Genomic DNA, 57,671 nt, shown 5'->3' on the forward strand with positions numbered 1-57,671 from the left:
TCAAATCATCAGGATAAGCGTAAACTGTAAATGAACAAGGTGTTTCAATCTTGTTACAGTGGTCTTCTGCTATTGCAGTTACATTCACTACCTGGTCGCCGGTAACACATTCTAATGGCATTACCAAACTTGCAAGTGGTGGATCAAATACAACTACGCCGTCTGAACAGGTACCACCTTCGGTCATGGCCATCAAACCTGCCATCCAGTCGTTCCATGCAGAAGTAATTTCTGACTGTGGACTACAACCATCAAGCATCGGATCGCCCGGACAATCATCAAGGGTCAAATCATCAGGATAAGCTTGTACGGTAAACGTACAGGTTTTCTCTATTGTAGGGAAACAATAACTTTCAGCAATTGCCGTAACGGTAATAACCTGCTCGGCAGGATCGCATTCTACAGGAGAAACAAGCTGGTCCAGCGGTGGATCAAACACAACCACTCCGTCAGAGCATCCGCCGGTCTCAGTCATACTTTCAAGTCCTGCAATCCATAAATCCCAGGCAGTTCCAATTTCTCCTTCGGTACTGCAACCTTCAAGGTTCGGATCACCCGGACAATCGGAAAGCACCAGCGGAGCTGCGTCTGCTAAAGTAAAGCTTGAAGTCTTATCTATCGGATCATCGCAGTAATCATCAACAGTTAAAGTATATTCTACTGTTCCACCACATTTAATGGTTTCCCAAATCGCATCAAACTCAGCAGCGTGAGCCTGAATTTCAGCAATATTCGACTCAATCTCGGTCTCTCCGGGAGCAGGAACTCCTCCGGTAAAATAAAATCCATCTAACCAAGCTTCAAACTGAGTTCTTACAGCTTCTTTATCCAAACAATCACCCAATGAAACCGGAGTTGGAGCAAATACCTCCAAATCGGCAAAGTCGATACCCAGCTGAATTGGCGGACCGGGAATATCTTTTAACTGAGAAGTAGAAGAACTACCCGAAGAACGTGTACGTACGAATACAGTACTTAGTGTAAAACAAGGATTTTCGTCCAGGTTAAATAATGCACTCAGGTTTACTGCACCTTCTACCCATTGGTTAACATCGTAATAATACAAGGTTAATCCTGTAAGCACCTGAATAGAATCCGGTGCTATTTGATCGTAAGCCGGGAATGGCACATAAGTTATCTCGTTATTATTTGTCGCATAGATGGTATTTGCAGGAAAACTATCAATGGGAACGGTGTGATATTCGAACCCGTTTTTGCCTCCTACCGACCATTTATTAAGAATTACATTGGCCACAGCACCTCCGTTGGTCAATTCAACTGTAACCAAAAGGTCGCCTACATTACGCCCGAAATCCGGGCCTTCGCTAGTAAAAATACCATCGCCATCTGCATTGGTGGTCATAAGCAGCGAATCCTGCAGAAACTCAAAATCGATGTAACTGCTACCATTGGTTACCATACGGTCGGCCGCAAATAAACACCAAAGATCATCCGGATCTCCTCCTAAGGCCGGATCACCATAAGTAAAGTGAACAGCCACATTCTGAATTTCGTTTTTAGGTGGTACATTCCCTTCACCCCATGTATAGGTGTTTGGGTTTTCATCAATTTTAGTTTTTTCAAGAAAAGTTGTATAATCCGGATCTCCTGAAATCGAATCCACATAAACAGTGGTCATATCAGGATAAATAGGTCCGTCAAAGCGCAGAATCCCACGACCCGGTCCTTCCCAAAGAACCGTGTCAAATGGAGGGAACTCCGGCCAGTGTGGGACATAAAACCAGTCGCCTGCAACTCCAAAATCCGGTTCTCCAATTGTATCGCCCGGAACATAATTGGCGTATGCATTTGCATCAACAGCAAAACCGTTTACCGGAGTTTGCACCGGTGCGGTGCCCAAATAAACTTGTTGTGCCGTTGTTGTTGTTGATATAAGTGCCATTATTATTAGTAATGGCAACACATAGCATAAACGCCAACATCGATTTAGCGTTTTGAGCCAATGCGGTAAACCCTGTATGCTTTCCGCATCTTTCTCGTAATTTTCTCTCATAATCTGATAATTTTAAGATTAAAAAGTGTTCAAACATTATCTTAAAATCATCTCCGAAAAGTAACGTCTTATGACTTCTGTTTTCCATAACTTGGTTTCTTCGGACTCAACGCCAGGGCACAGAATTGAGTCCTACATCGTTTCAATTTCATGAATGAAAAGTTACGTCGGATTCAACGGGAAGTCAATCGGGTTTAAACCGTAAATTTTGATAGGATTTTTTAATTTAAGAGCTCATTTTTTATAAAAGAAATTACGTAAGAATTTGATTACGATATGCGTATCGAACCATATCGGCTGTAGTGTTAATCTTTAATTTTGAAAGTATATTCCGTTTGTGTGTTTCAACTGTACGTGGACTAATATTTAAACTGGCCCCAATTTCTTTGTAAGATAATCCACGCGAGAACAAGCGAAGCACTGCAACCTCTCGATCGGTAAGAATATGCTGATCTTTTTTCTGGTACTTGCGCTTCTGAATGGCGCTTCTGAATATTTCCCAAACTTTCTTTTTAAAATACTCTCCCCCATTACTTAAAACATGTATTGCTTCCACCAGGTCTTTTCCCTCTGCATCGTTTAATACGAATCCTTTTACTCCCAACCGGATGTACTCTTCAAAACAGTCGGAATAGTTCTGACTTACCAGCAACAGAACCGGAACCTTCGGAAAGTGCCTTCTTATTTTACGCAAAGGTTTTAATCCTGCATTATCACCGTGTACAATATCAACAATGAAAACGTCAGGAGATTTTCCTTTTAACTGTTTTAAAAGGCTATCAATGGTTTCGGTCTGTACTATTACTTCATACTCGTTGTATTGCTGTAAAATAGACTTTATCCCCGCCCCCAACAAAGTAAATCGTTCTAATATGGCTACTTTACACATAACATAATACTTAAAAAAGTGGGTGAAATACCCTTATTCGAACATTTTCAGTCCAAATAAATCAATATTTCATGTTGTTCTAAACATCTTAAATAAGGCTGTAACTAATAGTCCCTTATTTACATTCAATCATTCCAAAAAGCTCTATTTGAGAGTTGCCATTTGAATAGGGATTCGCTTGTGATCCTTGGCAATATGCAAGATACGACAAATTAAGAATACTTGTCAACCCGTAAAATCCCGTAATTTCGGATGGAATTTTACGTAGATAATCGGTAAAATAAAGACTTTATTATCCTAATACAAAACACCATTTCGAAGGTGACGCACAACAAAAGAAGAATTCTCTGACCACTTCGTACACACCAATTCTATTTATAAAATACAGCTCCATTTCAATTATGTTAGAAATAATATGAATGGATCGGAATATGTCAGCTACTGTAATTTTTTTTTAAAATCAGAACCGAGTTTAATTATGTTGCCGGTGTTAAGTCAAATCTGAAATAATACTACATAAGTTGTTTGATCAGTACAAATAACAAACATAATATCATTTGCCACAAAAGCTTCATAAAAAATCTACGTGAGTTAAGAAAAGATTGATGAATAATTTGATTCCAACCAAAACCAATTCAGTAACCTTTTAATGTCCGCGGTCGTTATTAGTGCTAGATGTGATGAAAGGTTTGCAATTCGAATGGACTTTGAATCCCAGCAATCAATATTTTAAATTGAGAAGTGGTGTTTATGCATATGATTTAAGAATAAATATTCCTTTAACGGATAAGTATGACGGTGTTAGCGACCATTTAATGATACGATTGAATGATGAAATAATTGGTGGAGCCCGGCTAACAATCAGCCCCAGTGATGGACTCCCTTTAGAACTGGAAACCTGCCTTCTTGAAAAAATATACTCGAAACATCATCTGATCGATTTTGGTTATGGAGAAGTTACCCGTTTGTTTTTAAGAAAAGAAAACAGAACCCGTGAAACGGTAACTTCTATTTATTCCATGATGAATAGCCGGAGGAAAGAATATGGAGTACATTACCTGTTTTCGTTCCAACCAAAAACTCAAGCCCGGTTAACCGCAATAATATGTAAAAACCTGGGATATGAAACAAAGATTTACATGGTGGACGATATCTGTAAAGAAAGTATGTATAGCCATCTCGGTAAAATATACATTATTGCCATTACAAACAAAAACGATTTGAGATGGCGCTTTCATCCTGAGTAGAATCTTCACTATATTCAGTTTCCGGTATTTTAATAATTACCTCATTTCTACACACGAATATGTATGATGGTGATTTTTCCTTTACTCGTTATGCTGTTCTTTGCATTCCCAATAACTCAAGCCAATCCGCAACTCGCCATAACTAACATCGTTACCAAAATGCGATTTTGCTACGCCAAAGGATTTGTCCTCTGCTTTTTCAAAATAGTCCCCTATTTTTTTCAGTTTCGCTTCGTCAACCAAACGTGTTGCTTCAAGTTCTCCAAGTTTTATGTAATGCGCTAAATGGCTCTCAATGGTATTTGCCGAAAGGGCACGTTCTTTTGCAATCTCTTCAATGGATTTCCCTGAATTAAACAATTCGAAACTAAGCAGCTTTGTATCCACCTTTTCCTTCTTTTCCTTTTTGGGTTCCTGAAGCGGGATCTCCCCTTTTTCAATTTTATTTTCGTTACAATAATGCTGAATTATTGCTGCTATCTCGGTACCAAACTGTGTTATTTTTCGAGGCCCCAAACCATTAATCAGTTTTAAAGCAGCGGCGTCGGTTGGCAGATAGGTGACCAATGCATAAAGTACCTTTTGCGAAAAGATCATAAATGGCGGAATCTCAAGTTCGCCGGCTTTTTCCGTTCGGAAATTACGCAATTGCTCAAACAATTCGGGATTTGGGATATTTTCGAAATCAGTTATTTCTTTAGCCTTTTGTTTTCCTGAAGACTTACTTTGTTTCACCAGTGTTTTGGCACGCGAGTCCATCAGTCGCTTTACATCAAATCCTTCGAGGCACGATTCAAATGCGGTGAGTTTCAATTGGGTGTCATCTTTCAGGTCGTTCACGTAACGTTTCAGCTGGCGTTTTATCTCCTTGTTATCAATATCCAGGTCGATCTTTTTAATTCCGTCGGCCAAAATATGCTGCACCTTTTCGCCAAAATAGGCGGCCGCTTTTTTTGTGCGTTCCTGCAACACATCATTCTTATTCACATCGGGCTGTTGCCGCAACAGATCAGTAATCTGCTTATGGAACTTGGCCGCCACAGCAACAATTTCGTTATCGTGGCCGTTGCGCATTTTTTCAACTTGAGTAATGGTAACTTCAGGGAAACTCCCCTTGTTTTCGTTCACCAGCTTTGTAAGGTTTCGCAATAAGTTTTCCGATCGGTAAAAGCGAAAAATCTCTGTCAACTGTTCTTTTTGAAATTCCAGTTTTGCTGTATTTAATTCCGGCTCGCCAGGTTGGTTCTCTTCCACTTCGCGAATAAAACCACTTACTTTCTGATCGTTGATAATACTCTTGCCTGCAATTGGCGATGAAAGCACCATGCCTTCCAAGGTTTTACAACGACTTAGCGCCACATAAACCTGCCCGTGTGCAAACGAAGCTTCGGCATCAATAATGGCTTTCTCGAACGTTAGTCCCTGGCTTTTATGAATGGTAATTGCCCACGCAAGTTTTAACGGAATCTGGGTGAACATACCTTCCATTTCTTCGCGAATATCGCCCGATTCTTTATCGATTGAGTATTTGTAATTTTCCCAGTTTTGCGGTTCCACTTCAATTTCCTCATCTTCGCCCGGGCACAGTACATAAACACGATCTTTTTCAATCGACTGCACCTGCCCTATTTTTCCATTGTAAAACCGTTTCTCAGGATTGGAGTCGTTCTTCACAAACATCACCTGGGCACCAACTTTCAGTTCCAGTTTAAAATCGGTTGGGTATGAATATTCAGGGAACTTACCCTCAACCGAAGCATTAAACACTTCCTTATTACCGGCTAAAGCACTCAGTTTCGAATCGTTAATGCGCTGTGCACTTACATTGTGAGTGCAAAGAGTTATGTATCCATCGTCGTCGTCCGGAACAAAACCGGGAATATGCCTCGTATTTAAAAGCAGCCTTGCTTCTTCATCCAGTTTATTCTCGCGCACTTTATTCAGCAGCGAAATAAACTTTTCATCCTGCTGACGGAACACCTCGGTAAGTTCAATACTCACATGCGGAAATTCGCCCAATGCCTTACTACTGAAAAAATAGGGTGTGTCGTATTCACGGCGTAACAATCCCCACTCTTCGTTTTTTACTACCGGAGCCAGCTGTTGCAAATCGCCAATCATTAAAACCTGCGCGCCTCCAAAAGGCTTTCGTTTGTTTTTAAAACGCCGCAGTGTGCGGTCAATCGCATCCAAAACATCGGCGCGAACCATACTTACCTCATCGATCACCAACAGATCGAGGCTGCGCATAATATTTATCTTTTCTTTGGAAAACCGCTGTTCACTGCTGAGTTTACTTTCGTTACCCACCTGCGGGGCAAAAGACAATTGGAAAAAAGAATGAATGGTTACCCCCGCTGCATTTATAGCCGCCACGCCCGTTGGTGCCACCACAACCATGCGTTTGGGCGAGCGTTCTTTCAGGCTTCTCAGAAACGTGGTTTTTCCGGTTCCGGCCTTTCCCGTCAGGAAAATATTCTGCCCGGTGTATTGTACAAAATCAAAAGCTAACTGGAGTTGTTTGTTGGTCTTCATTTTTATTCAAGTAAAATTCGAAAATCCGGTTTGTCTATGTTTGAAGATTAAATATAAGCAGAATTTATTTATTGGGCTGCAACACCAATTCATCATATTCATCACTGCTTACAACAGCCTCAATTACAAGGGGCCCATCTGAAGCAAAAGCGTTTTCCAACGCGATTTTGTATTCATCGTTGTTTGTTACACGAACTACCGGAACTCCAAAATAATGATTGGTTGGTTCATCGCTCAAGACATTTAAATCCGTTCCGTAACCGTTATCGAAATTCTTTTTTCTTTGCTTTATACTTATTAGCGACAAACTATTGTCGTAAATCACCACAAAAACGATGTTGAGATTAAGACGTTTTGCCGTTGCCAGTTCTCCGGCCATCATCAGGAAACCGCCGTCGCCCATTAATGCCACAACAGGTAGATCAGGATTACAAAGTTTAGCCGCCAAAGCAGCAGGAATAGCAAAGCCCATACTCGACCAACCATTTGTCATCAACAGTTTGTCGGGTTTGGGAGTACGCCACTGTTGCCCAACCAGGTGCAAATGAGCGCCTACATCAACCGCTAGTATTCCCTCTTCCGGCAGAGCTTTTCGCAATTCTTCAAGCAAAGTCAGCGGCCCAAAACTACCCTGCTTGGGTGTTAACTTTTTGAAGATTTGTTGTTTATTCTCCTGCAGAAACTGAAGGTTCCAAACTTTTCGGTTGACATCCAGCTTAAGCATTTCATTTAAGGCAACTTCAAGTGCTCCAAGCACATTAATTACTTCAGGAATTTGCCCCGCCGCCACATCGGCTTCTTGCTGATCGATATGAATTAACGGAACTTCAGGCATCCAGTCTTCGTAATTAAACTCCACCGGATCGTAACCAATTCCGATAACCAGATCGGCTTGCGAATATACTTTTGCAACCAGGTTTGATAAGGCATGGAAAAGCACTCCGGCATACAATGGATGATTTTCGGAGAACAAACCTTTTGCCATTGGAGTAAGTACCACCGGCACCTGAAACTTTTCGGCCAGTGCAATAAGTTGCTCGCTTACCTGCGCATGCACTGCCGATAATCCAATGGCAAAAACAGGCTTTTTACATTTTTGGATGAGCTTTTCAACTTTGGCAATCTGATCGGCAACCAGAGGCGACCATCGTTTCTTTTCCAACCGCAGGTAATCCACATCTGCCTTCACTTTCTGCACCGGATTTCTGCCAATTCCGGCTGGTATTCCGATATGAACTGCTCCAGGCTGATTGTCAGTTGCAATTCCTGCTCCCTTTAAAATAATTTCTTCAACATTATTCTCATTCAGACGGGTTGTCCACTTAGTAATAGGGAAGAAAAGTTGCTGCTGATTGATGTTCATTTGCACCGTGCGCTTTAACAAATCATCAGGCATTTCGTCGGTAAATGCCAACAGCGGAAAGCGGTCGAGCTGTGCGCCGCCAACGCCTGTGCTTAAATTAGTTGCTCCCGGCCCAAAGGTTGCAAAACAAACGCCCGGCACACCGGTAAGCCGGCCACAAACGCCTGCCATAAAAGACGCCGTAGCTTCGTGTCCTACCAGAATAAAATCAATGCCGTCTTCTTTTCGCAAAGCTTCCACATAATCGATCATGTTTCCACTGGGTACTCCAAAAACATAGCGTACACCAATTTCCTTTAATGTATGAGCAAAAACTTCTGCAACTGTTGACATGCTTCTTGTATTTTATCAAGGCAAAAGTAAAAAGGCAAAAGAACCAGCAAACAAATTAAACTTCCGGACTATAATTTCCTTTGCATTGATATTTGACCAAATATCAGACTAATTTAAAGCGTATTTCGCTAGAATGCAAAAGCAAAAAATTATGGAAAATGAAAGACCTTAATTACGAAATCATTTCCTGAATACGCTCCAGGCTTAAATCGGGTTCGGTAATTTCAAGCTGTGCCTGCGAATAAAATTGCTTCCGCTTCTTAAGTGTTTCATCAATAAAGGCAACCAGTTCTTCGCGCGATTTTCCTTTTATAAGCGGTCGTTCTGTTTTCGAGTTCATAAGTCGGTCGGCAAGAATAGCCGGATCGATGTTCAGAAATACAGTCTTCCCTGTTTTATTCATCAGGTCGATATTATCAAAAAAACAGGGGGCCCCTCCACCGGTAGCAATTATAACGTCGGTGAATTCGGCCAGTTCTTCCAAAGCTTTGCGTTCCCTTTCACGAAAGCCTACTTCGCCGTGGTCGGCAAAAATCTGCGGTACAGTTTTGCAATTTCTTTCTTCAATGTAATCATCCATGTCGATAAACGGTACACCCATGTGTTCCGACAAAAGGCGCCCCAGTCGCGACTTCCCGCATCCCATGTATCCTATCAAATATACTCGCATCTTTTTCTTCTGTTACTGGCTAAAACAAAGAGCCTTGTCCGTCATCTTCCTTTTTGGGTCGGGTTACCTCAAACGGAATATCATCAACATCCTCTTTTTTCTCTGCCTTGCTATCCTGTTCTTGTTCCGGTTCGTCCTCTTCCTCCTCATGATGATCGTAATCATCTTTTATTACCGGCTCAATTTCTTTAATATTATTCACCTCGTAATTACTGAGTCGTTTACCTTTCGCCTTCCACGATTTCACGCCGATAAACTCGGCCACCTCGATAATCTCATTTTCACGCTCGGCATTCTTTCCTCCAAACGTAAGTTCCAAACGCGGATAATGCACCCAGGTTAAACTAATCAGTTTATTATCGTTATTGTCGCCGATAAAACGTATCAATTTTCCTTCCGGCTCATCAATTTCAAAACGTTTTACGTAGTAATATTTCTGGTCGGCATCGTAATAAACTGCCGACAAGATCTTACGTTGATCAAATTTCTCGATCACCAGAATATCTTGCTGGAAGTGGTTACTCAAATCGTAATTATACAACTGGAACTCGCCGTTTTTGTAAATAACCAGGATTTTATCTTCTCCCGAAAATTCTCCTAAGAAAGTTCCCCGGTTATCGGCATTCAGGCGCAATACATCCGAATCGAACCAGATTTTGCGACCACCAAGCGTAGAAACTCCTCTTTCTTTAAGGGTAATTTTATGAATATCGTTTTTACTTAAAATATTTCCCATCGACTGACGGCCTTTGATGGCCAACTCGCCCATATCTTCTTCAAAAACAAGCTTTTTTATCCGTGGCTTTGGCTTCAAAACAATGCGTAAAACTTCGGCTTCGCCATTCGGGTTGGCTGAGAAATAAACAATACGCGAGCCTTTGGTTTCCTTTGTCAGATTGTACTCTTTGTCTCGGGTTACGCCCGTAACAAAAAAGCGTTTCATATAGAAATTGCCCGATTCGCCGTCTTTGTACACCACATTGTAAATGGTGCGTTTATCGTTTTTCTTGAAAACAGCCAGGTGCAAAATATTTTTACCGATAAAAGCTTTATCCGAAACTTTGGTAATAAAATACGAACCATCGCGGCGGAAAACGATTATGTCGTCGATATCCGAACAGTCGCAAACAAATTCTTCTTTCCGAAGCGATGTACCCATAAATCCTTCCTTCCGGTCGACATACAGTTTTTCGTTTTTCACCACCACTTTCGAGGCCACAATATTTTCAAAACTGCGAATTTCTGTTTTGCGCTCTTTGCCTTTACCGTACTTTCTTTTCAGGTGTTTAAACCACTCAATGGTATAGTCAATAATATTTTCGATGTTCTTTTCAACCTCCGCGATTTCGTCTTCTATCGATTTTAGCAAATCGTTGGCCTTATCCTTGTTGAATTTCAGGATTCGTGCCATACGAATTTCCATAAGTTTCAGAATATCCTCGCGGGTAATTTCGCGCTTCAGTTTGGGTTTCCACGGGTCCAAACGGTGATCGATATGCGCTACCGCCTGATCCATGTTTTCCGAATCCTCAAACTTTTTATCCTTGTAAATGCGCTCTTCGATAAATATTTTCTCCAGCGAAGAAAAATGCCACTGCTCTTCCAGTTCTGATTTACGAATCTCCAGCTCGAGTTTCAGTAAGGCTTTTGTTGAATCGGCCGAACGTTTCAGAATTTCGGAAACGCCAATAAAGTGTGGCTTATCGTTTTCGATGATACAGGCATTTGGCGACAACGAAACTTCGCAATCGGTAAATGCATAAAGCGCATCGATAGTTTTATCCGACGAAACACCTGGTGCCAGATGAACAAGAATTTCAACATGCTCGGCTGTGTTATCGTCAATCTTTTTTACTTTGATTTTCCCTTTGTCGTTGGCTTTAATAATCGATTCAATCAGCGTCGTGGTTGTTTTTCCATACGGCACCTCGTTTATTACCAGCGTTTTATTGTCGCGCTTTTCAATTTTTGCACGCACTTTTACCGAACCACCGCGCAAACCATCGTTGTATTTGCTAAAATCGGCCGATCCTCCGGTTGGGAAGTCCGGATATAATTCAAAATCTTTTCCACGAAGGTAATTTATTGATGCATCGATGAGCTCGAGAAAGTTATGCGGGAACAATTTTGAAGCCAAACCTACCGCAATACCATCAACTCCCTGCGCCAACAGCAGCGGGAATTTTACCGGGAGTGTAACCGGTTCCTTTTTACGGCCATCATATGATAGTTTCCATTCGGTAGTTTTCGGATTAAAAAGCACCTCCAAAGCAAACTTGGTCAGTCGGGCTTCGATGTAACGAGGTGCTGCCGCTCCGTCGCCGGTAAGAATGTTACCCCAGTTTCCCTGCGAGTCGATCAGTAATTCTTTCTGGCCAATCTGCACAATGGCATCACCGATCGAAGCATCGCCATGCGGGTGATACTGCATGGTTTGCCCGATAATGTTTGCCACCTTGTTGTAGCGCCCGTCGTCCATTTCGCGCATGGCATGCATAATACGTCGCTGAACGGGTTTTAGTCCATCGTTAATGTACGGCACTGCCCGCTCGAGTATTACATATGAGGCATAATCCAAAAACCAGTCGCGGTACATACCCGAAAGATAGATCACCTCATCTTTTACACTATCGTCCTGAATTTCTTCCTGATTTAAATTCTCTTCTGACATTCTATTCTTTGAAATTTACCGTGCTTCCTATTTGAAGATTTTCCAATTACATTACTTCGTCTTTTTCAACATACAGGTTTTCGATGATGAACTCCTGTCTTTCGGGGGTGTTTTTACCCATGTAGTAGGATAACATTTCTGCCACCGATTCGTGCTTTTTCATTTGCACCGGATCGAGACGGATATCCTTACCAATGAAATGTTTAAACTCGTCGGGCGATATTTCTCCCAGTCCTTTAAATCGGGTTATTTCGGGTTTGCCACGTAATTTGTTTATGGCTTTTACTTTCTCTTCGTCTGAATAACAGTAGTACGTTTTTTGCTTGTTACGCACCCTGAAAAGCGGCGTTTGTAAAATATAAACATGTCCCTTCTTAATCAACTCGGGGAAAAACTGCAGAAAGAAAGTAATAAGCAGCAAACGGATGTGCATTCCGTCAACGTCGGCATCGGTAGCAATAATTACCTTGTTGTAACGAAGGTCTTCCATGCTTTCTTCAATATTCAACGCTGCCTGTAAGAGGTTAAATTCCTCGTTTTCGTACACCACTTTTTTGGTAAGACCAAAAGTATTTAGCGGTTTTCCTTTCAAACTAAATACGGCCTGTGTATTTACATTGCGCGATTTGGTGATCGATCCACTTGCCGAGTCTCCCTCGGTAATAAAAATGCTCGATTCTTCTTTCCGCTCATCTTTTTCGTTGAAATGAACACGGCAGTCGCGCAATTTTTTGTTATGCAGGTTGGCCTTTTTAGCGCGTTGCCGCGCCAGTTTTTTCACCCCCGAAATGGCTTTACGTTCGCGCTCCGACTCCACAATGCGTCTCAGCAAAACTTCGGCAACCTCATGGTTTTTGTGCAGGAAGTTATCGAGCTCAGTCTGTAGAAAATTACCAACGTGTGCTCGCACTGACGGTCCGTTTGGGCCAATATCCCGTGATCCGAGTTTGGTTTTGGTTTGCGACTCAAATACAGGCTCTTCTACTTTAATGCTAACAGCCGCCACAATCGATGCCCGTATATCCGACGGGTCGAAATCCTTCTTGTAAAAGTCCCTGATCGTTTTCACTAAAACTTCGCGAAAAGCCTGTAAATGAGTCCCTCCCTGGGTGGTGTGCTGACCGTTAACAAACGAATAATAATCCTCCCCGTATTGATTACCATGTGTTATGGCAACTTCAATATCTTCGCCTCTGAGATGTATAATTGGGTAAATTGGGTCGTGATCCATATTTTCCTCGAGCAAATCACGCAATCCGTTGCGCGAGAAAAATTTTTCGCCGTTGTATTCAATGGTTAAGCCGGCATTCAGGAAGGTGTAGTTTTTCATCATATTCACGATATAGTCGTTCATATAACGATACTTTTTGAACACTTCCACGTCGGGGACAAACCTCACCTCTGTTCCGTTTCCCTCATCGAGATTTTGATAATCTTTCTCGCCGGTTTTAATCCCCTGGCTAAAATATACTTCTTTAGCCACGCCTTCGCGTACTGCTTTTATAGTAAAATCGGAAGACAGGGCATTTACGGCTTTTATACCGACACCGTTCAATCCCACCGATTTTTTGAAAACCTCGTTATCGTATTTTGCGCCGGTATTCATTTTACTGGCTACATCCACCAGTTTCCCCAGTGGAATTCCACGGCCATAATCGCGGATGGTAACCGAATCCTGATCGACGTTTACAAGGATCTTTTTACCATGCCCCATCATAAATTCGTCGACAGAGTTATCCATCACCTCTTTCAACAAAACATAAATACCATCGTCGGCAGAAGTTCCGTCTCCGAGTTTACCAATATACATACCCGGACGTCGCCGGATGTGCTCCTGCCAGTCTAACGTTTTAATTGCACCTTCGTCGTAGTTTGCGCTCATACTTCAATCTCCAGAATCAACTTTCGAATTTTTCAGGAACTCTGTGTTTATTACGGTTTTGTGCTTAAGGGACTTGGTTTTTTATCAAAGCAACACAGAATTCACCCAATTGTCACAAATATAAACAAATCCTACACTTTGCAAGGGGTTTCGCGCGGGCAATAACTAACAATCACCCGTTGAAAAAGTGTGTATAAAATTAGTGATAAAAGCGGGCGAAGAACCGCAACTCTTTCTACTCAGACCTACGGATTCGCAAAACATTTCCAGGAGATCGCAACACCGATTTCCGGCCACCAAACACCAGGCTATACGATTAAATATCGAAATGAGCCTTTGCTTCGCTTACTCCCAAAGCCTCTTTCGTTTATTATCGGCATTAACTCCCGAATCAAGTTCAGAACAGGCTATTGCAATTTCACTGTTTCGCTTAAGGCTCACATTGAAACGCAATTGGTATTATTTATTGACAGACAAAAGATTTAAGTCTAATTCAGCATAAAATGCCGCGTATTTGCTCTCCCTGATATCAATATCTGCCAGCGAGCTATTCATACCTACATGCGAGCTACTTTTAGGCACCTGCGAGCTATCAATATTTGCTTGCAAGCTATTTATAGAGACCTGCGAGCTTAGCTCGCACACTATTTTTTACACCTCGCATCATTTTATTTATAGCTCGCACCGCTTTTTTAGTAGCTCGCGCCCTATTATTCATACCTCGCAAGGCAATTTTAGCTACAGGGGAGAATAAAAAGAAAAATCGGGTGTCATTTAATATCAATTACATCTCGTTGTGAGCCTTAAGCGAGACAATGAAATCATAGTGTTAATGTCGATCAAAAGGAAAAATTTCCTGAAATAAGGCTCATTCTGATTCCTCATTGGCATTAGATAATACGACATATGATTTTCAGACAAAGACAGGTTTACCCGAAATTTCCGGTGGATTTATTTTTGAAACGCCTCCGGATACATTCCGCTTTTTCCCTGCCGGGGGCCTTCATCTTTGCCCCCGACGAAATGTCGGGATTTCCGCTTTGCTCCAACTTAAAGCAAAGACGAAGCAGAAAATTCAAGGCTGCTTTTGGCCCTTCCCCTGCGTTTTCATAAAACCTAAATTCGGACGGGTGATCTCCTCGCGCACTCGGAGCTTCCCGCTCTCATTAAGGTTTCATTTTAACTCCGGGCAACGACCAAAAGAGGCTGTCCACTGATGCAACGTCAGCAACATCGCAGCCTGGCCTCGTACGTCAGCTGACGGATTCTGAAACCAGAGTCTTACTGACTAAATAATCCCCATTTTTTTCATCAGGAAAGTGGCATTCATGGTTTGGGTAACACCATCCGAGAGTTTGTAGTCGAAAATCAGCTCGTTGTTCTCGATCCGGATTTCGAAACATTTATTGAAAACGTGTTGCGGAAGTTCGTTTTCCATTTCACTCAATTTCAGGTCGTGCGTGGCAATCATTGCTGCACACTGGTACTGCGCAAGTTTTCTTACCAGTTCTTTCGAGCCATTTAGTTTATCAACCGAATTGGTTCCTTTCAGCATTTCGTCGAGAATAACAAAGATTTGCTCTCCTACCGCCAAACGATCGAGCACAGCTTTTATCCGTTTTAACTCGGCAAAAAAATACGATTCGTCTTTAAGCAACGAGTCGGTTGTGCGCATATTGGTATACAAATCAACAGGTGTTATTTTCATCGATGTGGCACAAACCGGTGCGCCAATCTCTGCCAACAAGATGTTTGTACCCACGGTTCGCAGAAAAGTACTTTTACCGGCCATATTTGCGCCGGTTACGATCATAATTTTCGCCCAACCCTGAATTTCAATGTCATTGTTTACCCGCTTGTCTTTATTCAGTAACGGATGGCCCAATTCGGCAGCACATAACGAAAAGTCCTGATCCGTAATCTCCGGATACACAAAATCGCTGTGGTTATTGGCATAATTTGCCAGGCTAATAAATGCATCCATTTGTGCAATTATTTCCAGCCACCCGGCCAGTCTTCCGTGATTCTCTTTATGCCATTTCCAAAGTTTATATACACAACGAATATCCCAGGTGAAAAGCCCGTTCAACACCACGCCAACCAAAATATTCTGCCGGTATTCGAATTCTTTCACCAGGCTTTTTAATTCGCCAAACACTTTCCCGGCTGAAGGTTCGGTTACCTTTTTCCTTAATTCGCTTAAATACGGTGATTGAAATTCTTTATCCTCGATGATTTTCAGCAACTGCATGTATTTGGCCAACAGGTCGGACTTGCGACCAAAAAATCCGAAGTAATAATTCACCCTTTTTGTCCAGGCAAACAAAAGCAGAAACTGCACAAATACCATTGCCACCAGGTAAAAATTACTCACCCCCATTATTGCGGGAATTGCGGCCAGTACTGTAATTACAGGAACAATACGAATCAACCACTTCAACAGCTTTGAATGATTCAGTTCGAGTTCCATTTCCGACCAGGATCGAATTTCATTATACTGTACTTCGGTTTCCTTAAACAGGTTTCCTTCGGTTAAAAAGTCGAGCCGCCACATGGGCATTTCAGCCAATTCTTTAATGGCTTCCTGCCGCTTCTCAATTTCTACTCTTTCCTTTAGTGGCTTTTGCAACCAATCGGCCAGGCGTTGACGCCCTTCAACAGTTGCAGTACGGTTTAGGTACTGAAACAACGATCCTTCGCCAAACAAATCAAGATCGTAAGCATATGGATGTTCTGCATTCAGAAATTCTTCACCATTCTCAAAATGCAAAAAGGAATGATCCAGGGCCTTTAGCTCATCTTCCAGCAATTTCGTTTTAATAACAAGGGTTTGCTTTATTTTATCGAGCTGAAGATTTCTTTTGATCAGCCAGAAAAAAAGTACAATTAACGGAAGCGTGCAATAGAGTGTGGTAATTTCCCAGCCAAGAATAATAAGCGGGAGAAATATTGCCACAAATGCTACAAAACGATACCAGGCAAAACGTTTTACTTTCGCCGATACGCGTTGTAATTCATCGGTATAATACAAAAGTTTTTCGTAATAAAGCCGGGCAGGTTCACTCATTTATAATACTTTATGGAAGTAAAGTTGACCAACCAAAAGAAAGACGGTAAATACCGATACCAGAAACACTAAAGCAATCATTCCAGCATCTTTTCGCGACAGTACAGTTTTTTCAATTTTTGGCGAGCGACCAAAGAAAAAATGATTCTCGACAAACATCATCAGCCGGTACAAGGCCCAACCGATAAACCATCCGATTAGTCCTCCGCAAATCAGATCGAGCGGATAGTGTACACCTACATAAATGCGCGAATAACAAAAAACCAGTACCCAAGCCAGGGTTAAAAAATAGTAACTGCGATTTTTGAAAATTCGTGATGTTAACACCAGAATTGCAACCGAATTGGCCGCATGTGCCGATACAAAACCAAACTGTCCACCTTTCCCGAAGAATATGTGAACCAGGTGCGAAATTGCCGGATCGTGTGTTGGTCGCAAGCGCTGAACAGAATCTTTTATCACGTTGGAGAACTGATCTGTAGCTGCTATTAACAGACCTATAGCAATTAATATCAATATTGATTTGCTACGGTAATTCTTAATAATATAAAACAAGATGCTGGCAAAAAACGGAATCCATGTTTCCTGACGTGTTATCAGTATTATCATGGTATCCCAAAACTCATTGTGGAATCCGTTCAAAAATAAAAACACATCTTTATCCAGCTCCAGTATTGGTCGTAATAATTCCATTAACTATTTAAAATTTCCCAGATTCGGTCTTTTAGTTGTTGAATATTAAACCCTGAAACGGCAGAAAAAAACAAGTGCGGAATATCGCCCAGCTCACGGCTAATTTCCTTCATCAGCTCTTCATCCAGCATATCGGCTTTACTGATGGTTAAAAAGCGCTGTTTGTCGAGCAGTTCCGGATTATATTTTTCCAGCTCATTGAGTAATATTTTGTATTCTTTCAGATGGTCTTTACTATCGGCCGGCACCATAAACAACAACATCGAGTTACGTTCGATATGCCTCAAAAAGCGCAGTCCCAAACCTCTACCTTCGTGTGCGCCTTCAATAATCCCCGGGATATCGGCCATTACAAACGAACGTTGTTCGCGATGTCCCACAATACCCAAATTGGGAACGAGCGTGGTAAACGGATAATCGGCAATTTTAGGTTTTGCTGCCGAAACCACCGACAACAATGTTGATTTTCCGGCACTCGGGAAACCAACCAACCCAACATCGGCCAGTACTTTTAACTCGAGTATTTTCCAGCCTTCCACTCCTTCTTCGCCGGGTTGCGCAAAACGAGGCGTTTGATGTGTCGCCGTTTTAAAATGATCGTTTCCCAAACCTCCGCGGCCACCTTGCATCAGAATTTGCTCTTCGCCATGTTTTGTAATTTCAAACAGGAATTCGCCGGTTTCCACATCGCGGGCCACTGTTCCCAGCGGCACTTCCAGGTAAATATCCTCACCATCGGCACCGGTACTACGTTGCTTTCCGCCCGATTCTCCGTGTCCGGCTTTAATATGTTTCCGGAATTTCAGATGCAGCAATGTCCACATCTGCTCATTACCCACAAGGATAATATGGCCACCACGACCACCATCGCCGCCATCGGGGCCACCTTTGGCCACAAATTTCTCTCTGCGCAAGTGCGCGGAGCCGGAACCTCCGTTACCCGACTGACAATGAATTCTTACGTAATCAACAAAATTGGTCTCTGCCATCTGATTTTTCCTGTTCGTTAACTGTACAAATATAAAAAAGGTGAGACACCTGTCCTACAACAAGTTTCTCACCCTTGTAAATCGATGTTATAATTTTTCTACAACTTCCTGCAATCTACCCGCAATTTCCTCAACAGTACCCATTCCGTTAATATCGAAATGTTTACCCTGTGGTTTGTAGTATTCGATTAGAGGAAGTGTTTTTTCGGTGTAAACCGTGATGCGGTTTTCAATAATCGACTGGTTTTGATCGTCGGAACGGCCCGAAACTTTTCCGCGGCTCAACAAACGATCGATCAATTCCTGTTTTTCAACCTGCAGGCAAAGCATACCCGAGATTGGCGTACCATTTTCGTTCAACAAAACATCCAGTGCTTTTGCCTGGTCAACCGTACGCGGAAATCCGTCGAAAATAAAACCTTTCGCGTCTTTGTTTGCGTCAAGTTTACTTTTAATCATTCCGATCACCACTTCATCAGGAACCAACTCTCCTTTGTCCATGAAATTTTTGGCTTCAATTCCAAGTGCTGTTCCTTCGGCAATTTCGCTACGCAGCAAGTCGCCGGTCGACAAGTGGATCAATCCAAATGATTTAATAAGAAATTCGGCCTGGGTTCCTTTTCCTGCCCCCGGTGGGCCAAACAATACGAGATTCAACATAATTTTTGGTTATTTTTTATTTCACTACTGTGTAAATATCGATCAGATTTCTACCGTAGCCGTCGTAGTCAAGTCCGTAACCTACGATAAAATCATTCGGGATCTCAATTCCCACATATTTAAGATCTACTTCTTTCTGAAGCGCATCCGGTTTTAACAACAAGGTTGCCACCTGCACTTCTTTTGGTTTCATTTGCTGCAGTTGCTCCAAAATGTTGTTGATAGTAATTCCGGTATCAACAATATCTTCCAAAACTACTACGGTTCGGCCTTCAATTTCTTCATTCAATCCGATAAGATGTTTCACTTTTCCGGTTGTTGAATCACCCTGATACGAAGCCAGTTTTACAAACGAAATCTGCGACTCAACAAAATCTATCCTCTTATAAATTTCTGCAGCAAACATAAACGATCCGTTTAAGATGCACAGAAAAAGCGGGTCTTTGCCGGCCAACTCCTTATTCATTGTTTCAGCCATTTGTTCAATAACTGAACGAATCTTCTCATATGGAATAAATATCTCAAATTCTTTATCCAGAATTTTAACCTTCTTCATATGTGGATTTGATTTTTATTAATTGCTAATTTACTGTATTTTCGTGCTGAAAATAAAAAGATACAAAGTAACAAATAAATTATAAAACATGACTCCAAAAGTTAGCATTATTATGGGCAGCACGTCAGATTTAACGGTGATGGAAAAAGCTGCCAAATTGTTTGATGAGTTTGAAATTCCTTTCGAGATCAATGCCTTGTCGGCACATCGCACTCCGGAAGAAGTAGAACGCTTTGCCAAAGGAGCCAAAGACCGTGGTATTAAAGTTATAATTGCGGGTGCCGGAATGGCGGCTCACCTGCCAGGTGTTATTGCTGCAATGACTCCGATTCCTGTAATTGGAGTTCCGATTAACGCCAGCTTATCAGGGTTTGATTCAATTCTTGCCATTCTACAAATGCCTCCTGGAATTCCGGTTGCAACAGTTGCTGTTAACGGAGCTATGAATGCTGCTATATTAGCAACACAAATGATGGCCACCGGCGATGAAGAACTGATGAACAAACTGGTTGCGTACAAAGAGAACCTGAAAGAGAAAATTGTAAAAGCCAACCAGGAACTTTCAGAGGTAAAGTACAGATTCAAAACTAATTAATTGTAGTTTAAAATATTTTACTTAATTTTAAAGAGGTATTAATTAATACCTCTTTTTTTATGCAAAAACCCTTTTACATACTGCTGGTGTACTTTACCATAATTGCTTCAACAGCCTCCTCGCAAAACTACACAGGAGGTGCACGTTCGGCTGCCCTTTCAAACGCTTTCGTTTCGGTTTCCGATACCTGGAGCACCTTCCACAACCAGGCCACTTTAGCACAATTAAACCAATTTTCTTCCGGAGTATATTACGAATCGAAATACGGAATTGATGAATTTGCACTCGCAGCCACAAGCGTGGTTTTGCCAACCGGTGCAGGAACTTTTGGTTTGAGTTTTTACCAGTTTGGAAAAGGAACATTCAAGGAACATAAAATTGGTTTTGCCTATGCCAAACAACTTTCTGAACGTTTTAACGCTGCCGTACAATTCGACTACCTTGCACAACGTATGCCCGAAAATGCGGATGCCTTTTCGTTCGTGACTTTTGAGATTGGAGCAACTTATCAGCTGACTGAACAAATTACATTGGGTGCCCACACTTACAACCCTGTAAAAAACGGCTTCAGTTACCCCGAAGAAAAAACAAAACTTCCGGCAGCTTATCGCCTGGGAGCTCATTATGCTTTCGACGAACATGTGCTGGTGAGCCTGGAAACACAAAAAGAATCAGACCACGATGTTGTGGTAAGAAGCGGACTGGAATTTATGCCACTCGAGAATCTGGTACTACGTTTTGGGATTTCGGGCAGGCCGGTTCAGTACACTGCAGGACTGGGCTACAGTTTTAAAAACGTCAGTACCGATATTGCCTTTAGCTACCACGGGAATTTAGGATTTACACCATCAGTTTCCATTCAATACAACATCAAATGAGAAAACTGATCCGACATATCGCCTTCGGCCTGCTCCAACTGTTCGTTTTGGCGACATCAGCACAAAACGAGTCGCCGGATCAATTGATTGAATCGATACTGGAATCGCATCTCGACAAAATTGAAGAAGGCACCGATGTGGCACTGATCATCGAAGATCTGGAATATTTTTTGGAACATCCTGTAAATATCAACGCAACAAGTGCCACAGAACTGGCAAGGCTTTATTTGTTGAATGAAATACAAATTCAGAAATTACTGGAATACATTACCACTTACGGGCCGGTATACTCCATCTTCGAACTCAAAACCATTGACGGATTTACGCCCAACCTACTGCAAAAACTACAATATTTTATTGAGTTAGGCCCCGAAGAACAGGCACGGCAAACGTTAAAAGAACAGCTAAAATATGCCGATAATCAACTGTTGTTACGAACACTTGGGAATCTGCAAAAAGCTCGCGGCTATAAAGAAAAAGACGATGGCACCATTCCTTACGAAGGAAACAGATTTCGCTACTACACGCGTTATAACTTCAGGGCTGGCGACGAACTTTCAGCCGGAATAACGGCAGAGAAAGATCCGGGTGAAGCCTTTTTTACCGGCTCCAACAAAAGTGGTTTCGATTATTACTCGGGGCACATCAGCTTTAAACTGAATAATACTTTTGAAAATATTTCTGTTGGCGATTACCTTGTTCGATCCGGGCAAGGATTGGTGCTGTGGCAAGGTTACACCACCGGGAAATCGGAAAATGTTTTGGGAATAAGCAAAACCGGTCAGGGTGTACGGGCTTACACTTCAGTAGATGAGAATTTCTATTTCAGAGGTGCAGCAGGCACGGCAAAATTGGGCAACTCGCGATTCAGTCTATTCTACTCGTACAAAAATGCCGACGGAAATTTGGAATACAATGATTCTGTTGCCACTCATTTCACCAGTTTGCAAACATCAGGCTACCATCGTACAGAAAGTGAAATTGCCGATGAAAAAACCGTAAAGTTCACCAATGCAGGTGGTGTTTTCACCCATCGTTTTAATCACCTGAAACTGGGAGCAACAGTAGTTTATCAGCAATTCAACAAACCGTTTATCCGCAGCGACCAGCTTTATAACCAATTCCGATTTAGTGGTACAGACAATTTCACCGCCGGTGCAGATTATCTTTTTAGTAAAAACAACTATACCCTGTTTGGCGAAGCTGCCATCTCCAAATCAAAAGGCAAAGCGGTAACACAAGGTGCAATTGTGCATATAAATGACCAGCTTGGATTTTCGGCCTTGTTTCGTCATTTCGATAAAAACTACCATGCTTTTTGGGCCAACACCATGGCCGAAGGCAGCAACATAAGCAACGAGTCGGGGCTTTATGTTGGAGTGCGGTTTTTACCGGCAGAGTTTGTAACACTTTCTGCCTACTCCGATATTTATCAATCAGAGTGGTTTAACTACTCCACTGCCGGCCCGGCACGTTCATGGGATATATTCACACAAGCCGATTTCCAGATCAGTGAAAAACTGAATGGATACCTGCGTTTTAAAAACGAGGAGAAAGATCAAAAATTCAAAAACGAAAACCGTTATATCAATCTTCCGGAACGCATTCAAAAGTTGCGTTTTCATATTCAGTTTCAGGCTTCGGAAACAATCTTGCTAAAAACACGTGCCGAGCATGTTTATTATAAAGGCGAGGAAAGGGAAAATGGGTTTATGCTTTTTCAAGATATCCAATTCAAACCCCGGGAATTTCCACTGAATCTTGCTGCCCGATTGGCCTGGTTCCATACCGAAAGTTACAACAGCCGCATTTACGCTTACGAAAATGATATTCTTTATGCTTTTTCAATTCCAGCGTATTACGGTAACGGATTTAGAACTTATCTCAATTTAAAATACCAGCCTGCAAAAAAAATCGAGTGCTGGTTAAAACTGGCAAATACATGGTGGACCGACCGTGAAACCATCAGTTCGGGCTATAATGAGATAGCCGGACAGCACAAAACAGAGTTAAAATTTCAGTTGAGGTTGAAATTTTGATTTTGAATAACTTACTTTGTCAGGTTAAAATTTAAATAATGCGAGACATTGATTTTGATGATATTCGCCCCTACACCGACAAAGAAGTTAAAGCTAAGATCAGAAAATTAGTTAAGGATAAAACCTTTGACGATGTTCTGCATCACTTGTTTAAAAACCGGCCAAAGGTTGAAATGGTAAAATTTCAGTTACGACGGGTAAGCAGTATCAAACAGCTGCAAGGCGTATTTATTTACGACCTTTTGCACTGGCTGGTTGACAAAACTTCCGACGGATTAAAAGTTACCGGAATTGATAAGCTGGACAAAACCAAACCTTACCTGTTTATTTCGAACCACCGCGATATTATTCTGGATGCCGCTTTATTGAACTTCCTTATTTTCGAGCATGGCATGAACACCACGCAGATTGCTATTGGCGACAACCTGTTGCAATATGAGTGGATAGAACATACCGTTAAGCTGAACCGTTCGTTTGTGATCAGGCGAAATTTGCCACCACGCGAACTGATGATGGCCTCGAAAAAGGTTTCGCATTTTATTCGCAAATCAATTACCGAAGACAAACTTTCGGTATGGATTGCACAACGCGAAGGCCGCACAAAAGACGGCAACGACAAAACACAGGAAAGTGTTTTAAAGATGCTGAACATGAGCAACAAAGGGGGCATTTCGGATGGATTTAATGAACTGAATATTGTTCCGGTATCCATTTCGTACGAGATTGAGCCTTGTGGTTTGCCCAAACTTCGTGAACTGATAAAAAAAGAACATTACGGCCGGGCAAAACAGAGCAAGGACGATTTGAAAGCTATGTCGATGGGAATGTTTGCTCCAAAAGGAAGAATGCGTTTTGCTTTTGGAACACCGATTGAAACCCATTTCGAACTGGCGAAAAACAACGAACAGCGCAACGACTATATCCGTCGATTGGCAGAAATGATCGACGACCAGATTTACAAAAACTACAAACTGTGGCCAAGTAATTTTGTGGCTTACGATATGTTGATGCAGGAGCACCGCTTTAAAGACCGCTACACCGCAGAAGAACAAAAGAAGTTCGAGATTATGGTGGAGCAGGCCATGGTGCACATAGATTTCCCGATAACCGATATCCAGGAACGTTTTCTGAAACTGTATGCCTACCCGGTAATTAATAAATTCGACAGGCCTAAAAAGTAATGGTATAACATGCAAACAATTATCTGGGACTGGAACGGTACGCTGTTAAACGATCTTGACTTTTGCATTTCAACCATAAATGTGTTGCTAAAAAAAAGGCAGCTCAATCTGCTTGATCATTATTCGTATAAAGAGGTATTCTCGTTCCCGGTAAAGGATTGTTACGAATCCATCGGTTTTGATTTTTCGAAAGAGGATTTTTCCGTTTCGGCGCAGGAATACATGGACATTTACAACGCAGGAGTTTCCAATTGCAAATTACATCCCGGTGCTACCGATGTACTGGAGCATTTTAGGAATATGGGCTATCGGCAATTTGTGCTTTCGGCCATGCAGGAAGATATGTTGGTGCATACCTTAAAACACCAGAATATTTTTGATTATTTTGAAGGAATAGCCGGGCTGAATGATCATTATGCGGCTTCGAAGATTGAACGCGGAAAACAATTTATCAGCGAATTGAATATCGACAAAGCACAGGCAACCATTATTGGTGACACCAACCACGATTTTGAGGTAGCACAACAACTGGAAGTTGATTGTATTTTGGTAGCCGACGGGCACCAGTCGAAAGAGCGACTGGAAGCAACCGGCGCTAAAGTAATCGACGAATTGCACCAGCTTAAAACACTTCCGTTTTAATCGGAGAACGCTCAATCTTTAAATTAAACACAGCGGTACAAATCAGTGAAGTGATTAACTTTCATTTTTTCTTTTGTAACCTATTTTCCTTCTAGTTACAGGTTCTTCCTGTTTCTCAATTAATTCGTCCAGATATTGAAAAACCAATTCTATGTTTTTGTCCTGGTTCGCAAGCTTCTTTTTGATTTCCTCAATATCAAGTTTCATGCTCAGGTTATCGGTCAATGTTTCACGAACTTTTGTGAATATCCGCATAATTTGGATGTTGACTTTAATTGCTTTTTCACTGTTCAAAACACTCGACAGCATCAAAACACCATGTTCGGTAAAAACGTTGGGCAGTTTGCGACGGCCTCCCCAACTTGATGTCGCAAATTGCGACTTCAAGTTTTCAAATTCAAATTCCGATAATTGAAACATAAAATCCTCCGGGAACCTGGAGATATTTCTTTTTACCTGTTCATTTAATCGCCGTGTTTCCACGCCATACAAGTCTGCAAGATCACTATCAAGCATCACTTTTTGTTCCCTGATAAAATAAATCTTGTTCATAATAATTTCATCGGGAAGCATTGAACTCTCTTGCTTTTTTTCGGCCATTTGTTTGTTATTTAATTGGTTATAAAAATAACACTTAAAACGTTAAACTACGAATTAAACATTCGGGGCAAATCTCCTAACGAATGGGATGCGTACTATTAATCGCCTAGAATGTGTTTTGTTTTTAAACAAAGCAAGCAGAATCGGCAACGTCAACAATAATATTGAGGAAGCACAACAACTGGAAGTTGATTGCATTTTGGTAACCGACGGGCATCAGTCGAAAAAGCGACTGGAAGCAACCGGCGCTAAAGTAATCGACGATTTGCAGCAGCTTAAAACACTTCCGTTTTAATCCAGAAACTCGCGTTTTTTGATATCTCGTATAAACAGCTGAAGATTGGTTTTACCCCGGTATTCGTTTTCATTTATCGAATAACAAACATCAAAAGGCGAACCTGAGGTAATTACATCGTAAGCATCCGATTGATTAAATGCAATTCCCGGGAATATTCCGGAATTTACATCGGGCTCAACCAAATCGAGTTTTAAGTGCTCCTGATTTTTTCCAACCAGTCGGCTGGTACCGGCATCAAAAACATCTTCGGTAACAAAAACTGGAGTCATATTGTGCGGGCCGAACGGAGCAAATTGTTTCAGAATGCGGTAAAAGCGTGGCGTAATTTCGCTAAGCGCAATTTTAGCATCCACCTCAATGGTTTGAATTTGCTGTTTGTCGGTAATTTGTTTGGTTACGATCTCTTCAAAACGCTGTCTGAACTCCGGAATATTTTCAATTCTCATGGTCAGTCCCGCTGCATACATGTGTCCGCCATACGATTCCAGCAAATCGCTGCACTGACCAATAGCTTCGTACAAATCAAAATCGCGCACTGAACGTGCTGATCCGGTTGCCAAACCATTCGATTCGGTTAAAATTACCGTTGGCCGGTAGTATTGCTCGGTAACGCGTGACGCCACAATACCAACCACTCCTTTGTGCCAGTCGCGGTTATAAAGTACGGTACTGTTTTTATTCTTAAACTCCGGACTGTTTTCAATGGTATCCAGGGCATCCTGGGTAATATCGCGGTCAAGCGTTTTTCGTATTTCGTTAAACGAGTCGATCTCCTCACCCAACAGATCCGATTTGTCTTCATCGGTTGAAACCAATATCTGAACCGATTTTTTACCGTGTTCAATCCGGCCCGATGCATTTAATCGTGGTCCGATTTTAAACACAATATCGCTAATGGTGATTTCGGTTCCTGAGATTCCGGCAAAATTGATAATGGTTTGCAAACCAATTCCCGGATTCGAGTTCAGTTTCTTAAGCCCGTAATACGCCAGAACCCTGTTCTCTCCGGTTATCGGAACAATATCCGCAGCAATACTCACTGCTACCAAATCCAGCAGATCGTAAATTTCTTCGTAATCAATTTCGTGTCTTTTGCAGTATGCCTGCAACAGCTTGAATCCTACGCCGCAACCCGAAAGTTCTTTGTAAGGATATTTACAATCCGATTGTTTTGGGTCGAGCACTGCAACTGCCGGCGGCACTTCATCATCCGGATTATGGTGATCGCAGATAATAAAATCGATACCACGTTCTTTGGCTCCGGCAATCTTTTCAACGGCTTTAATTCCGCAGTCGAGAGCCACAATCAGTGTTACACCTTTTTCAACGGCATAGTCAATACTTTTGGGCGAAATTCCATATCCTTCGCTGTAACGGTCGGGGATGTAATATTCAATATCTTTTATGCGCTCTTTTAAAAACGAATATACCAGCGCTACCGAAGTAGTTCCGTCAACATCGTAATCGCCGTAAACAATAACTTTTTCATTATTTTCAATGGCCTGATCCAATCGTGCAATCGCTTTCGCCATGTCTTTCATCAGAAAAGGATCGTGCAGATCGCTGAGTCGGGGGCGGAAAAATGCTTTGGCTTCAGCGTAGGTTTTTATCCCCCGCTGTACCAGCAAGCGCGCTATCACCATATTCACATTCAACGCCGCTGAGAGGTGTTTAACCTCGTTTTGGTCGCCTTGTTTTTTTAAGTTCCAAATTCTATCCATGCTGCGTTTTGTGTTTCTCAAGATGTGAATGCGCAAAGATACAAAATGCAACCGCATATGGAAATAAAACATTCACCCTCAACATTATTTTTTAATTGATTCAGTGTTACAACAACAATTACAACCGATCTGTTTTATTATCTTTGCCCAAATTTTTTTAAAGGATTCGGGAATCTTTTCCCGGGCAATAAATTGTCATTTAAACAAAAGAGTGACAGCAAATAAAAGTGAAGAAAAAATGAGTCATCAGGAATTAAGCGAACAAGAGATCATCAGACGAAATTCGTTGCAAAAAATGCGCGAGTTGGGGATCGACCCCTACCCGGCGGCACAGTACCACGTAAATACCAACACCAAAGAAATAAAACAGAACTTCAAGGAAGAGGAGAAGAATTTTCAGGATGTAGTGATTGCCGGCCGTTTGATGAGCCGCAGAATTATGGGAAAAGCTGCGTTTGCTGAGATCCAGGACCACGAAGGACGTATTCAGATTTACGTTAACCGCGACGAAATTTGCACCGGCGACGATAAAGTGATGTACAACGAGGTGTTTAAGAAATTGCTCGACATTGGCGACATCATCGGTGTGAAAGGACATGCTTTTATTACCCAAATGGGCGAATTAACCATTCATGTTACTGAATTTACAGTGCTGAATAAATCGTTGCGCCCCTTGCCGATTGTAAAAGAAAAAGACGGCAAAACTTTTGATGCTTTTACCGATCCGGAGCAGCGTTACCGTCAGCGTTACATCGATTTGATCGTTAATCCTGAAGTGAAAGAGACGTTCAAAAAACGGACAATCATATACAACACCATGCGTCAGATGTTTAACGAGTATGGTTATCACGAGGTGGAAACACCAATTCTGCAGCCTATTCCTGGAGGAGCTGCTGCACGTCCGTTTATTACGCACCACAATGCGCTGAACATGCCATTGTATATGCGTATTGCCAACGAGCTTTACCTAAAACGACTGATTGTTGGTGGTTTTGAAGGTGTTTACGAGTTTGCCAAAGATTTCCGTAACGAAGGAATGGACCGCACCCACAATCCGGAATTTACCGTGATGGAAATTTATGTGGCCTACAAAGACTACAAATGGATGATGAGCTTTACCGAAGAAATTTGTGAGCGTGTGGCCATGGCATTACACGGAACCACAAAAGTTCAGTTGGGCGACAACATTATCGATTATAAAGCACCTTACCCGCGTGTTACCATGGCCGAGGCTATTATGGAACACACCGGTTACGATATCAACGGCAAGTCGGAAGACGAGCTGCGCGAGATTTGCAAAAAGCTCGATATTGAAATCGACGAAACCATGGGTAAAGGAAAACTGATTGACGAAATATTTGGCGAAAAATGTGAGGGCAACTACATTCAGCCAACCTTTATTACCGATTACCCAAAAGAAATGTCGCCGCTTACAAAAATGCACCGCGACAACCCTGAATTGACCGAACGTTTTGAGTTGATGGTTAACGGTAAAGAGCTGGCAAACGCCTACTCGGAGCTGAACGACCCAATCGACCAGCGCGAGCGTTTTGAAGACCAGCTGAAACTGTCGGAAAAAGGTGACGACGAAGCGATGTTTATCGACCAGGATTTCCTGCGTGCTTTGGAATACGGTATGCCTCCTACATCGGGAATGGGAATTGGAATGGACCGCTTAACGATGTTTATGACCAACAGCCCATCGATTCAGGATGTGTTGTTTTTCCCGCAAATGAAACCGGAGAAAAAAGCTGTGGAACTGACCGAGGACGAAAAAGCAGTTTTCGAATTGCTAAAAGCGGAATCGCCGATTGAACTTAATGCGCTAAAAGACAAAGCCGGACTAAGCAACAAAAAATGGGATAAAGCCATTAAAGGCCTTACCAAAAAGAGTGTGGCTAAGGTTGAAAATACGGATGCTGGTTTGTTGGTGACGGCGTTGTAGCCTCCAAGGCAAAAGGAAAAAGGAAAAAGTCAAAATTAAGATAGTAAAGCCTCTTCGATTTTCGGAGGGGCTTTTTTAATTATGGTCACAGATGTTGCACTATCCTTTACTAATTTGGAACAAAAATTTTGGTACTAAGTATAATTAACCACATTAACTTAAATACAAAAAGTCATGAAGCAACTTCGTCATTTTACATTCGCTATTTTAGCACTGATCCTGATCTCTATTTTTTCATGCTCTAAAGATGATGATGACAAAGTTGTTAACCCAATTATTGGCACATGGGAATATGCTGAATCTATTGAAGGATTCTCAATGACCGTAACAGTTACTTTTAATGCAAACCATACTGGTACAATGCACATGGCCATTGTTATTGACGGAGAATCGGAAAGTGAGTCAAGTAGTTTTACGTATAGTACCGATGGATCTCAACTTACAATAACAGAAAATGGTGAAAGCGTCGTTGTTACTTATTCTATTTCAGGTGACACGCTAACCCTCACTGAAGATGGAGAGCAAATGGTGTATCACAGGGTATAGATGCACTTACTTACAATAATTCATGTAAAGTTTTAACTCGATTTTGCATCATCGGGTTTCCGGACAGGACGTGATGATAAAAGAAAAAGCCTTACTGTATACAAACAGAAAGGCTTTTTTAACCACAGGCAATACCCGGATTATTTAACTTCGAACCAATTTACCCAACGCTTCTAACAGTTGAGGTTTATCTTCCATGGCAATTTTCGCCACGGCGTAAAATTCGCTCATCCAGTCGTCCATTCTTTCAAATGCTGCGTCTTTGGCTCTTGTTGCCTCCTGCGATTCGCCTTTTTCCCTTAGGTATTCGCCCCGGGCAGCCTCCAAATCGGCAATCAGGCCCATTGCGTTTGTTATGTCTTCGGCTGTTATCTTAAGCCGTAGTAATTTTGGCTGTATTTGAGCATCTCTGCTACCTGCCACGTTATAAAAACGTCTCACCGTTTCCAACCACTTTATATACGCGTTCGACAAACTGCCGGTAAGCGCAAGTTCTTCTAATATTTGAGGATCGTTTCGGAAAATAACCTTTGCCTTTTTTCGGTGCATCCGATACGTAGCATCAAGTTGTTCTTTTAAAGTTTGAAAAGCTGCATAGGCTTCCGAAGTTTCATCGTCTTCTGTTTTGTTTAAGTCGAAAATTTGGCGGGTTTCGGCCAGTAGCGTCTTACCTTCGGCAATTACTGTCGTATCGTAACCAAATTCGGCCATGCTTGTAGCCAACTCAGGTTGAATTTCGACATTTGTTAACGATACGCGATACTGCTCGAGGGCTTCTGCCTCTGAAAGTGTTTTTTTAGTTACCATTTCAATTAATTTTAAGGTTTACATTTATGTTTATCAACTCTTTTTGAGTGATTGCCTGTTGCTTACCCCTACTGTCCTTAACGCTGTTCATCCATTTTTCCGGCTCCCCACGCATTCCTTAAGCTTCTCCATTAGCTCCTTACAACTTCTCATGTATTCCTTATGGTCACTCATGCGTTCCTTACAGCTCCCCATGGGTTCCTTAAGGCCTCTCATGCGTTCCTTATGGCCCCCGATGAGCTCCTTAAGGCCTCTGATGCGTTCCTTATGGTTTCCAATGTATTCCTTACAACTTGCCGCGAACAGAATGTGATTCCTCACTTATTCCTTACGCCAGCCCGGGGTTGCCTTTAAATTTTGTATGCTTATTTTGCCTGGGCGATGGTTATTTTTGATTCGTTTTTTGTTAAATAGTGTCTTCAATTTATGGAATTCTTACCAATTATCCTAATCTCCTAATGCACTTGTGCTCATTTTCAACACACAGAACACACAGACAAGCAAGCATAAACAGGCATAGAACACCCCGACTTTTAAAATTCACACCAAGGCCTTTAACCAGGTAGCCTAACTTGTGTAACTCAATACCTTGGCCTCCGTATACAAAACCATTCTAATGAATTAATCTAAAATCACAGGTCATGAAAAAAATCGTAGTTATAGCAGCGGCTTTTCTGCTGTTTGGTTTATTTGCCGGCGCACAAACCATCGAAAAAGGAAGTCTTATCAGCATCCACACCATCGAACTTACCGCACACCAAAGCATTCCGGTTGACCGAATAATCAATTTTCTTGAAAACGAACTCTATCCGGCTTTTGCAAAGGAACTAGGTTGCGAGATTAAACTGATGAAGGGATTAAACCGGGAAACCGAGAACAAAATTGGCGTGGTATATTACTATTCGTCAAAACAACATTTTAACCGGTTTTGGAACGACAACGGCGACCCCACAGAAGAGGGGAATAAAGCATTAAGCCATGTGGAACATTTAAGGGTGGAATTCAGAGAATTGGGCGAATCAAAAATATTAGCCATTCAGGACTGGAACGTTAATTAACCAAACAGATGTAACCCTTGGTTTTGTATGCTTTACACCATATTCAATTCTTTTGAAAGCCGTTCATTTTCGCGTAATTTTATTCGGATAAAATCTTTTTAACGGATTAAATGTTATTTAGATATGGAATACCGGGATTTCAATAAGGACTTTCATTTGAAATTAAGTGCCGAGTTTAAGCGCATCGATCAGCTTTTTGAGCAATTTAATCGCCATTTTATTCGCGAGCAGTTGCTTATAGCCAACGAATATTCGGACTTAAACCTGCCAAAAGATGAATTAAATAAGGCGCTAAAACAATATGCCGCCCACTTGTTTAATTGTGCCGACTCGGTAGCCGACAAGGATGAAAACTACAACGAAATACGATTGGCGCTGGAATTGGAATCTATCACACGTGCAACGGATAAATACCCTTTGCGTTTCCGGGAATCGGAATTTGCCCAACGAACACATCAAAAAGCCAAAGAGTTGTTGATTCAGTTTTTCCCGGAACTCATGGAGCTCTCGGCCAACGGGTTTCGCCTTCTGGAGAAGTTTAGTCTGTTCTATAACCTCGATTTCATTTCGGTACTGGAAGAAAATAAAACAGCCATTGATTAGTAGAACTTCTTTCTCCGATGATTAATATGCGCTGCTTTTCATGCCTAGTATTGTTTTTGGGCATAACCATTATCGGCAAAAATATTTTATATTGTAACAGGCAGGCCTCTTTAGCTCAGTTGGTAGAGCAGCTCATTCGTAATGAGCAGGTCGCGGGTTCAAGTCCCGTGAGAGGCTCTTTTCTCTCCATTAGGCAGTAAATTAGAACAAAGAATTAGTCCAATACGATAGTAAACTTTTCAAGTTTTGGAGTAAGACCATAAAAAAACCGAAGTCATTTGCCTTCGGTTTTTCCATTTCCCAATTTTGATTATCTCATTCTATTTCCTTTTACCGTGATAGTCGTAAAGAACTTCCTCAAACTCGGCATTTACTGCATCATCCGGGTTATATTCCGGTGAGTCTTTAATGGCTTCTTTTGTCATATCAACACGGGCTTCACGATCCGAGAAGCTAATCTTATCGATCACTTCAATCGGAAGAATTACTTTTTTACTCCAGGGGAATAAATTATTCGTGTCGACCACAAAGTACAGAATTTGCCAGTCGGTGTCGTCAATAATCAAATCGGAAATATGTCCGAATTTGTCATCGGTGGCGTTAATCCCATAACCTTTTATCTCGTTAAAACTGCGCAAACTTGTATCAATGTCTTCTTCCTTAATTACCTTACGCGGTGCTCTGAATGCTACGCCCGGGTAAAACACAACTTCGTTTCCGGCAAATGCGGCTGAATCGACCATCCAATACGGATATTTGATTCCGTAATAATCGGCCAGTTTTCGCTCGTAAATTCGCGATACCGGCATGTCGAAACTTAAGTTTGGCGACCGTTTAATATTGTCGACACTCAAGTTAATTTTGAACGTCTTTTCTTCCCAATCGGGCTCTCCAAGGAAATTATAGGGCACCAATACCCTGTTCGCCTTAAAGAAATTCCCCAGGTCAACTTCCACATACCTTATTATCCAACTCTTTTCGTCGAATAAAAAATCATTTACTTTTCCTTCTTCTCCATCCTTTGCCCTAACGGAGTATCCTATCAATTCTCTTAAACTACGTTTCATAATACCAGATTTTATATTTTGTTGTGCACTATTGCACGCTATTTCCCTGAACAGTTTTTATCGCTTACGATTTATAGCTATCGCTTTGCTTTTACTACTAATTCCAAAGATGTGCCATAATACGCCACACAATAAATCAACACATCTAACAAAGCCTGAAATACTGACACTTACGCCAACGGAATAGGTTTATGAAACAAGAATAAATATGAATTTACTGTGGAAAAAAGTCACAACAAGTGTGGAGAATTGTTACTTATCGATACGAATATGGACGGAAAAACGAAAGCACCCGGCAACTTCCATGATGCAATAATTACAAGCGGTTTTAAGGGCGATTTTTTTTGAAAAAGGGCCAGAAATCCTTATAACAGATTTTCACAAATCCGTTTCATAGCCAAGGATAGAATTTCAACGAGTGACGATTAAACAGAAATTAATGATTTTGTTTCACATCAAGGTAACTTCTGTACATCATTATAGAAATCGCCATCAGAAATAAAATACCATAAATAATTACTGCCATAACTTTTTGTTTTAAAGTATAGATATGGTTACGGCCTAATACAGCAGTTGTTTCGCTTTAAATGAGATAGTTATTAAAAGCCAATTGTTAATATGTAGCAGAATATTAGTGATTAAGAGACTTAAAAACAGTGTGGTGAGATATGTACAGACTTCCCCTCATATGGCATTTACTCCATTCAATTAGTGGTATTTCCCGGGTGCAGCCCCATACCAAAATACTTTTAGCTATGTTTTACATCCCGATAGCATAAAATCAATACTGCAACGATTATAGCTATCACGACGCTTCCATAAAGAAAAATTGCCATAATAACTGGTTTTTAAACTATTAACTATTTCAACTGCTCTACAAGGCAACACGGTTTGCCCTGCAAACAAATCCTCTTCCAGCACTACGTTCATAATATTCCGTTTATGTCAAGTCAATTAGTTATACGCAAAAAACGTGTAAAAAGATTACCTTTTCGTCTTTTTTAGAATATTACTATAGAACGTAAACCGAGTTATTTAAAATCATGTCAAGAAATTTCAACCGTAAAAACGTATGTTGAACCTGGGTTGCATGAATTAGCTGTAACTTAATTTGATTTCGTTTTACGTAGTGGACGCAGTAGCATTAAATAGTTGTTGAAATAGTGTATTAAATGAAAAATGCACCAGAAATTTCGGGAGGGCCAGCTCTGCCGGTTTATTAAGCACGGTAAAGATATCTACGAGAAGAATTACGTATTGAACAAAAACTTTCCTCAACATAAAAACTTGAGCCTTTTTCAGAGAATATCTCTGATCAGGCTCTTTTTTTTGCATAAAAAAAGCCATCCGGTTACCCGAATGGCTTCTAATATATTCTCTTGCTTAAACTATGCGTTTAAAGAATAGCGATCGAAAGCGATTACTGATAATTCAGCATCTGCACCTTTCAGGTACTCTTTTACAGACATTTTTCCGTCTTTAACAAAAGCCTGATTGATAAGTGTTACATCTTTGTACCACTTGTTCAATGAACCCATTGCAATTTTTTCAATCATTGCTTCAGGTTTACCTTCTTTGCGGTATTTTTCTTTCGCGAACTCTAATTCCTTATCAATTTCAGCTTGTGGAATTGAAGCTTCGTCTACAGAAACAGGAGCCATAGCAGCAACCTGCATCGCGATATCTTTTCCTACCTGAGTATCAACAGCTTTGTTGAAAGCAACAAGAGTTGATAATTTGTTACCAGGGTGGATATAAGGAACTACAGCCTCTTCGGCTAAACATTTATAGTACGAAAGGTCAAGTTTTTCACCAGTTACACCAGTTTGCTCAGTAACTTGTGCTTCAATAGTTGAACCGTCAATCTCCAGCGCTTTTAATGCTTCCAAACTTTCAGGTTTGGCTTCCAATGCTTTTGCAAGAATTTTCTCAGCAAATGCTACAAAGCTGTCGTTTTTAGCAACAAAGTCAGTTTCGCAATTCAATACAATGATTGCACCGAATTTTCCGTCTTCAGTTGCTTTTGCCAGAGCTACACCCTCAGCTGCATCTCTGTCGGCACGTTTGTTAGCAATTAATTTACCTTTTTCGCGGATGATTTCCAGTGCTTTATCGAAGTTACCTTCGGCTTCTTTCAGGGCATTTTTGCAATCCATCATCCCTGCGCCCGATACTTTACGCAATTTTACTACGTCTGCTGTTGTAAAAGACATAATTAAAATCTCTTTTTAGTGGTTTATATTATACTTAACCTTTAATTACTCTTCAGAATCTTCGTCTTCATCTTTAGCTACCTTCTTTTTAGGAGCTTCGTCTGAATCTTCTTTATCTTTCTCGATTTTGCGCTCGCTCAATCCGGCTTTAATTGCGTCGCACATCTCACCCACAATAATGCGGATTGACTGAGAAGCGTCGTCGTTAGCAGGAATTACAAAGTCGATATCATCAGGATTTGAGTTTGTATCAACAATAGCGAATACAGGAATTCCTAATTTTTTTGCTTCGCGAACAGCAATTTTTTCTTTCAATACGTCAACAACAAATAATGCAGCCGGCAAACGGGTAAGGTCTGAGATAGAACCCAATACTTTATCCAGTTTCGCACGCTGACGTGTAATTTGTAGTTTTTCGCGTTTTGAAAGGTTATCCCAACTTGTGTCCTTCATCATTTTATCGATGGAGATCATTTTCTTAACCGCTTTACGGATTGTTGGGAAGTTGGTAAGCATACCTCCTGGCCAGCGCTCAGTTACGTAAGGCATTCCTACCTCTTTAACTTGCTCTGCTACCAATTCTTTGGCTTGCTTTTTAGTGGCAACGAATAACACTTTACGACCTGATTTTGTAATTTGTTTGATGGCTGCAGCAGCTTCATCAATTTTTACAACTGTTTTTTGCAGATCGATAATGTGGATACCGTTTTTCTCCATGAAGATATAAGGCTCCATGTTTGGATTCCACTTTCTTTTCAGGTGACCGAAATGTGCACCTGCTTCCAATAATTCTTGAAAATTTGTTTTTGGCATCTGTTTACTTTTTCTATGCTCTAAAAGCAACCGCTGAGTAGTCCCGATTCATCGGGAATCACAGCCGTTTTAGATCCATATAATTTGATAAATAATAATCTTAACGTTTTGAGAACTGGAAACGTTTTCTTGCTTTTGGTTGTCCAGGTTTTTTACGTTCCACCTCGCGTGGATCTCTGGTAACAAAACCTGCAGCTTTCAACTGTGGTCTTGATTCCGGATCGATTTCCATTAATGCGCGGGTAACAGCCAAACGGAAAGCTTCTGCCTGACCTTTTGGACCACCACCATCCAGATTTGCTTTAATATCATATTTCTCTGCAACTGCTAAAAGATTTAGTGGCTGCATCGCAATATATTGCAATGTTTCTGCAGGAAAGTACTCTTTAAGTTCCCTTTTATTAATGGTAATATTTCCTTTACCTTCGCTTACGTAAATACGAGCAACAGCTGTTTTTCTACGTCCGATTGTGTTTATTACTTCCATTATTTAATCGTATTTAAATCAACAACTTTTGGTTTTTGAGCCTCATATTTGTGCTCTGCACCAACTACTACATGCAAATTTCGGTATAAGGCGCTACCCAATTTGTTTTTAGGAAGCATACCTTTTACAGCTTTCTCAACCAAACGCTCAGGATATTTAGCTAAAATATCTTGAGGATTCTGAGTACGCTGTCCACCCGGGTAACCAGTGTGACGAACATATACTTTGTCCGACATTTTTTTACCGGTCAATGCAACTTTTTCAGCATTGATAACAATTACGTTATCACCACAATCTACGTGAGATGTGAAATTTGGCTTGTATTTACCTCTTAACATTTTGGCAACTACACTTGCCAAACGTCCCAATACCATATTTTCGGCGTCAACAACTACCCATTCTTTGTTTGCGGTAGCCTTGTTAGCCGAAACAGTTTTATAACTAAGTGTGTCCACTTTTCTAATTTTTTATTGTTAAAAACACTTCTGATTTTACTTTTCGCCGCATTTTTTGTCTCAACGGAATTTTTCGACAAACTGCTTTACTTCAAGAAAATCAACTATTTACACTCCTTATTTCTAAGGATAATAATCGGGACTGCAAAAGTATTCTCTTTTTTTTGATTTCCAAAGAAATAACAGTCAAAATTTCAATTAGTTAAATGATTTCCTGACCGCTTCGAAATCCTTTTCAGAAAACGGCTCAAATTTGCCATTCTTTGCGGGATTGGCTACAACTTCTTGAGATGAATTTAATGTTAACACACCAATGTAAAAAAAGAAGCCCAAACGAAATTATTGTCCCTCACAAAATTATATACATTTGTAAGAAGTAGATATTCGTTGCAACATGAGCAAAAAACCTAAAAAGTTTAAAAAGCGTTTTTTCAATTCCTGGATTACTTCGTTAACCAGTATTACGCTTGTGCTTATTTTGCTGGGCATGCTAAGTTTTATTCTCATCAACAGCAAAAAGCTATCGGATTACGTGCGCGAAAAAATCGGGTTTACCCTCGTTTTGGCCGACGACTTGCGCGAGACAGAAATCATTCGTCTGCAAAAAATTTTAAGTGCCGGCGACTTTGTAAAATCGGTTAATTACATCGATAAAGAATTGGCGGCCAAAGAACTTACAAAAGAACTGGGCGAAGATTTTCAGGGATTTCTGGGCTACAACCCGCTTTTTGCTTCGCTCGACATTAAACTAAATGCAGCTTACACTCACACAGACAGTCTTCAGGTTTTGGAACAGAAATTTTTGGAGTACCCTCAGGTTACCGAGGTTTATTACCAGAAAAACCTGGTTACCCTGATTAACGATAACGTGAAAAGGATAAGTTTGGCCTTGCTGATACTAAGCGGACTGCTTACATTTATATTTTTTGGCTTGATTAACAATACCATTCGCCTATTGATTTATTCACAGCGTTTCACCATAAACACCATGCAAATGGTTGGTGCCAGCAAAGGCTTTATTCGCAAACCATTCTTAATTAAAAGTTTATTACTTGGTGCGCTTGGCGGAATTCTGGCCAACTCGATTCTGATTGGCTGTATTTATTTCTACAAACAGGAACTATACGGCTTGATAAATTTTGCCGACCTGCAAACGATCGCGCTCATTGCCGGCATTGTATTTTTACTGGGCTTTTCCATTTCATTTTTATCAACATGGTTGGCGCTGGGCAAATTCCTTCGCATGAAATTTGATGAATTATTTTATTAATTATCTTTACACCACAATTTCGGAAAATAATGACTAAAAAAAGTAAAGAAGTAAAGGAAACTGCAGGCTTTGCACTGGGCAAAGAAAACTATAAACTCATGGCAATTGGTTTTGCCGTAATCGTAGTTGGATTTATTTTAATGGCTGGCGGCGGAAGCGACGACCCCAATATTTTTAGCGAAGATATTTTTAGTTTTCGCCGGATTACACTGGCCCCAATCCTGTTGCTTTTAGGTTTTGGATTCGAGATTTACGCTATTATGAAAAAACCAAAAGACGATTAAGCTTATTTTTTTATGACTGAACTCCAGGCCCTACTTCTCGGTATCATCCAGGGACTTACCGAATTTCTTCCCGTTAGCTCAAGCGGACATCTTGAAATTGGACACGCGCTTCTAGGTATAAAAGATGAAAACAGTTTACTTTTTGTTTTAACCGTTCATGTTGCAACGGTACTGAGTACCATTCTTGTATTCAGAAAGGATATTGCACTGTTGTGTAAAGATCTTTTTGCATTTCAATGGAACGACTCAACCGAATATATCAGCAAACTTCTGTTTTCGTCAATACCAATTGTAATTGTTGGTTTTTTGTTTCGCGACAAACTGGAAGCACTTTTCACCGGTAATTTATTTTTTGTGGGCTGTATGTTGCTTTTTACTGCCTGCTTACTTACCCTTACTCAATTTGTTAAAAAAAGCGATGGGAAGATCACATTTGGTAAAGCATTGCTAATTGGTGTTGCCCAAACATTGGCCGTATTGCCGGGAATATCACGAAGCGGATCGACTATTGCAACAGGTTTACTTTTAAAAGGGAAAAAGGAAGATGTTGCCCGTTTTTCTTTCCTGATGGTTTTAATTCCCATTTTAGGAGCTGCTTTTCTCGACATCGTAACAGGCGAGTTAAACTCAACCAAAGTAGAACTACTTCCACTACTTATAGGATTTGTAAGTGCTTTTATTTCAGGATGGCTGGCCTGTTCGTGGATGATAAAAATCGTAAAACGTGGTAAATTAATTTATTTTGCAATTTATTGCGCTCTTATTGGGCTAATTGCTATCTTTGCAGCCTGATTTTTCAAAACAGGCTTAATTTACTGGAAGATAGATTCTTAATGCCCGATTTCAAAAAAACATACGATTTCCCTGGCGGGGAAATTTTACTTTTCGATAAAGAACTGGAATGGACATCGTTTGATGTGGTTAACAAGATAAGATATAACCTGTGCCAAATGATGAGAATAAAAAAGTTGAAAGTTGGCCATGCCGGAACACTTGATCCGCTGGCAACCGGATTGGTACTTTTGTGCACAGGCAAAGCCACAAAAAAAATTGAGGAGTTGCAACTGGGAGAAAAAGAGTACATTGCAACGTTAAAGATCGGGGCAACAACTCCATCATTCGATCTGGAAACAGAGGAAGACAGCCAGGCCGATTTCTCGCATGTTACACGCGAAAGTTTTGAAAAAGTACTACCACAGTTTATCGGAAATATCGAACAGGTTCCACCGGTATTTTCGGCAGTAAAAGTAAAAGGGAAACGCGCATTCGATTATGCCCGAAATGGTGAAGATGTAAAACTTAAAGCAAAAACAATTGTTATAAGAAGCATTGAAATTGAATCGTTTAATCTTCCGGAAGTAAAATTAAAGGTTGTTTGCGGCAAAGGAACTTACATCCGATCGTTGGCCCGCGACATTGGCGAGGCGTTAAATTGCGGCGCTTACTTAACCGGATTAATAAGAACAAGAATTGGTGATTATAAAATAGAAGATGCGTTTAAAGTGGATTTTTTTCTGGAAAACTTAAATTTAAATGAAACCAATTGAAAATATCACCGTATAACGTGATTCTGAATTTAAAAACCAACTGACTGTATTATCTTTGCAGATCGCATAAAAATGACTATTAATAAATAAATTACAATATGAAGTTATCAAAATTCAAGTACAATTTAGAACAGGAAAAGATTGCTTTGCACCCAGCCGATAACCGTGACGAATCAAAATTAATGGTGCTAAACAGAGCAACACGAACAATTGAACACAAATTGTTTAAAGACCTGCTTGATTATTTTGATGATAGAGATGTGATGGTTTTTAACGATACCAAAGTGTTTCCTGCACGTTTGTATGGTAATAAAGAAAAAACCGGAGCAGAAATCGAAGTTTTTCTTCTTCGTGAGTTAAACCGCGAGCAGCGTTTGTGGGATGTACTGGTTGATCCGGCTCGTAAAATACGTATTGGCAACAAGCTGTATTTTGGCGACGACGATTTATTGGTTGCCGAAGTAATTGATAACACCACATCGCGCGGTCGTACTTTGCGCTTCTTGTTTGATGGTCCTTACGACGAATTCAAACAAACACTATACAGCCTGGGAGAAACACCGCTTCCAAAATTTATAAACCGCCCGGTACAACCCGAAGATAAAGACCGCTACCAGACTATTTTTGCAAAACACGAAGGCGCCGTTGCAGCACCAACAGCAGGTTTACACTTTAGCCGCGAGTTGTTAAAACGTTTGGAGATTAAAGGTGTTGATTTTTCGTATGTTACTTTGCATGTTGGTTTAGGAAACTTCCGCAGTGTAGATGTTGAAGACCTTACCAAACACAAAATGGACTCGGAGCAGATTTGGATAAAAAACGAAGCCTGCGAGATGGTAAACAACGCAAAGCAAGAGAAACGTAATGTTTGCGCCGTGGGAACTACGGTAATGCGTACTCTTGAAAGCTCTGTATCAACTCAAGGATTTTTGAAACCATTTGAAGGATGGACCAATAAATTTATTTTCCCTCCTTACGAGTTTAGCGTTGCAAACAGCATGATTACAAACTTCCACCTGCCTTACTCAACATTGCTGATGATGGTAGCCGCATTTGGCGGATACGATTTTGTGATGGAGGCTTACGATGTTGCCACTAAAAACGATTACCGTTTTGGTACTTATGGCGATGCCATGCTGATTATTTGATCGATAACATACACAACAATATGGAAACCACGGAATTTATTTCGTGGTTTTTTTATACCATTTCTGAAGCCATTTTGGCTACTCTGAAGTTATTCCAATTCATAACACAGCAGGTTTCCGTCTTCATCGCCAACTACCAGACTAAGCGGACCGCCATTTTGCAATTGTCCAATCGAAAATTCACTGTTTCCAATTAAAGGAAATCCATCGTATTGTTTTCCCTTAGAATCAAATAAGTATATCTCGTTTTCATTGGAATCAGTTGTACCAATCATTTTTTGGGTTGCTGTAAAAGCATATAGATTTACCGCCAGCAAGCTATTGTCGAATTCTTCCTCAAAAAGCTTATCACCATCTTCGTCGAAAACAAACAGCCCATCTTCGTCAATAAATACAAACTCCGGCTTACCGTCTCCGTTAATATCATCCACTTCAAACTGGTGATCCATCGAAAATTTTCCGGTTTTCTTTTGCGCAAATTTGCCGTCGAAGAACAGATAAAAAACATCTCCATCGCGGCTAGTGACAACCATTTTGGGCACACCTTGTGTATTTAAAACTATTTCGTTTGCCGATGGTGCAAATTTTGCCGTTGAATTTACACGTGTTTCTCCCCTTCTGTCTTGAATATAAACCTGGTTTTCGTCGCTAAAAACAATATAATCTTTATTACTCACCCTGAAAAACTGAATCGGGGCTGTTACCGTTCCGCTGGTTTTATCGAATATCCAACCATTAAGAATTGTCCCGTCGTGACTATAAGCATAAACCTTTTTATCGTTGCAAGCCACAAAATAACGGTATTGGTTATTGTTGTTGTAATCAAATACATTTACACCGTTGGTAGCCGGTGATTTTAAAACAATTGGAAAGTTTGCCACGCTGGTTCCGTTTCGGTCGATCAGATAGATTTTTTCGTTGGTATTAAACAGGTACTGCAATTTGCCGTTATTGTAATAATCCACCTGGTGAACTTTGCCCAGAATCTTTCCACTAACCGGTGCACTCCAAATAATCTTCCCTTCGGCATCAATTAAATGCAATTGATTATTTACATCCTGAACAATTACTTCCTTATTCGCTTTATTCGTATGGTTTATTACCAGTTGTGGTTTTAGGGCCACTTCGGCTCCCAACCTGCACTGCCATTTTGCACGAACATCCTTTTTCGGCTTCTGCTGATAACCCAAATTCAATGAGTTAAAATAGATGTTATTCTCACACACCACTTGCCAGCTAATGGCATTAAACTTTCTAAAGATCTCTTCATTCTTCTCCAGCCCCTTGTTTATTTCGGAATTAAACAAATCGCGACGAAGTGCATAAAGGTTATTTATATTGCCATATATATTCAGGTTAGCCTTGTTTTCGGATGCCCTGCTTATCGTTTCATAGTCGGCGTCTGTTCGCAAAGTTTCTCCCGAATCCATATCATCGAGGTATTTTTCCAACCCTTTTTTCGAATTGGCAAAAACCAGTTGATCATCGCGAAAGGCAGCAAAACGGGCACGTACAAAATCAAAAGCTCCACCCAACCAGATACCCGGCAATGTTGGATAGGGAAATTCGTAAATTCGGTAGTTCTTCTCATCAGAGGAGACAAACGTGCTCGCCAAACTTTCAAATTCAATATCTTTTCGTTTGGCATAATTCGTTAGCATACCTTCAAGAAGCTCCTGGCTTTCTTTCCTCGACTGGCCATTTAAAATAAAAAGCGAGCCCATTTCTGCTTCGGTTGGAACAGAAGTGATCGCTGCGAGCACCCTGTCTTTCACCAGACTCCTTAATTTCTCACGACTATCGGTGCGGAAATTCTGTTCGATCATTTTTATTTTCTCTTCCCGGTCGTAATACGCATTGGAGTGCACAAAATAGTTTTCCAGGTTATTAAAAAACAAGTCCCTGTCCGAGAACGAAAATCCAACATAAAACGATGTTGATTTGGGCAACAAACGGTCTGCATTACAACTTATCGCTTCCTGCCCCTGTAAAACCGAAAGGAAATGATTCAGGGAATCGTCGGCTGCAGTAATTCCGTTTAGCGTTAGGCGGTTGTCGTGAAAGCTTAAATCGAGCTCACTCCAGCTGGCGTAATCTTTAATTTTTAATACATCGCGTTTTAGATTGATGCTGGCGGTTTCGCCAAATTCGTTTTCCTGCTTTTTTGTTGTGGAATTCAGAAAATTGGCCCAGAGCTCCGGGAAACGCCTGTGATTTATATACCACGCCACCTCCGATTGATTGGCAACCGTCCGGTTCACCAAATTAAAGTATCGGTTATCTGTAATTCCGGGCGCATTTAATTGCCTGATACACTTCTCCACCAAAATTACTTCGGGGCTAATAATTACCAGATTGCCGGCAACACTAAAACTAAGTTTATTGTTTCCTGCCGAATCAAAAACATCAATTATAGCATAACCATTATAGTTTCGTTTCTGAAAAGAAGTTCGCGAAATTCCGGTTAGTTTCTCAAGTAACAGTTCAAGTCCCTCGCGCTCTTTTGCACTTTTTAGATTACCGATAATTACCGGGTATAATACGTTCTTGCCAACAAAATCAAGTGCCAGCACCACAGGCCGTTTACCAAGCTGCTTCTGAATTTCAGGTTCACTTTCAATAACGTTCTGAATGTTCGACACCTGGTTTAACAGCTTATTGAACTCAGGAATTCCTGCTAACTCCTGCACAACAGGATTATCAACAGGAATGGCCTTCAATCCTTCGGCTTCAAGAAATAATGGTGCCGACAGAGGCACAGCCTTATATAACGGTGAGTCCCTGTTGAAAGCCACCTCATCTTTCGTAAAGTACAGATATGCGGCCGCTGCTGCGACTAAAACAAGAAGTATGATTATGAGGAACCTTTTCATTTTTCTATCTTTTTGTCAAAAGTAGTAATAAGCTAACGCTCTTAGCTACCTTTTTCGTTTATGAAATTAAACATTGATTGTTAATAATTTAGGGATAACAAAAAAGGCCGGGAAAACCCGGCCTCTTCATATCTCGTATCTATGTTTTTTTTACAATGTTTTTGCTACCTCAATTTCGTGGTAAGCTTCAATGTGGTCTCCAACTTTAATATCATTGAATTTCTCGATATTCAATCCACACTCGTAGCCGTTTTTCACCTCTTTTACGTCTTCTTTAAAACGTTTCAGTGAACCTAATATTCCGTCGTAGATTACAATACCATCGCGAATTACACGAGCTTTCGAGTTACGTGCAACTTTCCCATCGCGAACAATACAACCTGCAACAGTTCCCACTTTCGTGATTTTAAATACCTCCAGTACTTCAACAGTTCCGGTAATTTCCTCCTTAATTTCCGGAGAAAGCATACCTTCCATTGCTGCCTTAATCTCGTTAATGGCATCGTAAATAATCGAGTACAAACGAATATCAATTTGTTCTCTTTCGGCAATTTTACGTGCATTCAACGAAGGGCGTACCTGGAATCCAACTACAATCGCTTCTGATGCGGCAGCCAGCGAAATATCAGATTCAGAGATCTGACCAACTGCTTTATGGATAATATTGATCTGAATTTCTTCGGTTGATAACTTGATCAATGAATCAGACAGTGCTTCGATAGATCCGTCAACGTCACCCTTAACAATAAGGTTCAGTTCCTGGAAGTTACCAATTGCAATACGACGTCCGATTTCATCAAGCGTAATGTGTTTCTGCGTACGCAGTCCTTGCTCGCGGGCCAGCTGCTCGCGCTTATTGGTAATGCTACGTGCTTCGCGTTCGCTTTCCATTACATTGAACTTATCACCGGCTTGTGGCGCACCGTTCAATCCAAGAATAATTGCAGGCTGCGCAGGTCCAACATCCTTAATGTTTTGGTTACGCTCGTTGAACATTGCTTTTACGTGACCGTAATACTGACCGGCAATAATTATATCACCAACATGAAGCGTTCCGCTTTGAACCAATAAAGTTGAAACGTAACCTCTACCGCGGTCAAGCTCCGATTCAATAATTGTTCCCTGCGCCTTTTTATCTGCGTTGGCTTTCAGCTCAAGCATCTCGGCTTCAAGCAATACTTTTTCAAGTAACTCTTCAATACCAATTCCGTTTTTGGCCGAAATATCATGCGACTGGTATTTACCACCCCACTCTTCAACCAGGTAATTCATATTGGCCAGTTCTTCTTTTATCTTTTCAGGATTTGCTCCCGGTTTATCGATCTTGTTAATTGCAAAAACAATTGGTACTCCCGCAGCTGATGCGTGATTGATCGCCTCAATGGTTTGTGGCATCACATTGTCGTCGGCTGCTACAATAATAATTGCAATATCGGTTACCTGTGCACCACGCGCACGCATTGCGGTAAATGCCTCGTGACCAGGAGTATCAAGGAAAGTGATGATTCTGCCATCTTCAAGGCTAACGTGGTATGCTCCAATGTGCTGGGTAATACCACCGGCCTCACCTGCGATTACGTTTGTACTACGGATATGGTCGAGCAACGATGTTTTACCGTGGTCAACGTGTCCCATTACAGTTACAATTGGCGGACGAGGTTTTAAATCTTCCGGATTGTCTTCTTCTTCCTCAATCGCTTCTGCAATTTCAACACTAACAAACTCTACTTTGTAACCAAATTCCTCGGCAACTACAGCGAGTGTTTCAGCATCGAGACGCTGGTTGATGGAAACAAACAAACCCAACGACATACATGACGAAATAATTTCGTTTACGCCAACATCCATCATGGTAGCCAATTCGGCAACAGTAACAAACTCTGTTACTTTCAGGATACTTTGTTCCAGCATTTGCTGTTCCATGTCTGCCTGCATTCTTTCGCTGGCAGCGGCACGTTTGTCGCGACGGTGTTTTGCACCTTTTTTGGTTTTGCCCTTTGTTGTTAAGCGGGCAAGCGTATCTTTAATTTGCTTTTGTACGTCCTCTTCGTTAACCTCTTTTTTAAGTGGTCGTTTTTTCTTTCCCGGTATTTGTTTATTTGCCTGGAATTTTCCTCTCGGACGATCGCCGGGTTTTGGCGGTTGTTGTTGTCTGTCAACACTAACCTTTCCGGTTTCTTTAGAAATACGTTTCCTGCGTTTTTTTCTATCACCCTGATTCCCCGCATCTTGTTTCTTTTCAGGCAGATCGATTTTTCCAAGGATGGTAGGGCCATTCAGCTTGTTAACCTTTGCTTTTATTACGGTTGGGCCTTCGCTTTTTTCTTTATCTTGCCCCTGGCGCTGCTCGGCAATTCGTTGCTTTTTGCGCTCCTGGCGTTCTTTTTCACGCTCTTCTTTTGATTTCTTTGCCGGGCGAGTTTTCTGATTCATATTGCTCAGATCAATCCTGCCCACCACTTTTATTTTATCATCCGATTTTGGCGTTGTTGCTCTAATTACGTCTTCCACTTTTTCTTTAGGTGTGATTTCGGCTTTTGGTGCTGCTTCCTCTTTTTCAGCTTTCGGTACAGCTTCTTGTTTTATTTCGGCTGCCGGTGCCTCTTTCACTTCTTCTTTGGCTGGAACCTCTTTGGCAGAAACCTCCTTTTCAGGTTGCTTCTCTTCGGCTTTAAGTTCAGCTTTAACTTCGACGGGTTTCTCTTCAACCGGTTTTTCAACCTTCTTTTTCGGCTTGTTCACCTCGTCCAGATCAATCTTGTCGAGCACCTTAACTTTTACCTCAGGTTTTTTAATAACTTCTTCTGCCGGTTTTTCCTCAACCTTTCTTACAGCAGCAGGCTCTTCAATCTTTGGTTCTTTTTTCTCCTGTTCTTCAGCTTCGGGCTCCATAGAAATCACTTCTTTCTTTGGACGCTGACTCTTCAGGTTCATTTTTTCCGACTCTTTCTTGATGGTAATATCTGTTTTATATTCCTTTTCAAGAAGTTGCACGGCGTCTGCTGTAACTTTAGTATTAGGGTTTGAGTCGATTTCATAACCCTTTTTATGCAGGTACTCAACGATGGTATGAATACCTACGTTGAACTGCCTTGCAAGTTTACTAAGTCTTTGTGTATTGCCTGCTACCATATACTTCTTTATTTACTTTTCTAATTTGTATGAATAAAAACCTATCTGCAACAAAGGTTACTATTCAAATTCCGAACTAAGAACTTTCAGCACCTCATCGATAGTTTCATCTTCAAGGTCGGTTCTTTTAATCAATTCAGCCCGGGGAATATTTAATACGTTCTTTGCGGTATCGCAACCGATTCCTTTTAACGCATCAATTACCCAGCTTTCAATTTCATCTGCAAACTCATCCAGGTTCACATCTTCGTCATCTTCTTCCATTTCACGATAAACATCGATCTCGTATCCGGTTAACTGGCTGGCCAAACGAATATTTAATCCGCCTTTACCAATTGCCAGCGAAACTTCTTCCGGTTTCAGATATACTTCAGCTTTTTTATCGTCTTCCAGAATTTTAATCGAATTAATTTTCGCCGGATTCAGTGATCGTTTAATGAACAACTGAAGGTTCGATGAATAATTGATAACATCGATGTTTTCGTTACGCAACTCGCGAACGATACCGTGGATTCTCGATCCTTTCATTCCCACACATGCTCCAACCGGATCGATACGTTCGTCGTACGATTCAACCGCAACTTTAGCACGCTCGCCCGGTACACGAACAATTTTTTTGATGGTAATTAAACCATCGAAAATTTCCGGGATTTCCAACTCGAACAAACGCTCGAGGAAAGCCGGTGCTGTACGCGATAAAATAATAAGCGGGTTGTTATTTCGTAATTCTACTTTATAAACAATGGCGCGAACGTTATCTCCTTTACGGAAATAATCGGATGGAATTTGCTCTGATTTTGGAAGGATCAATTCGTTTCCTTCGTCATCAAGAATCAGAATTTCTTTTTTCCAAACCTGATAAACTTCACCGGTAACAATGTCGCCAATTTTATTTTTGTACTTTCCGTAAATATGGTCTTTCTCCAGTTCCAGAATTTTACTGGCCAGGTTCTGACGCAAATTCAAAATTGCACGGCGACCAAAATCGGCTAATTTAACCTCGTCGGTAACTTCTTCGCCTACTTCGTAATCGTCGTCAATTTTCAGCGCATCGCTCAAAGTTATTTGCAAATTCGGATCTTCGATCTCGTCGTCTGCTACAACTTCGCGGTTTCGCCAAATCTCAAAGTCGCCCTTATCAATATTGATAATAACATCGAAGTTTTCATCAGTACCGTACTGACGGATAAGCACACTGCGGAAAACGTCTTCCAACACGCTCATCATTGTAACCCTGTCAATGTTTTTTAGCTCCTTAAATTCGGCAAAAGTATCTATCAGGTTAATATTTTCCATCTTTCATCGCTTTATTTAAATGAAATAACCGCTTTCGCACTTTTTATTTCGTCGTATTTTAAAATATGTTTTTTCACTACCAATTGCTTTTTCTTTTGACCCTCCACTTTTTCGCGTTTCGAAGTCTCAAGTACTATGCCTTCTTCACTATTCTCCAAAAGCAGCCCTTTCAATTTCTCATTGTCGGCTGTTAAAACCTCGATCTCTTTACCGGTATTTTTTTCGTACTGTTGCTTAACTTTAAAGCTTTCGGTTAGCCCCGGAGACGAAACCTGCAACGAAAAATCCTCTTCTTCCCTGTCGAGATTATGCTCTACATTACGACTGACAGCAATACATTGTTCGATAGTGATGCCATTAAATCCATCAACGTACACATTTATGTCGTTGGCCGAACTTATCGTCACATCAACAATAAACATCTGACCATCAAGACGTTCATTTACCAAATCTATTACTTTCTGTTTTGCTATCATTTCTCTATATGTAACAAAATAGGGAACCAACGGTCCCCTAAAAATTTCGCTTTTTAGAAAATTCTCGGCAAAAATAGTAATATTATCCAACATTAACAAATATCCGCTCTTACTTAAAATGCTGATTTTAAAGTAAAAAATCATTAACCGCATTCTGTGCATAACAAATTCATTTTTACCTGACTTTGCGTTTTATTTTCTAAAAAAAACAGTGTCATTTGCATTTACAACCAGAATTACATGGTTTATTCCGTAATAATACAGTATTAAAGAATGTTTTGTAATTTTAATCCAATCGAAAAACAGCCTTGTGCAACAAATCCAGCTCAATAAAAAGAAAATAATAAACGACCCCGTTTTCGGGTTTATTAACCTGCAGTCTGATATTATATTCGATCTGCTGGAACATCCAATATTTCAACGACTTCGTCATATCAAACAATTAGGGTTGTCGTACCTGGTATTTCCCGGAGCCAATCACACGCGTTTCGAGCACGCCATTGGCACTGTGTATTTAATGCGCCAGGCCATTTCTGTGCTAAAAATTAAAGGGCACGAAATTACCGACGAAGAGGCTGAGGCTGTTACCATTGCCATCTTATTGCACGATATTGGCCACGCTCCTTTTTCGCACGTCTTGGAAAATACGCTCGTAAATATTTCGCACGAAGAAATTTCGCTGATGCTGATGCAGGAGCTAAACCAGCAGTTTAACGGCAAATTGGATCTTGCCGTCAAAGTTTTCACCAATAATTACAAGAAGCAGTTTCTACACCAGCTCGTTGCCAGCCAACTGGACATGGACCGTCTCGACTACCTGAGCCGCGACAGTTTTTTTACCGGGGTTGTTGAAGGAACAATTGGTATCGATCGTATTATTAAAATGCTAAACGTGCACAACGACCAGTTGGTGGTTGATGTAAAAGGAATTTACTCGATTGAAAAATTTCTGATCTCACGACGACTGATGTACTGGCAGGTTTACCTCCACAAAACGGTTGTGGCTGCCGAGTTCTTATTAATCAATGTTTTAAAACGTGCCCGGGAGATCATTACAAACTGCGGAGATCTGTTTGTTACTCCAACGCTAAAAGTTTTTTTAACGAATAATTTCACCCCTGAGGATTTTCGTTCAAACATTAAAATACAAGAGAGAAATGTCTTGCAGTGGTACACGCTGCTCGACGACAACGACATTTTGATCTCGATAAAAGAATGGCAAAACCATCCTGATCCGGTTTTATCGGAGATGGCAAAAAGTATAACAAACCGAAAACTGCCGCGAACAAAATTCAGCGACAAACCTATTTCACCCACAAAAGAGCAGAAGTATTTAAAACAAATCGAGGAGCAGATGATTTCCGACCCAGAACTGGCCAAATACTTCCTGATGAAAGGCGTTATAACCAACAACGCTTACAACAAACACAACGAAAATATTTCGGTTCTGTACAAGGATGGAACAGTAAAAGAAATCAACGATGCATCGGATATAAACCTGTCTGCACTCTCGAAAACAGTGAAGAAGTATTTTGTGTGTTATCCTAAAGAATTGGACATTTACTAGTTAAAACCTATATTTGCATCGCCAAAAAAACAGATAATGGATTTTAAAGCTACGGATATCGCCTCTTTTTTGAATGGAGAAATTGTTGGTGATGGTGATGCGCAAGTATCAAATGTTTCAAAGATAGAGGACGGAAAACCAGGCACTTTGGCTTTCCTTGCCAATCCGAAATATGAGCACTACATTTACGAGACCAAAGCCTCAGTGGTATTGGTTAATAAAAGTTTTTCTCCAAAGGAAGATATTTCAGCGACACTGATAAAAGTTGACGATGCCTATCAGGCATTTGCGTCGTTACTCGATTTGTATGTACAGGCAAAAGCCAGTATGAAACAAGGAATTGAGCAACCTTGCTACATTGCCGAAAGTGCAACTCGAGGCGAAGACGGTTACGTTGGAGCCTTTGCTTACATCGGCAACAATGCTAAAATAGGTAATAACGTAAAAATATACCCGCAGGTACATGTTGGCGACAATGTTATAATTGGCGATGACTGTATTCTTTACCCGGGCGCAAAAATTTACGACGATTGTGTTATCGGAAACCGTTGCATCATTCACTCAGGAGCAGTAATCGGAGCTGATGGTTTTGGTTTTGCACCTCAAAAGGATGGAACCTACAAAAAGATCCACCAAATTGGTAATGCCGTTTTAGAAGACGATGTTGAAATTGGCGCCAACACAACTATCGACTGTGGCACAATGGAATCAACCATTATCAGAAAAGGTGTAAAACTCGACAACCTTATTCAAATTGCCCATAACGTTGAAGTTGGCGACAACACTGTTATGGCGGCTCAAACCGGTATTTCTGGCTCGGCCAAAATTGGTAAAAACTGTATGTTTGGCGGCCAGGTTGGTTTAGGCGGACACATTACTGTTGGCGACAACGTTACACTTGGTGCTCAATCGGGCGTTGTTTCAAACCTAAAAAGCAATCAAACTCTTCTTGGCTCACCGGCCATCGAAATCAAAACGGCCATGCGCGCCTATGTTCTTCTGAAAGACCTTCCGGAAATTCGCCGCGATGTGCTTCAATTGAAGAAGACAATCAATACAGACAAAAAAAATTAAGAAATATTTCACTTTTCAATGGTTGTAAAACAAAAGACATTAGAAAACTCTTTTAAGATTGAGGGGAAAGGCTTGCATACCGGTGTTAATGTAACAATGAATTTTTTACCTGCACCGGAGAACCATGGCTTTAAATTTAAGCGTGTTGACCTGGAACACCAGCCAATTATTGACGCTGATGTAGATCTGGTAATCGACACATCGCGTGGAACACTGCTTGAAAAAGATGGTGCGCGCATAGGAACAATCGAACATGCACTCGCCGCATTGGTGGGAATGGATCTCGACAATGTACTTATTGAAGTAAATAACGAAGAAGCTCCGATTATAGACGGAAGCTCGAAATATTTTGTTGAAGCCATTGAGAAAGCGGGCGTTGTTGAACAGGAAGCTGAGCGCGATTATTTCGAGATCACCGAAAAAATTGAAATGTTCGACGAAAAGTCAGGTTCGCATATAATTGCACTACCCGACAACGATTACAGTTTAAATGTAATGATTTCGTTTCCGTCGGCAGTGCTAAACAATCAATATGCAACGCTTGAGTCGATCAAGGATTTCAAAACTGAGATTGCCGAATGCAGAACGTTTGTTTTCCTTCGCGAAATTGAATTCTTACTGAGCCACAACCTGATTAAAGGCGGCGATCTGAATAATGCAATTGTAATTATCGATAAAGAGATTAGCCAGGAAGAACTCGACCGTTTGGCCGATCTAACAAATCATCCGCGTGTTGAAGTAAAACCCCAGGGTATTTTAAATAACCTCGATTTGCATTTCGACAACGAATGTGCCCGCCACAAATTACTGGATGTAATTGGCGACCTGGCCCTGCTGGGCAAGCGCATTAAAGGAAGAATTATTGCTTCGAAACCGGGACACGGGCCAAACACCATGTTTGCCGCCACCCTGAAAAAGCAATTACGTAAAGAAGCTGATGCTGCTCCAAAATGTAATCCGAACGACGAGCCATTAATGGACGTTAACCGGATAAAAGAACTGCTTCCGCACCGTTACCCCTTTTTACTTGTTGACAAAGTAGTTTGTATTCACGAAGACGAAATTGTTGGTGTTAAAAACGTTACGGTAAACGAGCCCTTCTTCCAGGGACACTTCCCCGACGAACCGGTAATGCCGGGAGTTTTACTGGTTGAAGCGATGGCTCAATGTGGCGGATTACTGGTACTCAATAAACAAGAAGGACAATTTGCGACCTACTTTATTCGGATTGATAATGTTAAATTCAGAAAAAAAGTAGTTCCGGGCGATACGCTGATTTTCAAATTAAAATTAACTTCGCCGATTAGAAGAGGAATTGCCAATATGAAAGGAACAACCTATGTTGGTGATAAAATTGTTGCCGAAGGTGAATTTATGGCACAGATTGTAAAAAAGTAGATAATTAAAGACAGTTAAAAAGTATAAAATGAAACAACCATTAGCTTATGTCCATCCCGATGCAAAAGTTGCCGATAATGTGGTTATCGAGCCTTTTGTTTCAATTGATCATGATGTTGTAATCGGTGAAGGGACAAGAATTGGTTCAAGCGTAACTATTTTACCAGGAACGCGCATTGGAAAAAATTGCAAGATTTTTCCGGGTGCTGTAATTGGTGCTGCACCGCAAGACTTAAAGTTCCAGGGAGAATATTCAACCGTTGAAATTGGCGACAACAACACCATTCGCGAGTTTGTGACCATTAACAGAGGTACCTCGGCAAAAGGTAAAACTGTAATTGGTAACAACAACCTTTTAATGGCTTACGTACACGTTGCTCACGATTGTAAAGTTGGTAACAACATTATTTTGGTAAACAATGTACAGTTGGCCGGAGAGGTTCAGGTTGACGATTGGGCAATCCTTGGTGGTATGTCAGCCGTTCACCAATTTGTAAGAATCGGATCGCACGTTATGATTTCGGGTGGCTCGTTGGTTCGTAAAGACGTTCCTCCTTTTATTAAAGCAGGTCGCGAACCGCTTTCGTACGTTGGTATTAACTCAATTGGTTTACGTCGCCGTCAGTACAACAACGACAAAATTCGTGAAGTACAGGACATTTACCGTTACATTTACCAAAAAGGGTTGAACACTGCACAGGCTGTTGAAATTATTGAAGCAGAAATGCCTGCAACTCCTGAGCGCGATGAAGTTTTACTTTTTGTAAAAGACTCGAAACGTGGTATTATCCGTGGTTATTTCCCGGATTAATTACCATCAGAAAATATAAAACAAAAAATGCCATCCGTCGGTTGACGGATGGCATTTTTTGTTTATGCTAATTTCAAGTTACTTCCCGTGATTCCAACCCTGGGCTTCCAACGGAATAGTTGAGCCACCGGTTGTTTGCAGATTCACTCCTTCACCGGCCTCTGTCATATGTCCGATAATTGTAAAATCCGGATCATTTTTTATTTTCTCATAATCCTCTAACGGAAGCGTAAACAACAACTCATAATCTTCTCCACCATTTAACGCTGCAACTAAAGGATTAATGCTTAATTCTTCGGCCATTTGTTTGGTCTGATAATCCATCGGAATCTTGTCTTCAAACAAACTGCAACCTACTCCCGAGTTTTTGCACAAATGCATTATCTCTGAGGATAAACCATCAGAAATATCGATCATCGATGTTGGTTTAATACCCAGCTTTTTAAAAGCGGCAATAATATCGCCCCTGGCTTCAGGTTTCAACTGACGCTCTAGAATATAATCGTAACCACCAAGTTGCGGCTGCATGTTCTCATTCACTTTAAAAACTTCGTTTTCACGCTCCAAAAGCTGAAGTCCCATATAAGCTCCACCAAGGTCGCCGGAAACGCATAAAATATCGTTTGGCTGCGCACCACTTCGCATCACTACATCACTTTTCTCCACTTCGCCAATAGCCGTAATACTCAACGTTAACCCGGTTAACGAACTGGTTGTATCGCCACCCACCAAATCAACATTATATTGCTCGCAAGCCAGGTGAATTCCTTCGTACAAATCCTCTAAAGCTTCAACCGAAAATTTGCCTGAAACAGCCATACTCACAATGATCTGTTTTGGGATGGCGTTCATGGCAAAAATATCCGACAGATTTACCACTACTGCTTTGTAGCCCAAATGTTTCAGCGGCACATACATTAAGTTAAAATGAATACCTTCAGTAAGCAAATCTGATGAAACAACCACTTGTTTTTCTTTAAAATCAAGAAGTGCTGCATCGTCGCCAACACCTTTAACAGTGCTATCGTTTTTTAGCTTTATAGCCTTCGTTAACCGATCGATTAATCCGAACTCTCCGAGCTCCGAAATATTCGTTTGTTTTCTTTCTTTATTCATTGTTAATAAAAGACTATTTAGTCTGTTTTTATATACTTTTCACCTGCAAAAGTACCTATAGTTTTATATCTTTGCAATTTATACGTGAACAGGAACAAAAAAGCGTTGTTATTTAATCGAAATTGCTGTTATTTATGGTATTAAGCTTCGGAAATTGATTAGGCAGAAATGCCAGCAAAAAGATTCCGGCACCAAAAACGAGATGAATAGCAAGCTTTAAAAAAGACGCAAATTTTTAATCATTCAAGAGAGAGAAAGAGAGTCAGAAAATGGAAGAACAAGATAAAATATTGAATGACGTAACGCAAGGCGAATACAAATACGGTTTTGTTACCGATATTGAAACTGACATTATTGACAAAGGCCTTAACGAAGACGTAATTCGTTTAATATCTGCCAAAAAGGAAGAACCGGAATTCATGTTGAATTTCAGGTTGGAAGCTTACCGAAAATGGCTGAAAATGAAAATGCCGAATTGGGCTTATTTAAAAATTCCGCCCATCGATTTTCAGGCAATAAGTTATTACGCGGCTCCTAAAAAAGGCCCTAAATATGAAAGTCTTGACGAGGTTGATCCGGAGCTGATTGATACATTTAATAAACTGGGTATTCCGCTTGAAGAGCAAAAACATTTGGCGGGAGTTGCAGTTGATGCAGTAATCGATTCGGTATCTGTTAAAACAACTTTTAAAGAGACTTTAGCTGAAAAAGGAATTATATTCTGTTCCTTCTCGGAAGCGGTAAAAGAACATCCTGATTTGGTAAAAAAATACCTGGGACAAGCCGTTCCGGTAGCCGACAATTATTTTGCGGCATTGAACTCAGCCGTGTTCAGCGATGGCTCGTTCTGTTACATTCCGAAAGGCGTTCGTTGCCCGATGGAATTATCAACTTATTTCAGGATAAACGCAGCCAACACCGGTCAGTTTGAACGTACGCTTATTGTGGCCGACGACGACAGTTACGTAAGCTACCTCGAAGGTTGTACCGCGCCAATGCGCGACGAAAATCAGTTGCACGCTGCAGTTGTTGAGATTATCACACTCGACCGTGCTGAAGTAAAATATTCAACCGTACAGAACTGGTATCCGGGCGATAAAAACGGAAAAGGCGGTATTTACAACTTCGTTACAAAACGTGGTGTATGCCGTGGCATATCGTCAAAAATTAGCTGGACGCAGGTAGAAACCGGTTCGGCAATTACCTGGAAATACCCAAGTTGTATTCTGATGGGCGACAATTCAGTTGGTGAGTTCAACTCGGTTGCAGTAACCAACAATCATCAGCAGGCCGATACCGGATCGAAAATGATCCACATCGGACGAAATACGAAATCAACGATTGTATCAAAAGGTATTTCGGCTGGTAAAAGTGAAAACTCGTACCGTGGTTTGGTAAAAGTTATGCCAAAGGCGACCAACTCGCGAAACTTCTCGCAGTGTGATTCGTTATTGTTGAACGATACTTGTGGAGCACACACTTTCCCGTATATCGAAGTTGGAAATAAATCGTCGATTGTTGAACACGAAGCAACAACTTCGAAAATTGGTGAAGACCAGATTTTTTACTGCAACCAGCGTGGTATTGATACAGAAACTGCAATTGGAATGATTGTTAACGGTTATGCCAAAGAAGTATTAAACAAACTTCCGATGGAGTTTGCCGTTGAGGCTCAAAAGCTTCTGCAAATCAGTCTTGAAGGTAGTGTAGGATAAACAAATTTTAAATAACTCAGGGCGAGAGTTGAAACTCTTTCCCGCAACAGTATACAAGTAAAGATGTTAAAGATTAAAGACTTATATGCTTCCGTTGAAGGAATGGAGATCCTGAAAGGAATCAATCTTGAAGTTAAACCCGGCGAAGTTCACGCTATTATGGGACCTAACGGTTCGGGAAAAAGTACACTTGCAAACGTACTTGCCGGAAAAGAGGATTATGAAGTTACCAATGGCGAAGTTATTTTCGAAGGAGAAGATTTATTGGAAAAGTCTCCTGAAGAGCGCGCCAAAGACGGTATCTTTTTAAGTTTCCAGTACCCGGTTGAAATTCCCGGCGTACCGATGGTAAACTTCCTGAAAACTTCAGTAAACGAACACCGGAAGCACAAAGGATTAAAAGAACTTACCGCAGGCGAATTCCTGAAACTGATGCGTGAAAAGATG

The 57,671-nt window shown here is 41.0% G+C and carries 48 protein-coding genes and 1 tRNA gene (1 of these 49 running past the window's edge); 23 read left to right on the top strand and 26 right to left on the bottom strand.

Annotation, left to right across the window (positions count from 1 at the left end; translation table 11 throughout):
• A partial coding sequence (locus G4420_RS19450; protein WP_163325619.1) for a hypothetical protein occupies positions 1 to 2,014 on the bottom strand: 2,014 nt, incomplete at its 3' end.
• A 253-nt stretch (positions 2,015 to 2,267) separates the two neighbouring features.
• Positions 2,268 to 2,903: a response regulator transcription factor gene (locus tag G4420_RS19455; protein WP_163325620.1), complete on the bottom strand. Its 636-nt coding sequence runs from the start codon at positions 2,901 to 2,903 to the stop codon at positions 2,268 to 2,270.
• 680 nt (positions 2,904 to 3,583) lie between these two features.
• Between G4420_RS19455 and G4420_RS19460 the strand changes: the two genes are divergently transcribed.
• Complete coding sequence (locus tag G4420_RS19460; protein ID WP_163325621.1) at positions 3,584 to 4,150, top strand: GNAT family N-acetyltransferase; 567 nt, start codon at positions 3,584 to 3,586, stop codon at positions 4,148 to 4,150.
• 81 nt (positions 4,151 to 4,231) lie between these two features.
• On the opposite strand, the gene G4420_RS19465 is transcribed toward G4420_RS19460, so the two are convergent.
• The 10 genes from G4420_RS19465 to hpt form a co-directional block, all read right to left on the bottom strand.
• Positions 4,232 to 6,685: a helix-turn-helix domain-containing protein gene (locus G4420_RS19465; RefSeq protein WP_163325622.1), complete on the bottom strand. Its 2,454-nt coding sequence runs from the start codon at positions 6,683 to 6,685 to the stop codon at positions 4,232 to 4,234.
• Between the two features lie 64 nt (positions 6,686 to 6,749).
• Complete coding sequence (locus tag G4420_RS19470; RefSeq protein ID WP_163325623.1) at positions 6,750 to 8,381, bottom strand: thiamine pyrophosphate-binding protein; 1,632 nt, start codon at positions 8,379 to 8,381, stop codon at positions 6,750 to 6,752.
• Between the two features lie 172 nt (positions 8,382 to 8,553).
• Positions 8,554 to 9,051, bottom strand: coding sequence for a shikimate kinase (locus G4420_RS19475; RefSeq protein WP_163325624.1), 498 nt, complete (start codon positions 9,049 to 9,051; stop codon positions 8,554 to 8,556).
• 19 nt (positions 9,052 to 9,070) lie between these two features.
• The gene (locus G4420_RS19480; RefSeq protein WP_163325625.1) at positions 9,071 to 11,722 is read right to left on the bottom strand and encodes a DNA gyrase/topoisomerase IV subunit A; all 2,652 of its coding nucleotides are present in this window, start codon (positions 11,720 to 11,722) and stop codon (positions 9,071 to 9,073) included.
• Between the two features lie 46 nt (positions 11,723 to 11,768).
• Positions 11,769 to 13,604, bottom strand: coding sequence for a DNA topoisomerase IV subunit B (locus G4420_RS19485; protein WP_163325626.1), 1,836 nt, complete (start codon positions 13,602 to 13,604; stop codon positions 11,769 to 11,771).
• 1,288 nt (positions 13,605 to 14,892) lie between these two features.
• On the bottom strand, positions 14,893 to 16,671 hold the full coding sequence (locus G4420_RS19490) for a MutS-related protein (RefSeq protein WP_163325627.1): 1,779 nt from the start codon (positions 16,669 to 16,671) through the stop codon (positions 14,893 to 14,895).
• Entirely contained in the window at positions 16,672 to 17,364 is a 693-nt protein-coding gene (locus tag G4420_RS19495) for a phosphatase PAP2 family protein (RefSeq protein WP_163325628.1), read from the bottom strand.
• Entirely contained in the window at positions 17,364 to 18,353 is a 990-nt protein-coding gene (gene obgE / locus G4420_RS19500) for a GTPase ObgE (protein WP_163325629.1), read from the bottom strand. The genes G4420_RS19495 and obgE overlap by 1 nt, the downstream gene beginning before the upstream one ends.
• Before the next feature lie 87 nt (positions 18,354 to 18,440).
• A complete protein-coding gene (locus G4420_RS19505; protein ID WP_163325630.1) occupies positions 18,441 to 19,013 on the bottom strand; it encodes an adenylate kinase in 573 nt (190 codons plus the stop codon).
• A 16-nt stretch (positions 19,014 to 19,029) separates the two neighbouring features.
• A complete protein-coding gene (gene hpt, locus G4420_RS19510) occupies positions 19,030 to 19,569 on the bottom strand; it encodes a hypoxanthine phosphoribosyltransferase (protein WP_163325631.1) in 540 nt (179 codons plus the stop codon).
• 88 nt (positions 19,570 to 19,657) lie between these two features.
• Here hpt and purE point away from each other — a divergent pair, with 88 nt between their 5' ends.
• Genes purE through G4420_RS19535 form a run of 5 tightly spaced genes read left to right on the top strand, consistent with a single transcriptional unit; the run spans position 19,658 to position 24,904 of the window.
• On the top strand, positions 19,658 to 20,164 hold the full coding sequence (gene purE / locus G4420_RS19515) for a 5-(carboxyamino)imidazole ribonucleotide mutase (protein ID WP_163325632.1): 507 nt from the start codon (positions 19,658 to 19,660) through the stop codon (positions 20,162 to 20,164).
• A gap of 59 nt (positions 20,165 to 20,223) precedes the next feature.
• On the top strand, positions 20,224 to 21,042 hold the full coding sequence (locus G4420_RS19520; RefSeq protein WP_163325633.1) for a PorV/PorQ family protein: 819 nt from the start codon (positions 20,224 to 20,226) through the stop codon (positions 21,040 to 21,042).
• Entirely contained in the window at positions 21,039 to 23,081 is a 2,043-nt protein-coding gene (locus G4420_RS19525; RefSeq protein WP_163325634.1) for a helix-hairpin-helix domain-containing protein, read from the top strand. Before G4420_RS19520 ends, G4420_RS19525 begins: the two co-directional genes overlap by 4 nt.
• Before the next feature lie 38 nt (positions 23,082 to 23,119).
• A complete protein-coding gene (locus G4420_RS19530) occupies positions 23,120 to 24,262 on the top strand; it encodes a 1-acyl-sn-glycerol-3-phosphate acyltransferase (RefSeq protein WP_052671182.1) in 1,143 nt (380 codons plus the stop codon).
• 9 nt (positions 24,263 to 24,271) lie between these two features.
• Positions 24,272 to 24,904, top strand: a complete 633-nt coding sequence (locus tag G4420_RS19535) for an HAD family hydrolase (protein ID WP_163325635.1) — start codon at positions 24,272 to 24,274, stop codon at positions 24,902 to 24,904.
• Between the two features lie 54 nt (positions 24,905 to 24,958).
• Here the strand turns inward: G4420_RS19535 and G4420_RS19540 are convergent, their stop codons facing one another.
• Positions 24,959 to 25,504: an ORF6N domain-containing protein gene (locus G4420_RS19540; RefSeq protein ID WP_214647215.1), complete on the bottom strand. Its 546-nt coding sequence runs from the start codon at positions 25,502 to 25,504 to the stop codon at positions 24,959 to 24,961.
• Between the two features lie 88 nt (positions 25,505 to 25,592).
• Between G4420_RS19540 and G4420_RS19545 the strand changes: the two genes are divergently transcribed.
• The gene (locus G4420_RS19545; RefSeq protein WP_163325636.1) at positions 25,593 to 25,799 is read left to right on the top strand and encodes a hypothetical protein; all 207 of its coding nucleotides are present in this window, start codon (positions 25,593 to 25,595) and stop codon (positions 25,797 to 25,799) included.
• Here the strand turns inward: G4420_RS19545 and recJ are convergent.
• Positions 25,796 to 27,523: a single-stranded-DNA-specific exonuclease RecJ gene (recJ, locus tag G4420_RS19550; protein ID WP_163325637.1), complete on the bottom strand. Its 1,728-nt coding sequence runs from the start codon at positions 27,521 to 27,523 to the stop codon at positions 25,796 to 25,798. The two genes, G4420_RS19545 and recJ, sit on opposite strands and share 4 nt — an antisense overlap.
• A 238-nt stretch (positions 27,524 to 27,761) precedes the next feature.
• Between recJ and lysS the strand changes: the two genes are divergently transcribed.
• Together lysS and G4420_RS19560 are read left to right on the top strand one after the other, a co-directional pair.
• Complete coding sequence (gene lysS, locus G4420_RS19555) at positions 27,762 to 29,468, top strand: lysine--tRNA ligase (RefSeq protein ID WP_163325638.1); 1,707 nt, start codon at positions 27,762 to 27,764, stop codon at positions 29,466 to 29,468.
• Positions 29,469 to 29,642: 174 nt separating this feature from the next.
• Positions 29,643 to 30,014, top strand: a complete 372-nt coding sequence (locus G4420_RS19560) for a lipocalin family protein (protein WP_163325639.1) — start codon at positions 29,643 to 29,645, stop codon at positions 30,012 to 30,014.
• 144 nt (positions 30,015 to 30,158) lie between these two features.
• Here the strand turns inward: G4420_RS19560 and G4420_RS19565 are convergent, their stop codons facing one another.
• Positions 30,159 to 30,821, bottom strand: coding sequence for a hypothetical protein (locus G4420_RS19565; RefSeq protein ID WP_163325640.1), 663 nt, complete (start codon positions 30,819 to 30,821; stop codon positions 30,159 to 30,161).
• A gap of 641 nt (positions 30,822 to 31,462) precedes the next feature.
• On the opposite strand from G4420_RS19565, the gene G4420_RS19570 reads away from it, so the two are divergent.
• The 3 genes from G4420_RS19570 to G4420_RS19580 all read left to right on the top strand — a co-directional run bounded on the left by G4420_RS19570 (position 31,463) and on the right by G4420_RS19580 (position 32,659).
• Complete coding sequence (locus G4420_RS19570) at positions 31,463 to 31,879, top strand: hypothetical protein (protein WP_163325641.1); 417 nt, start codon at positions 31,463 to 31,465, stop codon at positions 31,877 to 31,879.
• A gap of 123 nt (positions 31,880 to 32,002) precedes the next feature.
• Entirely contained in the window at positions 32,003 to 32,482 is a 480-nt protein-coding gene (locus tag G4420_RS19575) for a hypothetical protein (protein ID WP_163325642.1), read from the top strand.
• A 104-nt stretch (positions 32,483 to 32,586) separates the two neighbouring features.
• Positions 32,587 to 32,659: transfer RNA gene (locus tag G4420_RS19580), tRNA-Thr, on the top strand.
• 143 nt (positions 32,660 to 32,802) lie between these two features.
• Here G4420_RS19580 and G4420_RS19585 read toward each other — a convergent pair.
• The 6 genes from G4420_RS19585 to rplM form a co-directional block, all read right to left on the bottom strand.
• Entirely contained in the window at positions 32,803 to 33,549 is a 747-nt protein-coding gene (locus tag G4420_RS19585; RefSeq protein WP_045033574.1) for a PRC-barrel domain-containing protein, read from the bottom strand.
• A 753-nt stretch (positions 33,550 to 34,302) separates the two neighbouring features.
• Complete coding sequence (locus G4420_RS19590; RefSeq protein WP_163325643.1) at positions 34,303 to 34,479, bottom strand: hypothetical protein; 177 nt, start codon at positions 34,477 to 34,479, stop codon at positions 34,303 to 34,305.
• Between the two features lie 458 nt (positions 34,480 to 34,937).
• A complete protein-coding gene (tsf, locus tag G4420_RS19595) occupies positions 34,938 to 35,762 on the bottom strand; it encodes a translation elongation factor Ts (RefSeq protein ID WP_163325644.1) in 825 nt (274 codons plus the stop codon).
• Positions 35,763 to 35,807: 45 nt separating this feature from the next.
• Positions 35,808 to 36,575, bottom strand: a complete 768-nt coding sequence (rpsB, locus tag G4420_RS19600) for a 30S ribosomal protein S2 (protein ID WP_163325645.1) — start codon at positions 36,573 to 36,575, stop codon at positions 35,808 to 35,810.
• Between the two features lie 100 nt (positions 36,576 to 36,675).
• The gene (gene rpsI, locus G4420_RS19605) at positions 36,676 to 37,062 is read right to left on the bottom strand and encodes a 30S ribosomal protein S9 (protein ID WP_163325646.1); all 387 of its coding nucleotides are present in this window, start codon (positions 37,060 to 37,062) and stop codon (positions 36,676 to 36,678) included.
• Positions 37,062 to 37,517, bottom strand: a complete 456-nt coding sequence (gene rplM, locus G4420_RS19610) for a 50S ribosomal protein L13 (protein WP_163325647.1) — start codon at positions 37,515 to 37,517, stop codon at positions 37,062 to 37,064. Before rplM ends, rpsI begins: the two co-directional genes overlap by 1 nt.
• Before the next feature lie 394 nt (positions 37,518 to 37,911).
• Between rplM and G4420_RS19615 the strand changes: the two genes are divergently transcribed.
• The 5 genes from G4420_RS19615 (at position 37,912) to queA (ending at position 41,766) form a co-directional block, all read left to right on the top strand.
• On the top strand, positions 37,912 to 38,787 hold the full coding sequence (locus tag G4420_RS19615; protein ID WP_163325648.1) for a cell division protein FtsX: 876 nt from the start codon (positions 37,912 to 37,914) through the stop codon (positions 38,785 to 38,787).
• A 29-nt stretch (positions 38,788 to 38,816) separates the two neighbouring features.
• Positions 38,817 to 39,071 carry a DUF3098 domain-containing protein gene (locus G4420_RS19620; protein ID WP_163325649.1) on the top strand — a complete coding sequence of 85 codons (255 nt, stop codon included), beginning with the start codon at positions 38,817 to 38,819 and terminating at the stop codon, positions 39,069 to 39,071.
• 12 nt (positions 39,072 to 39,083) lie between these two features.
• Positions 39,084 to 39,863: an undecaprenyl-diphosphate phosphatase gene (locus tag G4420_RS19625; protein WP_163325650.1), complete on the top strand. Its 780-nt coding sequence runs from the start codon at positions 39,084 to 39,086 to the stop codon at positions 39,861 to 39,863.
• A gap of 41 nt (positions 39,864 to 39,904) precedes the next feature.
• Positions 39,905 to 40,618, top strand: coding sequence for a tRNA pseudouridine(55) synthase TruB (gene truB, locus G4420_RS19630; protein WP_163325651.1), 714 nt, complete (start codon positions 39,905 to 39,907; stop codon positions 40,616 to 40,618).
• Positions 40,619 to 40,716: 98 nt separating this feature from the next.
• Positions 40,717 to 41,766 carry a tRNA preQ1(34) S-adenosylmethionine ribosyltransferase-isomerase QueA gene (gene queA, locus G4420_RS19635; protein ID WP_163325652.1) on the top strand — a complete coding sequence of 350 codons (1,050 nt, stop codon included), beginning with the start codon at positions 40,717 to 40,719 and terminating at the stop codon, positions 41,764 to 41,766.
• Between the two features lie 89 nt (positions 41,767 to 41,855).
• Here the strand turns inward: queA and G4420_RS19640 are convergent, their stop codons facing one another.
• The 4 genes from G4420_RS19640 to rimP all read right to left on the bottom strand — a co-directional run bounded on the left by G4420_RS19640 (position 41,856) and on the right by rimP (position 49,543).
• Entirely contained in the window at positions 41,856 to 44,639 is a 2,784-nt protein-coding gene (locus G4420_RS19640; protein WP_163325653.1) for a PQQ-binding-like beta-propeller repeat protein, read from the bottom strand.
• A gap of 150 nt (positions 44,640 to 44,789) precedes the next feature.
• Positions 44,790 to 47,771 (bottom strand): translation initiation factor IF-2, encoded by a 2,982-nt coding sequence (gene infB, locus G4420_RS19645; protein ID WP_163325654.1) that lies wholly within the window; start codon positions 47,769 to 47,771, stop codon positions 44,790 to 44,792.
• A 60-nt stretch (positions 47,772 to 47,831) separates the two neighbouring features.
• Positions 47,832 to 49,067 carry a transcription termination factor NusA gene (nusA, locus tag G4420_RS19650; protein WP_163325655.1) on the bottom strand — a complete coding sequence of 412 codons (1,236 nt, stop codon included), beginning with the start codon at positions 49,065 to 49,067 and terminating at the stop codon, positions 47,832 to 47,834.
• A gap of 11 nt (positions 49,068 to 49,078) precedes the next feature.
• Complete coding sequence (gene rimP / locus G4420_RS19655) at positions 49,079 to 49,543, bottom strand: ribosome assembly cofactor RimP (RefSeq protein ID WP_163325656.1); 465 nt, start codon at positions 49,541 to 49,543, stop codon at positions 49,079 to 49,081.
• Between the two features lie 310 nt (positions 49,544 to 49,853).
• On the opposite strand from rimP, the gene G4420_RS19660 reads away from it, so the two are divergent.
• The 4 genes from G4420_RS19660 to lpxA are packed head-to-tail and all read left to right on the top strand — an operon-like array spanning position 49,854 to position 54,393.
• Entirely contained in the window at positions 49,854 to 51,110 is a 1,257-nt protein-coding gene (locus G4420_RS19660; RefSeq protein WP_246241704.1) for an HD domain-containing protein, read from the top strand.
• Between the two features lie 36 nt (positions 51,111 to 51,146).
• Complete coding sequence (lpxD, locus tag G4420_RS19665) at positions 51,147 to 52,184, top strand: UDP-3-O-(3-hydroxymyristoyl)glucosamine N-acyltransferase (RefSeq protein ID WP_163325657.1); 1,038 nt, start codon at positions 51,147 to 51,149, stop codon at positions 52,182 to 52,184.
• Positions 52,185 to 52,202: 18 nt separating this feature from the next.
• Positions 52,203 to 53,582, top strand: coding sequence for a bifunctional UDP-3-O-[3-hydroxymyristoyl] N-acetylglucosamine deacetylase/3-hydroxyacyl-ACP dehydratase (locus G4420_RS19670; RefSeq protein WP_163325658.1), 1,380 nt, complete (start codon positions 52,203 to 52,205; stop codon positions 53,580 to 53,582).
• Between the two features lie 28 nt (positions 53,583 to 53,610).
• On the top strand, positions 53,611 to 54,393 hold the full coding sequence (gene lpxA, locus G4420_RS19675; protein ID WP_045031837.1) for an acyl-ACP--UDP-N-acetylglucosamine O-acyltransferase: 783 nt from the start codon (positions 53,611 to 53,613) through the stop codon (positions 54,391 to 54,393).
• A gap of 78 nt (positions 54,394 to 54,471) precedes the next feature.
• Here the strand turns inward: lpxA and thiL are convergent, their stop codons facing one another.
• Entirely contained in the window at positions 54,472 to 55,509 is a 1,038-nt protein-coding gene (gene thiL, locus G4420_RS19680; protein WP_163325659.1) for a thiamine-phosphate kinase, read from the bottom strand.
• A 269-nt stretch (positions 55,510 to 55,778) separates the two neighbouring features.
• Here thiL and sufB point away from each other — a divergent pair, with 269 nt between their 5' ends.
• Complete coding sequence (gene sufB, locus G4420_RS19685) at positions 55,779 to 57,224, top strand: Fe-S cluster assembly protein SufB (protein WP_163325660.1); 1,446 nt, start codon at positions 55,779 to 55,781, stop codon at positions 57,222 to 57,224.
• A gap of 63 nt (positions 57,225 to 57,287) precedes the next feature.
• Positions 57,288 to 57,671 carry the 5' portion of a Fe-S cluster assembly ATPase SufC gene (gene sufC / locus G4420_RS19690; protein WP_163325661.1) on the top strand. The gene runs 369 nt beyond the window's last position, so 384 of the gene's 753 nt are visible here — the first part of the coding sequence; it begins with the start codon at positions 57,288 to 57,290; its stop codon lies beyond the right edge, outside the window.

Origin of the sequence: Draconibacterium mangrovi (assembly GCF_010586825.1) — a bacterium.
GTDB lineage: Bacteria > Bacteroidota > Bacteroidia > Bacteroidales > Prolixibacteraceae > Draconibacterium > Draconibacterium mangrovi.

Excerpts from the sequence above, each read along its gene's own strand:
- G4420_RS19460 (WP_163325621.1), top strand. The coding sequence starts at position 3,584 with ATGAAAGGTTTGCAATTCGAATGGACTTTGAATCCCAGCAATCAATAT.
- purE (WP_163325632.1), top strand. The coding sequence starts at position 19,658 with ATGACTCCAAAAGTTAGCATTATTATGGGCAGCACGTCAGATTTAACG.
- tsf (WP_163325644.1), bottom strand. The coding sequence starts at position 35,762 with ATGTCTTTTACAACAGCAGACGTAGTAAAATTGCGTAAAGTATCGGGC.
- rpsI (WP_163325646.1), bottom strand. The coding sequence starts at position 37,062 with ATGGAAGTAATAAACACAATCGGACGTAGAAAAACAGCTGTTGCTCGT.
- G4420_RS19465 (WP_163325622.1), bottom strand. The coding sequence starts at position 6,685 with ATGAAGACCAACAAACAACTCCAGTTAGCTTTTGATTTTGTACAATAC.
- G4420_RS19570 (WP_163325641.1), top strand. The coding sequence starts at position 31,463 with ATGAAAAAAATCGTAGTTATAGCAGCGGCTTTTCTGCTGTTTGGTTTA.
- G4420_RS19620 (WP_163325649.1), top strand. The coding sequence starts at position 38,817 with ATGACTAAAAAAAGTAAAGAAGTAAAGGAAACTGCAGGCTTTGCACTG.
- G4420_RS19560 (WP_163325639.1), top strand. The coding sequence starts at position 29,643 with ATGAAGCAACTTCGTCATTTTACATTCGCTATTTTAGCACTGATCCTG.
- G4420_RS19485 (WP_163325626.1), bottom strand. The coding sequence starts at position 13,604 with ATGAGCGCAAACTACGACGAAGGTGCAATTAAAACGTTAGACTGGCAG.
- lysS (WP_163325638.1), top strand. The coding sequence starts at position 27,762 with ATGAGTCATCAGGAATTAAGCGAACAAGAGATCATCAGACGAAATTCG.
- queA (WP_163325652.1), top strand. The coding sequence starts at position 40,717 with ATGAAGTTATCAAAATTCAAGTACAATTTAGAACAGGAAAAGATTGCT.
- G4420_RS19640 (WP_163325653.1), bottom strand. The coding sequence starts at position 44,639 with ATGAAAAGGTTCCTCATAATCATACTTCTTGTTTTAGTCGCAGCAGCG.
- G4420_RS19475 (WP_163325624.1), bottom strand. The coding sequence starts at position 9,051 with ATGCGAGTATATTTGATAGGATACATGGGATGCGGGAAGTCGCGACTG.
- G4420_RS19455 (WP_163325620.1), bottom strand. The coding sequence starts at position 2,903 with ATGTGTAAAGTAGCCATATTAGAACGATTTACTTTGTTGGGGGCGGGG.
- lpxD (WP_163325657.1), top strand. The coding sequence starts at position 51,147 with ATGGATTTTAAAGCTACGGATATCGCCTCTTTTTTGAATGGAGAAATT.
- truB (WP_163325651.1), top strand. The coding sequence starts at position 39,905 with ATGCCCGATTTCAAAAAAACATACGATTTCCCTGGCGGGGAAATTTTA.
- G4420_RS19520 (WP_163325633.1), top strand. The coding sequence starts at position 20,224 with ATGCAAAAACCCTTTTACATACTGCTGGTGTACTTTACCATAATTGCT.
- G4420_RS19545 (WP_163325636.1), top strand. The coding sequence starts at position 25,593 with ATGCGTACTATTAATCGCCTAGAATGTGTTTTGTTTTTAAACAAAGCA.
- G4420_RS19480 (WP_163325625.1), bottom strand. The coding sequence starts at position 11,722 with ATGTCAGAAGAGAATTTAAATCAGGAAGAAATTCAGGACGATAGTGTA.
- nusA (WP_163325655.1), bottom strand. The coding sequence starts at position 49,067 with ATGGAAAATATTAACCTGATAGATACTTTTGCCGAATTTAAGGAGCTA.
- obgE (WP_163325629.1), bottom strand. The coding sequence starts at position 18,353 with ATGGCAGAGACCAATTTTGTTGATTACGTAAGAATTCATTGTCAGTCG.
- rpsB (WP_163325645.1), bottom strand. The coding sequence starts at position 36,575 with ATGCCAAAAACAAATTTTCAAGAATTATTGGAAGCAGGTGCACATTTC.
- G4420_RS19505 (WP_163325630.1), bottom strand. The coding sequence starts at position 19,013 with ATGTTGAATCTCGTATTGTTTGGCCCACCGGGGGCAGGAAAAGGAACC.
- rimP (WP_163325656.1), bottom strand. The coding sequence starts at position 49,543 with ATGATAGCAAAACAGAAAGTAATAGATTTGGTAAATGAACGTCTTGAT.
- G4420_RS19495 (WP_163325628.1), bottom strand. The coding sequence starts at position 17,364 with ATGGAATTATTACGACCAATACTGGAGCTGGATAAAGATGTGTTTTTA.
- G4420_RS19585 (WP_045033574.1), bottom strand. The coding sequence starts at position 33,549 with ATGAAACGTAGTTTAAGAGAATTGATAGGATACTCCGTTAGGGCAAAG.
- G4420_RS19670 (WP_163325658.1), top strand. The coding sequence starts at position 52,203 with ATGGTTGTAAAACAAAAGACATTAGAAAACTCTTTTAAGATTGAGGGG.
- G4420_RS19490 (WP_163325627.1), bottom strand. The coding sequence starts at position 16,671 with ATGAGTGAACCTGCCCGGCTTTATTACGAAAAACTTTTGTATTATACC.
- G4420_RS19615 (WP_163325648.1), top strand. The coding sequence starts at position 37,912 with ATGAGCAAAAAACCTAAAAAGTTTAAAAAGCGTTTTTTCAATTCCTGG.
- hpt (WP_163325631.1), bottom strand. The coding sequence starts at position 19,569 with ATGAAGAAGGTTAAAATTCTGGATAAAGAATTTGAGATATTTATTCCA.
- G4420_RS19575 (WP_163325642.1), top strand. The coding sequence starts at position 32,003 with ATGGAATACCGGGATTTCAATAAGGACTTTCATTTGAAATTAAGTGCC.
- G4420_RS19530 (WP_052671182.1), top strand. The coding sequence starts at position 23,120 with ATGCGAGACATTGATTTTGATGATATTCGCCCCTACACCGACAAAGAA.
- G4420_RS19590 (WP_163325643.1), bottom strand. The coding sequence starts at position 34,479 with ATGAACGTAGTGCTGGAAGAGGATTTGTTTGCAGGGCAAACCGTGTTG.
- recJ (WP_163325637.1), bottom strand. The coding sequence starts at position 27,523 with ATGGATAGAATTTGGAACTTAAAAAAACAAGGCGACCAAAACGAGGTT.
- G4420_RS19525 (WP_163325634.1), top strand. The coding sequence starts at position 21,039 with ATGAGAAAACTGATCCGACATATCGCCTTCGGCCTGCTCCAACTGTTC.
- G4420_RS19565 (WP_163325640.1), bottom strand. The coding sequence starts at position 30,821 with ATGGTAACTAAAAAAACACTTTCAGAGGCAGAAGCCCTCGAGCAGTAT.
- G4420_RS19535 (WP_163325635.1), top strand. The coding sequence starts at position 24,272 with ATGCAAACAATTATCTGGGACTGGAACGGTACGCTGTTAAACGATCTT.
- sufB (WP_163325660.1), top strand. The coding sequence starts at position 55,779 with ATGGAAGAACAAGATAAAATATTGAATGACGTAACGCAAGGCGAATAC.
- G4420_RS19625 (WP_163325650.1), top strand. The coding sequence starts at position 39,084 with ATGACTGAACTCCAGGCCCTACTTCTCGGTATCATCCAGGGACTTACC.
- thiL (WP_163325659.1), bottom strand. The coding sequence starts at position 55,509 with ATGAATAAAGAAAGAAAACAAACGAATATTTCGGAGCTCGGAGAGTTC.
- G4420_RS19540 (WP_214647215.1), bottom strand. The coding sequence starts at position 25,504 with ATGGCCGAAAAAAAGCAAGAGAGTTCAATGCTTCCCGATGAAATTATT.
- infB (WP_163325654.1), bottom strand. The coding sequence starts at position 47,771 with ATGGTAGCAGGCAATACACAAAGACTTAGTAAACTTGCAAGGCAGTTC.
- lpxA (WP_045031837.1), top strand. The coding sequence starts at position 53,611 with ATGAAACAACCATTAGCTTATGTCCATCCCGATGCAAAAGTTGCCGAT.
- G4420_RS19470 (WP_163325623.1), bottom strand. The coding sequence starts at position 8,381 with ATGTCAACAGTTGCAGAAGTTTTTGCTCATACATTAAAGGAAATTGGT.